Source organism: Caldithrix sp. (assembly GCF_056497305.1).
Map to the genome: position 1 here is coordinate 1 of NZ_JBSMDE010000203.1, position 40,761 is coordinate 40,761.

At 44.8% G+C, this 40,761-nt stretch carries 28 protein-coding genes; 6 read left to right on the forward strand and 22 right to left on the reverse strand.

Annotation, left to right across the window (positions count from 1 at the left end):
- Positions 1–405: 405 nt before the first annotated feature.
- From ACWB0I_RS16910 to ACWB0I_RS16975, 14 genes are all read right to left on the reverse strand, one after another.
- Positions 406–882: a sigma-54-dependent transcriptional regulator gene (locus tag ACWB0I_RS16910; RefSeq protein ID WP_479389265.1), complete on the reverse strand. Its 477-nt coding sequence runs from the start codon at positions 880–882 to the stop codon at positions 406–408.
- Positions 883–926: 44 nt separating this feature from the next.
- On the reverse strand, positions 927–1,805 hold the full coding sequence (locus tag ACWB0I_RS16915) for an XrtA system polysaccharide deacetylase (protein ID WP_479389266.1): 879 nt from the start codon (positions 1,803–1,805) through the stop codon (positions 927–929).
- 29 nt (positions 1,806–1,834) lie between these two features.
- Complete coding sequence (locus tag ACWB0I_RS16920; protein WP_479389267.1) at positions 1,835–2,581, reverse strand: helix-turn-helix domain-containing protein; 747 nt, start codon at positions 2,579–2,581, stop codon at positions 1,835–1,837.
- 263 nt (positions 2,582–2,844) lie between these two features.
- Complete coding sequence (locus ACWB0I_RS16925; RefSeq protein WP_479389268.1) at positions 2,845–5,712, reverse strand: Ig-like domain-containing protein; 2,868 nt, start codon at positions 5,710–5,712, stop codon at positions 2,845–2,847.
- Positions 5,709–6,926, reverse strand: coding sequence for a PorV/PorQ family protein (locus ACWB0I_RS16930; protein ID WP_479389269.1), 1,218 nt, complete (start codon positions 6,924–6,926; stop codon positions 5,709–5,711). The genes ACWB0I_RS16925 and ACWB0I_RS16930 overlap by 4 nt, the downstream gene beginning before the upstream one ends.
- 129 nt (positions 6,927–7,055) lie before the next feature.
- Complete coding sequence (locus tag ACWB0I_RS16935; protein ID WP_479389270.1) at positions 7,056–8,141, reverse strand: radical SAM protein; 1,086 nt, start codon at positions 8,139–8,141, stop codon at positions 7,056–7,058.
- An 11-nt stretch (positions 8,142–8,152) separates the two neighbouring features.
- Complete coding sequence (locus tag ACWB0I_RS16940) at positions 8,153–9,358, reverse strand: NAD(P)/FAD-dependent oxidoreductase (RefSeq protein ID WP_479389271.1); 1,206 nt, start codon at positions 9,356–9,358, stop codon at positions 8,153–8,155.
- Between the two features lie 8 nt (positions 9,359–9,366).
- Positions 9,367–11,682 (reverse strand): FG-GAP-like repeat-containing protein, encoded by a 2,316-nt coding sequence (locus ACWB0I_RS16945; RefSeq protein WP_479389272.1) that lies wholly within the window; start codon positions 11,680–11,682, stop codon positions 9,367–9,369.
- Between the two features lie 54 nt (positions 11,683–11,736).
- The gene (locus tag ACWB0I_RS16950) at positions 11,737–13,734 is read right to left on the reverse strand and encodes an FG-GAP-like repeat-containing protein (RefSeq protein WP_479389273.1); all 1,998 of its coding nucleotides are present in this window, start codon (positions 13,732–13,734) and stop codon (positions 11,737–11,739) included.
- Positions 13,735–13,756: 22 nt separating this feature from the next.
- On the reverse strand, positions 13,757–14,983 hold the full coding sequence (locus ACWB0I_RS16955; protein ID WP_479389274.1) for an NAD(P)/FAD-dependent oxidoreductase: 1,227 nt from the start codon (positions 14,981–14,983) through the stop codon (positions 13,757–13,759).
- Positions 14,980–16,449: a lipopolysaccharide biosynthesis protein gene (locus ACWB0I_RS16960; RefSeq protein WP_479389275.1), complete on the reverse strand. Its 1,470-nt coding sequence runs from the start codon at positions 16,447–16,449 to the stop codon at positions 14,980–14,982. The genes ACWB0I_RS16955 and ACWB0I_RS16960 overlap by 4 nt, the downstream gene beginning before the upstream one ends.
- Before the next feature lie 551 nt (positions 16,450–17,000).
- Positions 17,001–18,977, reverse strand: coding sequence for an ABC-F family ATP-binding cassette domain-containing protein (locus tag ACWB0I_RS16965; RefSeq protein ID WP_479389276.1), 1,977 nt, complete (start codon positions 18,975–18,977; stop codon positions 17,001–17,003).
- 280 nt (positions 18,978–19,257) lie between these two features.
- Positions 19,258–20,202, reverse strand: a complete 945-nt coding sequence (locus ACWB0I_RS16970) for a DUF6263 family protein (RefSeq protein WP_479389277.1) — start codon at positions 20,200–20,202, stop codon at positions 19,258–19,260.
- Positions 20,203–20,641: 439 nt separating this feature from the next.
- Positions 20,642–21,310 (reverse strand): hypothetical protein, encoded by a 669-nt coding sequence (locus ACWB0I_RS16975; RefSeq protein ID WP_479389278.1) that lies wholly within the window; start codon positions 21,308–21,310, stop codon positions 20,642–20,644.
- A gap of 563 nt (positions 21,311–21,873) precedes the next feature.
- On the opposite strand from ACWB0I_RS16975, the gene ACWB0I_RS16980 reads away from it, so the two are divergent.
- Both ACWB0I_RS16980 and ACWB0I_RS16985 read left to right on the forward strand, forming a co-directional pair.
- Positions 21,874–23,538 carry a hypothetical protein gene (locus ACWB0I_RS16980; protein ID WP_479389279.1) on the forward strand — a complete coding sequence of 555 codons (1,665 nt, stop codon included), beginning with the start codon at positions 21,874–21,876 and terminating at the stop codon, positions 23,536–23,538.
- Entirely contained in the window at positions 23,528–25,768 is a 2,241-nt protein-coding gene (locus tag ACWB0I_RS16985) for a TonB-dependent receptor (RefSeq protein ID WP_479389280.1), read from the forward strand. The genes ACWB0I_RS16980 and ACWB0I_RS16985 overlap by 11 nt, the downstream gene beginning before the upstream one ends.
- 106 nt (positions 25,769–25,874) lie before the next feature.
- Here the strand turns inward: ACWB0I_RS16985 and ACWB0I_RS16990 are convergent, their stop codons facing one another.
- Positions 25,875–26,765, reverse strand: coding sequence for a tetratricopeptide repeat protein (locus tag ACWB0I_RS16990; RefSeq protein WP_479389281.1), 891 nt, complete (start codon positions 26,763–26,765; stop codon positions 25,875–25,877).
- A 369-nt stretch (positions 26,766–27,134) separates the two neighbouring features.
- A complete protein-coding gene (locus tag ACWB0I_RS16995) occupies positions 27,135–28,082 on the reverse strand; it encodes a 1-aminocyclopropane-1-carboxylate deaminase/D-cysteine desulfhydrase (protein ID WP_479389282.1) in 948 nt (315 codons plus the stop codon).
- A gap of 94 nt (positions 28,083–28,176) precedes the next feature.
- Between ACWB0I_RS16995 and ACWB0I_RS17000 the strand changes: the two genes are divergently transcribed.
- Positions 28,177–30,849, forward strand: coding sequence for a hypothetical protein (locus ACWB0I_RS17000; RefSeq protein WP_479389283.1), 2,673 nt, complete (start codon positions 28,177–28,179; stop codon positions 30,847–30,849).
- Here the strand turns inward: ACWB0I_RS17000 and ACWB0I_RS17005 are convergent.
- A complete protein-coding gene (locus ACWB0I_RS17005) occupies positions 30,827–31,234 on the reverse strand; it encodes a hypothetical protein (protein ID WP_479389284.1) in 408 nt (135 codons plus the stop codon). The genes ACWB0I_RS17000 and ACWB0I_RS17005 overlap by 23 nt on opposite strands.
- Before the next feature lie 246 nt (positions 31,235–31,480).
- On the opposite strand from ACWB0I_RS17005, the gene ACWB0I_RS17010 reads away from it, so the two are divergent.
- Genes ACWB0I_RS17010 through recO form a run of 3 tightly spaced genes read left to right on the forward strand, consistent with a single transcriptional unit; the run spans position 31,481 to position 34,874 of the window.
- Complete coding sequence (locus ACWB0I_RS17010; protein ID WP_479389285.1) at positions 31,481–32,995, forward strand: diguanylate cyclase; 1,515 nt, start codon at positions 31,481–31,483, stop codon at positions 32,993–32,995.
- Positions 32,992–34,116, forward strand: coding sequence for an N-acetyl-alpha-D-glucosaminyl L-malate synthase BshA (bshA, locus tag ACWB0I_RS17015; RefSeq protein ID WP_479389286.1), 1,125 nt, complete (start codon positions 32,992–32,994; stop codon positions 34,114–34,116). Before ACWB0I_RS17010 ends, bshA begins: the two co-directional genes overlap by 4 nt.
- Before the next feature lie 8 nt (positions 34,117–34,124).
- Entirely contained in the window at positions 34,125–34,874 is a 750-nt protein-coding gene (gene recO, locus ACWB0I_RS17020) for a DNA repair protein RecO (protein ID WP_479389287.1), read from the forward strand.
- An 88-nt stretch (positions 34,875–34,962) separates the two neighbouring features.
- On the opposite strand, the gene ACWB0I_RS17025 is transcribed toward recO, so the two are convergent.
- From ACWB0I_RS17025 to ACWB0I_RS17045, 5 genes are all read right to left on the reverse strand, one after another.
- On the reverse strand, positions 34,963–36,321 hold the full coding sequence (locus ACWB0I_RS17025) for an MATE family efflux transporter (protein ID WP_479389288.1): 1,359 nt from the start codon (positions 36,319–36,321) through the stop codon (positions 34,963–34,965).
- Between the two features lie 233 nt (positions 36,322–36,554).
- Positions 36,555–36,944, reverse strand: a complete 390-nt coding sequence (locus ACWB0I_RS17030) for a hypothetical protein (RefSeq protein WP_479389289.1) — start codon at positions 36,942–36,944, stop codon at positions 36,555–36,557.
- 172 nt (positions 36,945–37,116) lie between these two features.
- Positions 37,117–37,842 carry a hypothetical protein gene (locus ACWB0I_RS17035; protein ID WP_479389290.1) on the reverse strand — a complete coding sequence of 242 codons (726 nt, stop codon included), beginning with the start codon at positions 37,840–37,842 and terminating at the stop codon, positions 37,117–37,119.
- On the reverse strand, positions 37,826–39,316 hold the full coding sequence (locus ACWB0I_RS17040) for a class I SAM-dependent DNA methyltransferase (protein WP_479389291.1): 1,491 nt from the start codon (positions 39,314–39,316) through the stop codon (positions 37,826–37,828). Before ACWB0I_RS17040 ends, ACWB0I_RS17035 begins: the two co-directional genes overlap by 17 nt.
- A gap of 168 nt (positions 39,317–39,484) precedes the next feature.
- The coding region (locus ACWB0I_RS17045; RefSeq protein ID WP_479389292.1) for a Fic family protein at positions 39,485–40,761 on the reverse strand (1,277 nt) is incomplete at its 5' end.

Consider the following 40,761-nt stretch of genomic DNA (forward strand, 5'->3'; position numbering starts at 1 on the left):
CGATTCTCTGGGACGGGACATCAAACCATTCAACAATTAAACAATTCAACAATTCAACAGATTTGCTTCTTCACACAGCACAAAAATTTTCGCATCCCGCTGTGGCGGGATTAGATGTTTTGAAGGAAGTTTTCTAAACCTCTAAACAACCAAACCATGCCCTACCTTTTCCAACAATAGCCAGTCATTGCCAACATCATTGAAAAGGCTACAAAAGCATCTAAAACCTGTCAGCTATTAACAATCAGGTGCGTCCTTACATCGAATGTCACCTGACATCGACCAATGCTTTGATGTGTAATGCAGGCAAAAATTAAAAATACGCGGGATTGAGCAAAGAAAGGATAAAGTGGATCCAGTTGTAATGAAACCGAATTTTCAGGAAAGTCGTAAAGAGCCCAGCTCCTATTTTAAAAGTTTGGCCAGAATTATGCCCAAAATCAACCAGAGAGGAATAGAAATAATTAAAGCCCAGATGATCCCATTAGCAGTGCGCAACGAACTGGCCATACCTTTTCGTTCCAGGGCTCGATTTATTTTGAGTCGAACCTCTTCAATATGAAACGGTTTGGTTAAATAATCGTACGCGCCTTTTTTGATGGCATCGACCGCGGTTTCGATGGTTGGATGCGCCGTAATCATCAGAAAAACGACTTTGCTGTTCATAGCTTTCACACGTTTCAACAATTCAATGCCATCCATCTCCGGCATGTACAGGTCAGAGAGTACCACATCAATGGGTTCTTTTTTGATGATTTCCAGGGCCTCTTTGCCGCTGGCTGCAACATGTGGAATATAATCCAGGCTCTTTAATACACTGTACAGTGTATCTCTCACTTCTTCTTCATCATCTACAACCAGAATGTGTCTTGTTTCACTCATAAAATTTAACCCCGTTCATTTTGATGTTCTTTTCAGTTATCGGTTCATTTGCTCTGAATGTTTAATTTTTTTACCGGCAAGGTGGATTTTTTTTCTAACTGGGCCAGAAAGTCTTCCATGGCCATCCATTCGAATTTTTTTAACAGAACGGTCAGCTTATTCAGGTTTTGTTTAATTCTGCCATAGTGGCGAAAGGCTTGCATCTTCCCCAGGGGCACACGGGGTTGTTGTGCATCAAACTCCCAGGGATGCATGTAAATGATGGCAGCCTGCCCTTCTTGATTAAATTTTTTAATACCCAATATTGTAAACCAAAGTGGCAGCAAACGTAAATAACCGCCTCCTCCAAAGGGAATATTCTTATTCAGGATTTTAAGCGTAGGCATGGGAAATTCAACAATTTTATTGCCCGCACCTGTTTCAATCCGGTAAGGATAGCGTGGGGCATGGGGAATGCCGTACCGATCGTGCCAGATTGGATAAATAGAGGAGTCATATTCCAGACCACTCTGAGCAAGCACATCAAGGGCCCACAAATTTTTTTCCACAATCGAAAAGGTGGGCGCTCTAAAGCCGCGCACACCTCTGCCTCCGGCATCTTCAATGATGCGGATTGAGGCGTTTAAATCTTCTTTGAACTCATCAGGACTCATTCTGGTAACCATGCGGTGGTTTAAGCTATGCGAAGCCACCTCATGGCCTGCATCGACTATTTTTTTGACCAGTTGCGGATTCTTAGCGGCCACCCAGCCCAATACAAAAAAGGTGGCCCTTGCCTGGTGTTGAGCAAAAAGGTCCAATAACAAATCGATCAATGGTTCCACACGGGATGGCTGTTTATCCCAGGCATCCGAAGGAAACTGATGTTGCAGGGCTTCGGGATGAAACCACTCTTCGACATCAACCGTCAAAATATTTTTCATGGTAAGAATATTCTCTTCAGTCAGATTGATTAAATTTGATTTGTTTTCATTCCATAACGCATTTGAAATTTAACAAAATTGCGCGGAGATTGTCCCTTTCTTTTTTTAAACGATCGGCTATAACTGGACAGCTCACTATACCCTAACATTCTGGAGACATTTTTTATTTCCAGCCCCCAATCCAAAAATAACAAATTTTCATAATAGTTCAAAACGCGTTGCATAAAATAACGGAAGGATTGTCCAGTTTCCTGTTTAAAAATCTGACTAAAATAGCTGGGGGTGATGTCTAAATATTCTGCAATATGGAATATATCACAATTCTGGAAATCTTCTGTCTCAATGTAGTGGATGACCTTCTTCATCCTTTCTGATAAATCATCAAAATCAATCCCCAATTCCTTATAAGGTAAACGACGCCAGTGTGTATTTAAGATGCGTCGTGCCAGCTGTTTTAAATGCCACTTTCTTTCATCACCGACAATTAAATAAAAATTTCGCTGGGGCAGTTCTTTAACCTGCTCGTCCAACATTAACGAATGGTTGTAAAAAATTACGGGAAATCTGGGAAATACGCGGCGGATTTCAGCCAGGTTTTTTATCATTCTGGAATTAAGATGATTGGTAATCAAAAACAGAGCATCAAGAACCATGTTCTGCTCTTTTTCTAGAAAACGAAATTCATCATCAAGATGGATCTCTCCAAAATCCGACAATACCGATTTGCATTCTTCCTGCAAACTAATTTCGTCAATTTCTAATAACACACGGTACATAAAAACGGCCCATTCTATTTAATTTATTGGAAATTTGGTACATGTTTCCAATTTACTTACCAATGAATTTTGTAGCCCACCTGCGAGAAGTAATCATAACTCCCACCTGCCCTTACCTATTGGCAGCACAAAGCGCACAATAATTATAAAGAAGCGATTATTTACATATTGTGACTTAGGCAACTTTAAAGAATCATTTTTATTTGCAATAATACTTTATGGGGGCAGGAAAAAATTTTGTTTAAACCAATCGGCTTTCTATTTTATCTGATAATAATCAATTTCCCACGGTAAGTATCTTCGGCAGTTTTGACATGGTAGATGTAAATACCGCTATGTACCTCTTTACCAGCCTGATTCCTGAGGTCCCAGCGAAAAACAGGCTCTTTTAATTCTTTTTGCAGTACCAGATCACCCAATACATTGAAGATCATGATAGTACTTTTATCGCCCAGATTGGTAAAATAGATGCCATCTCCGGAACTGGGGTCGTTTTTCCGGAAAGGAACAGGAAAAACGTTTACTCCGGTAATGGCTTTCCCAGTTCTAAACACAGAATCTGGATTTACAATCACATTACCATTCTCATCCACCGAGATAATCCGAAAGTGGTAGGTTTGATCGGGAGCTAAATCGGTCAGTTTAAAACTGTGTTCCTGTTTAAAGACGTCCTCTTCCTCCGTGCTCTGGGCAAAACTGTAGTCCAGGCTGTATTCCACATGATCTCTGGTTGGCATGCGTGAGTGCCAGTTAAGATAAATGGTGGTTCCGCTCCCAAAAGGATTTACGGAAATTCCGGCCTGAACAGAACTGGCCAATACTTTGACCACAAAAATAGAAATAGCCTGCGCGCCCGCCTGATCCGTAACACGTAACATAAAGGTTTCATTACCATGAAATCCCTGCGGGGCAAAAAAGGTGGCCCTAAAGCCCTGATCTGTTAAATAGTAGCCAATATAACTGAGGGGATCATTCAGTAATTCTATTTTTGCCAGGTCCTGATATCCATCCGCATCATAAAGGAACTCTTTTAAATCCAGAACATAATAGGTTCCGGCCAGCATGGTCTGATCGGGAATGGGACGCAGTTCCGGAGGATCATTAACCGCTTGCACATAGACTTTTAAGGTATCATAATCAAAATAACCATCCGGATCTGTGGCTTTAAAAACCAGCTCTTCCTCGCCCCACCAATTTTCCAGCGGGCGCAGTGTAGCTTCTTTACTGTCCTGATTTAAATCAACTGTTACATTTTGACCGGGTAATATCTGCCAGCGAATTTGGCTCTGATCATTATCCGGATCTTCTACTTTATTTTGCAGGAAAATGGTTCTCCATCGATCTTCCTCAATGTGCAATGTATCCAGGCCCACAATCCGCGGTGCATGAGCCATGTTTTGTCTAAAAACCACCACTTGCGTACTATCTGATGCGCCGGCCGGATCCTGCACAATTAACGTCACTTCTGTGTGCCCGTACCACTCCTCTGCGGCTGTAAATTGCACATCATTCTCATGAACTACGACCTGTATCGAGTCTGTATCTAAATAACGTAGGTACAACTCATCCACGCTGTTATCCACATCCCCAATAAAATTTTTAAAAGGAATGGAACGGGGGTTCTGAACAGAGAGGTTCACGGCTGGAAAGGCTTTAAAATATGGCGCATCATTGACCGGCAAAACCGTAACCTGCACGCGCACGCTATCCAATTGACGATCCGGATCGGATACTTTCAGCCAGAACGACTCCTCACCAAACCAATCCTGCTTACCGCTAATGGTCATTTGCTTTTGCGCGTAATCGATGCTAACCAGCACATTCTGGTAATCGTAGGCTTCCCAGAAAAGATTTTGAATCGGGGTATCCGGATCGTTGACATAATCATTTAAATTTAATGCATAGCTCTCGTCTTCGTTGACACGTATTTCAGGCAATGCAGAAATCACCGGCGCTTTTACAACACTTAGCACCTGAACAATAAGGGTATCTATGGCAAAAGCCTGGTGGGGATCAATCACCCTGGCCTGAACGTACTCAAAACCAGACCAGGATGAAGGGGTGGTAATGGTCAACGTTTGCTGCTCATTGTCGTAGGTTAGCTCTAAGTGTGGATAATTGGTAAATTCCCAGGTTAAAGTGGTCCGGTCATCATCCACATCGTACACGTAATCATTGAGCTGAACGGTTACGGTGGTATCCTGAGTTAATCGAAAATCGGGCAAACTGCTCAGGGTCGGAGGATCATTCACGGCTTCGACAATGACTTCAAATTGTGTACTGTCTGACAACCCTTTGTCGTCTTCAACCTTTAGCGCGACGGTGGATTGCCCAAACCAGTCTTTTTCTGGAATTATTGTTAACAGGGTGTCTTTTATATTTAAAGAAAGGTGTTCACCCCGGCTCAGAGTAAAGGTTAACTGATCCGGCGAGGTGTCGGGATCGTTGACAAACTCTAAAAGATTAATTTTTAAAGGGGTATCTTCGGGCGTGGTCTGCTGGGGAATGGTTGTCCATTCCGGAGGGGCGCTTCCCGCTTTGGAGACAAAATAGATGGAAAATCGGTCAAAAAATCCATCCTGATCCGTGGCCTGCAAATCGACCCGGTCCTGTCCCGACCAGTTAGAAGGGGTGGTAACCGTCAGAGAGCGTAAATTGTTGTCCATTGTTACTTGCAACTGGTTGTAGCCGTTCGCCTGCCACTGAATTTGTGAAACGGCATTATCGGGATCGGTCACATAGTTATCCAGTAAAAACTGAATTGTGGTGTCCGGCGGACAGATAATCTGCTGAGGTAAGGAATGGATTAGCGGCACGGCAGCCGAAACCTTATCGGACATCTCACTGGCATTTAAAGCGAAATCCACCGCTTTAATGGCATAAAAATAGAGGGTGCCTTTCTGAATGGTGAAATCATTGTAGGTGGAATCGGGGAAATAGACACTATCCACCTGGGAAAGATCATTTTCTGAGTTTCCGCGAAAAATGCGGTACATGTACATGTCGTCTTCTGTATTGTTATCCCAGATTAATTGAAAATGATTGGTTTGGGCCAGCAGGCTGCTTATTAGCCCCAATAACATGATTAGCGTAAAGCCATTTATTTTCATTTTAAATCTCATTATCATCATTTAATTTCCACCGTTACGATTCGTGATAAAGAACTCTCTTTGCCATTAATGGTGCTGGAAACCGCAATGTCAATGATTGTCTTTTGGTGAGGTTTTTTGATCAACAATTCGTGCGACCACTGCAGGCGCGGGGTAGCCTTAACCCAATTTTTATCATTACTTTTTCGGACATACACCTGATACTGAGCCCCCGGCACATCTGACCATTCCACCTTAATGGTCTCCCCCTGAACATAGGCATAAACGCGTTCCGGAGGACGCAGGATGAATTCGGTTGTAGGATTGGTACGGGTTAGAGAAAATCTATTTTTACCAAAACTAAAACTGACTCCCACCCGATGCGTAAAGCCCAACTGCTGATGATTGTAGAATGTGTAATCGATTGATAAATTGGCGGTAGGATTAAAACCGGCGCCAAACGAGGGCTGAAAAGCAGAATTCTGCCCCAGCCAGCGGTTTCCCATTCGTAAAAAAGCAAACTTTTTAAAGGAAAATTCAAGGCCCGTAGCCAGGCGCCAGTTTTGATCTACCGAGCGAATGCCATCTATGGCAAGCTTAAGGTGAGCCGCAGGGATGGCATAGCCCAATCCGAGACGATAGGTTAAGGGAATCGGTTCATCTTGCTGATCATATCTTATTTTGTTGCCCAAATTCTGGATTGCTCCGCCAATGGTTAAATGAGAGATCATGGTTTCCATCAGAAAACCAAAATCCACAGCCAGACCAGAGCCTACAAATCCTGCCAGATTATCCCGAAAATACTTAACGCCCATTCCCACAAAAAAGGAAGGATAAATTTTGTAGGCCATGTCCAGTTGAATGATGGAGCTGTTTACCGAAAGTTTTTCCGTTTCCTGGCCGAAGCGGTCTTTGCCCTGAATTTCAGGCATGCCCATGTAGGAAAAACCCAGGGCCACGGCAAATTTGGGATCGAGCTTAAACGCCAGGCTTATATTTTGCATGCGGATATCTTCGAACCATTGCACATGAGTCAAACTGAGCTGGTGTTTTTTTAATTGCACAAAACCGGAAGGATTGTAGTAAATAGCCTGCACATCATTACCAATGGCTGAATAGGCGCCGGACAAGGCAGAAGCTCTGGGACTGAGCTGCGCCCGCAAAAACAAATTGCTGGCCAGGCCGCTGTAATCATCGCTCAAGCCTACTGAAATAAATAGCAGCAATAATACTAAAACTCTGAATATGGATTTCAATTTTGACATTCCTTCACTCAGCTACTTTTCCATTTAACTATTCAATATTCGTGCCAGTATTGAAATCCTTTTCAGTACGGGCTTTTTAATCAAGCCTTGCTGATAAAATATGTTGCTTGTATAATTTTTTTACACCAATCGCGATGCAATCTTCAACAATGAACGTCCATGTACCAACAGGTTGGTGTAACTGGCGTTAGCCAGAGGACAGGCGCATTCTCTGTTCTTAATGCTCTGTCTTATTTTTTTAGCCTGCGGACTATTCCAGACGCGTCGAAAATCGTAATCGTTTTCCCGCAAATTGCCCATGGAATCGCCACGAATACAGCAGGGCCATACGTCGCCATCCGGAGAAATCTGGCAGGAAATAACACCCGCGTAACAGGGAATCACCTGCTCATTCGTCTGCAAGAATTGTTTGACCAATTGATAATATTCTATTCGAAACGAACGAGCCACATCGGCCAGTCCTTGCAGACGATGGTTTTTCATCTCTTCAATTAAAAAATCGATGGCCGTCGCATATTCATCCAGCTCCGGTGTTATCTTTTCGCCTATGGTGCCCAATTCCACCCGTTCTTCGGCAATTTCCGTAATGTACGAATCGGGATTTAACCGAATCAATTCCCGATAAATTTCCGGGAAGCGTTGCACATTGAAAACAGAAATAACGGTATGGATGCCCAGGGTAAGGTTGGGATAGGTTTTTAAGCGTTTGAGTTCGCGGTATGTTTTCATGGCTCGTTCCCAATTGCCCGGATAGCCCCGAATTTTATCGTGCCGCGTTCCAATATCGTCTAACGATAAATTGATGATGACCTCACTCTCCGGGCAGGCCTGTAAAATGCCCTCCACACGCTCGGGAATAATGCGGTACAGACTGCCATTGGTCGGAATGTTAATGATGGCCGGTTTGGAACGACGGTAAATGGTTTTGGCCACTTCCACAATATCTTTGCGTAAGAAGGGTTCACCGCCACTCAGCGTAAACCAGAAGGGCGCCTGCCCAACCGTTGCAAATATTTTATCGTATTCATCAGGCGTTAAATTGTCGACTTTCTTCAGATAGACATTGCAGGTGGCACAACGCGAATTACAGGAATAGAGCAAACTAAGCGTAAAATTTGCCGGCATAGGAGCAGGCCCCATAGCCAGTTTGTAAAAAGCTTTGTAAACCGGTAGTTTTGACAAAAGTTGTATTTTTTTCTTAAACAAGGCGCCCCCGCTTATTTGTGATCAATTGAATCGTTTTTATTGTGCATCGTCTGTGGCTTGCCCAAAAAAGGGTAGGCCAGAATTTTTATTTTATTCCAGCGATTGTACTGGCTACCAAAAGCAATAACCGATAAAATTTTCACCGGCCATAGCTTTCCAAATTGTTTACTAAAAATAATGACTCGCGCTAACAGCATCTGTTTTTTTAATTGTCTTCCAAAACTCTGATGGATTTTACGATCGTACTTGCGTAATCTGGTAGCCGAATAATCCCCTGTTTGTAAGGCCTCTTCAATAACCGGAACACAGGCTTCCGCAGCCTCAATGGCATAATCGATACCTGCGCCAAACAAGGGACTTACCATCCCTGCTGCATCTCCCAATAAGAGCTGCGAGTCATCCGAAATATCATCCATGAGCCACATGGGAATGTAGCCGCCTTTTTTATCCACCACCGGCCTATGGTTAAGCAAGGCTTTTGTAGGCGTAAAAGCGTTCAAAAAATAGTAAAGCTTGTCTTTTAAAGGCGGATTTTTAATTTCCGGAAGAATGGTACCTGCGCCCACATTGCTCTCTTTTTTATTGGGGAAAATCCAACCGTACCCCCAGGGGTAAAGGTCCGGCGAAAAATAGATATGCACCTCATCATCGGCTACCGGAACGTCTGAAAGTTCATAAGCATAGGCATAGGCCCAGTACTGTTTCTTGACCTGTTTTTTGAAACGAGGATTTTTAAAAGCCACGGAATGGGGCCCATCGGCAAAAACGATGATCCGGCCATAGGCCTGCCAGACTTCATCTTTGGCAATATCCTTAATCTTAACCCGCACCTGACCGCTCTGCTGCAGTTGATAATCAATGACCTTCTGGCGATTTAAGAGAACCGCCCCGGCTTCCCTGGCCTTCTCGGCCAGGTGACGATCGAAAATCCGACGTTTTACGGTAACCTGATCACAATCGAAAACGACTTCACCCCAGGGGAGATGAAAAATATTTTTTTTGATGCTCTGTTCGAGCACCTGCTGATCGTCCACATGACGATCGAAATAAGGCCGGTCAAAGAGGCCGCCGCAGGCATTGGTTTTACCGGAATATTCATCTTTTTCCAGCAAGAGAACCGAAATATCCTTTTGTGCCAGAAGACGGGCGGCTACCGATCCGGCAATGCCCGCACCACACACAATAACATCATATTTTTGCGCATTTTTCCCTGTCATAAATCCTTTTATCGAATTAAGGTCAAAATTCTTGACCGGTTCATTCCATTGCTACTCAGCACACAAACATACTTTCCGGAAGGTACGCTCTGGCCTTGAGCATTTTTACCATTCCAATACATACGGTACTGACCGGCATTCAAAGCGCCGGAGAATAAAGTACGAACCAGCTTCCCCCGGATGTCATAAATCGCTACTTTTACATTCTGAGCGCTCTGCACTGCAGCACTTCCTAATTCAAAGACAATGATCGTGCTTTGATTGAACGGGTTGGGATAATTAGCCAGTAATTGCATGGTGCCTGGCACCTGCCCATTTACCACGCGCGTCACGCCTTTGGGGACAAAATCAGCGGACAGCCTGCCAACTTCCGTGCGTTGGCCGCTAAAATCGACCTGCACCAGCCGGTAATAGTAGGAATTGCCGGCAATGACGGTCTGATCCAGAAAGCGGTATTCCCTCCCCACACTGGAATAGCCGAGGCCCTGCAATTGTTCATCCGTCTGGTACGAGGCGATTAAGGTCAACGTCGTATCGGCATTTTCCGATCGCAAGATTTCAAAACCTAGATTGTCTATTTCGCTGGCGGTTTGCCAGTGCAACAGAATGCCTTCGGCCTCTTTTTGATGGTCAAAAGCAATGAGTTCCACAGGCAAAGAGTTGTCGCTGGAAACAGAGCCCAGGGTAAATCGGGCAAAATTGTGTAGCTGTCCGGCAATGCCGCTCACCGTGATTTTATTATTCAAGGCGTCCACGGACTGCGTGGTGCCGGCCAGAATCCAGAGTTCCTGATTGGAATCCCAGTAGGCGATTCGCAAATCGGCTTCGTTGTTAATGGCGGCCCACTCCGAAATGCCATCATAATAAAAATCGATGGAACCGTCATAGGTCGAAGCCAGAGTACGAATGGTGTAAAAGCCCTTTTGTGCAATATGATGCAAACCGCTGCCCAGGGCGCTTTGATTCTGGTTCTGACCATGGTTGTAGAACACCGAAGTCAGGCCTCCGGTAAATCCGCTTTGAAAATCAATCACCACTTTCCCGCTGTAAAAACTGGCCGGAGCCGGATCGCCGCTGGCAATGGTTTGTTCTTCAGCCTGATTGTTGGTCCACCAGGCCAGCTGTCCCTGAATAGTATTCCCGCTTTCAACGGCATCCTGCGCCGTACCGACTACATCGATGTCTCCATCTCCATCCAGATCGGCTGGCGTCACAAAATAGGCGTAGGTAAAAGCATTGTCGATGGTGTGTTCTGTAAAATTCTGGAATCCGTCATTCTCAAACCAGGAAACCAGATTGTCGTTATCGGCGCAGGCAACCAGATCGAGGTCGTCGTCTCCATCCAGATCGATGACCTGCACATTGCGCGAATGGTTAAAGGCCGTGCGAATGGTGTGCAGACTGCTGCCAAAGGCGCCGCTGCCGTCATTGGCCCACCAGTCGATGGTCTGGACTTTGTAGCCAGCGCCCACCAGATCTTCATCGCCATCGCCATCCACATCGGCAGCCTGGGCATCATTCCCGGCGTAAGCGGTTTTAATAATCTCCTGCTGGCTGAAGCTGGTTAAGGAAGTCTGTGCCCACCAGCGGACATCCTCATCCGTCTGGGCCGTACCGCTAAAATAGTCGGTCCAGGCCATTCCGGCAATATCCTGGTCGCTATCCCCGTCAAAATCGGCCACGGCAATTCCGGCCGGCGAAGCGTAATTAATGATTTGATGCTCCGTAAAAGAGGGCGAAGCATTGCCATCGTTTTCAAACCAGCGGATGTAATCCCCGGCAACCGATCCTCCGGCGGCCGCATCGCCCATACCATCCACAATATCCAGATCGGAATCCCCATCAAAATCCAGAATGTGTACAATGTAATTAAACGGAGCGGCGCTGCCAATGGGGTATTTACGCCAGGGATTGGCATAGCTCGAAACCGGATTTTTAAACCAGACCAGGGTGCTGTCTGCATTTGCATTGCCTACGGCCACATCCGGATAGCCGTCGCCGTTTAAATCGCCCACGGCCAGAGCCCGCGCCGTTCGAAATTTAGCAGAGATGGTCTTTGCTGAAAAAGTATTTGAACCATCGTTCAGGTACAGCACCACATTTAGGGCATTGACATCTTCTGCGCCAGAGTTGCCTTCCGGATTGGCGGTGCAAACAATGTCCATGTCCCCATCCAGGTCAATATCGGCTACCTGATTTTTCTTGGCTTTTTCCAGATTATCATCGATTACAACGCGCGTTGAAAAGCCCACGCTCTGAGCCTGTATGCCGCCAACGAACAGCAGGAAAACGATTAGTCCTCCAAAAATGTAACTGTTTTTCATATAAAACGATCTCCCTCGAATCAAAATTTGTAGAGCCTTTTAGGCCCGCAGACCTTAACGGATTAACAAAATTTTTCCGGTTGCCCGCCGTTGCCCAATTTGTATCTGGTAAAAATACCAGCCGGAACTGATTATGGTTTGCCCGGCATTGCTACCGTCCCAGATAATGCGATAGGAACCAGGCCAGAGACGCCCGTTAAAAATGGTTTTTACTTTTTGGCCCATTGCATTAAACACCGTAACCACAACCTGTTGCCCGCGCCATTGCTCATTCTTAGGCACATCAAATTTAATCGACACCTGACTGTTAAACGGATTGGGAAAGGCTAGCGCATTGATTTCGGATGCAAGCCCTGGTCTGGTTCTTTGAGCCAGTTTACTTGGCCCGCTGGCCAGCGCGAGCGTAAAACAGGAATATTTATGAAATTCAGAATGAATGTCGAGCACTGTAATTTCTTTTCTAACCGTATCCACAACCTGACCGCCATCGCCAAATAGTTGCCAGGCCCTGGTCGAGTCATTCCAGTAGCTAATCCGCAATCGACTTTGATCCGCATTCAGTAAGCTGTTCCACTCCGGCAGACTGTCGTATTTAAAGACGGCATTGGCCTGATAGGGAGAATTCTGACAGACGATGGTGTAAATTCCGGCTGAGGCCACCTTTTCAATACCTGCTGCCAGGCTAAGAGAATCCGGATTCGCTCCATGGTTAAAGTGCGCCGTAGTTACTCCGCCCCCAAAGGGCGCCTGATATTTGATCAGTAACTGGTTTTGATTAAAGTGCAAGGTATCCGGATCGCCTGCAGCCGCGCTCTGGGCTTCGGCCAGATTATTTTCCCACCAGGCCAATTCTCCGGCATCCTGCGCAGTAGCCAGCAAATCGGCGTCGCCATCCCCGTCCATATCCTGAATTAGCACATAGTAAGCATAGGTGAATGTGCTGTCCACCGTGTGTTTTTTAAATGTATTTCCACCCTGATTTTCGTACCAGATGATTTTGTTCTCCTGGTCAACGGTCAGGGCCACATCCGGATCGCCATCGCTATCCACATCTCTTACAGCAACGTGCCGCGGGTAGCTCAGGTTGTCATCCAGGATCGTACGCCCACCGAACAGTCCGCTGCCATCATTGAGCCACAAATCGAGAGTGCCGGTTTTGTAGCCGGCGACAACCAGATCCAAATCGCCATCTCCGTCCATATCGCCGGCTTTTACATCATTTCCGCCGTAGCTGTCCATAATTTCCTGAATTTCTACGAAACTGGTGTCCGCTTGCTGCGCCCACCATTTCAGGTTTTCACCGCTCTGTGGGGTTAACGAGGCATAATCGATCCAGCTTAATCCGGCAACATCCAACCGTCCGTCCCCATCAAAATCAGCCACGGTGATGGCCGAAGGGGAAGAGGCCTGAGCCACCAGTTTGCTGTCAAATGAAAATTGAGCCCCATTTGAATGGTTTTTCAGGAAGCGGATGGAGTCTGAGACGGCGCCGCGATCGGCCTGACCAAAATTGGCATCATCCCCAAAGCCATCGATAATATCGGGCAGGCCATCGGCATCCAGGTCCTTGATTAAAATAGCGTAATGGTTGGGCGCCGCGCCGCCGATGGACCTTCTGGCCCAGAGCCCTACGTCAGGGGTGGAATCATTTTTGTAGATCATCAAGGCGCTGCTGTCCGATCGCGAACCAGCTACGATTTCCGGCCAGCCGTCCCCATTCAAATCGCCTATGGCCAGTCCGCGCGCGCCAGCCAGCAGATAATCCACTGCATGATATTCAAAAACCTGATTACCGGTATTTTTTAACCAGCCTACATTTAGCTTAAAAGGATCTTCCTGACCACTGTTTTCCGGGTTGGTGGTAAAAGCAATATCCAGATTCCGGCCTTCATCGCGATCGATATTGGCCACCGCTACCTTTTTCAGACCGATCAGCGAATCCAGCACCACATTCTTTTGCCAGGCGATCGGATCACCCTGGGCAAACATGACCACAGGAATGAGTAAAATGAATACCAGTTGCTTTTTCATACCACTTACCTTATCCAACATCTTTTCTGCTAATATCTTAATTTTACACACTAAAACCATGATGCCAGTCACTTCTTGCTCTTGTTTTCCAAAAGACATCGATTAATCGGCTCATTTTTTTCAGCTTTTCAGGCATTATCTGGCTGTAGACCATTAGAACCAATCTGTACAAAAATCGATTTTTTTGCGTTAGAGAAAAGAGCAGATTGGCTCGATTTAAGCGCGACAACCATTTTACCATTTGAGCGGCCACCAAAAAATTGGGCTGTAACTCCGTTTTCCACCATGATTCATAGGCGCTCAGAGCTTGCTGTGAAAAATCATTCCTGGCAATCGCGCCGGCAACCACCTCGGCCGCCTTAATTCCGCTTAAAAGCGCATTGTAAATTCCGCCGCCGGTTAAGGGATTGACAAACTCGGCCGCATCGCCGACTAAAATAGCGCCATCGGTAATCCTTGCCCCCTTAAAATTACCAGCCGGTAAAAGGCCCTGCCTGATTGGGCTCACAGGAATGCTCCCTTTTAATAATCGATGCAAAACCGAATTATGTTGAAGCCGATTTCTGAAAAGATTCTTCAGGGAATGATGGGAGCCATAGTACATCAATCCCACATTGGCTTGCTTCCTGGAAACAGGGAAGATCCAGGAATAGCCTGGTAATAGGGACGGATCATAGATGATGTGTGCAACTGGTGAAAAACGGCCTTTAAAGTATTGCCGCAGTCCCACCATCCATCGCGACTTCCGCTGCTCAAAGCCCAGAAGTCGGGCCATTAATGAATGGGCGCCATCGGCAACAATAATCACCTGCGTCTGAATGCGCAGCTTCTTTTCCTGATAGCTGAAGAAAACTTCAAACCCCTCCGATGTTCTTTTGAATTGCAGTAAACGAGCCGGGCAAAAGACTGCTGAACTGAGGCTGGCCGCCTTTTTAAACAGAAAATGGTCAAAATGGAAGCGCTGGCAACAAAAGCCATTTTGAAGTCCAGGCCTGGCCACCGGTGTTTTTAACGGCTGCCCTTGTGGGCCGTAAATAATCATCTGCCTGATCACATACCCACTGTTAAGAATCGGCTCATAATCGATTTGCAGGGTTTGCAGCAAGGGTAGAACTTTGTGCGAAATTCCATCGCCACACACCTTGTCTCTGGGAAAGGCTTTATGATCGATCAATACGCAGTCAACGCCCAACTGACTGAGTCGAATGGCTGAAGCGCTTCCCGCAGGCCCGGCTCCAAAGACAAGCGCAGTAAAGCTCAGGTCTTTCATGGCCCCGTTTCTCTCTTTAAAAATTTTTTAAAATACGATTTTAAGCCGGGCTCCAGCCAGATGATGCCGGTCAGGTAGGCCACTGCACCTAAAACGACCATCAGGCCCAAACGAACTATGGGCGTTAGAGGCGTAATGACAAAAAAGCGCAAGATCAGCAGCGCAAAAGCCATTAAAAAACTGCCCAAAAAGGGAGTGCGCGCACTTTGTAACCATTGCCGTAATGAGAGCCCGATAACTCGTAAGCTAAACATCAGAAACACCAGCATCAGGCAAAAAAGGACCACGGCCACACCCCAGACCATCGCAAACAAGCCCTGAGACAGTGTTAAAACAAGTACAAACGAAAGGGCAACAAAATAGGCCAAATTGACCAGCAATTCCGTCACCGGCCGCCCCCCGGCTAAAAAGACAACACTGGTCAAGGTCCAGATGGAACGGGTCACGCCCACTACGGCCAATACCTGCAATATGGAAATCAATGGACTCCAGTGGGCGCCATAAAAAATCTGCACAAACTCAGGCGCCACCAGCACCATGCCGCTAAAAACAGGAATGATGGCCAGCAACAGGCCGCGCAGCGTATCTTTGTACAGACTTTTAAAGGCTTCCGAGTCGTCCTGGACTTTGGAAAAGGCCGGGAACATGACGCGCAAAATGTTTTTGGAAATGCGCTGCACCGGAAAGTCCACCAATTGATAGCCCACGGAGTAAAAGCCCAGCGCGCTTTCTCCTAACCAGCGTCCAATGACCATATTGGGAAGATTGACATTCAAATAGTTGGTAATGCGCGTCAAAAACACGGTCCCCCCAAAACCGGAAAGTTCGGCCAGCGCCTGTCTGGAAAATTTTGGCCAGTACCACTCATTGAGCACCAATAGCGATGTCAGGGTCAACACAAACTCCTGGCCGATGATGGCCACCACAAAACTCCAGACCCCGCCTCCCCTTTTGGCCATCCAGATGGCCAGCACAGTGTACACCAAAGCAGCCGTTAGCTGCAGAACGCCAAGCGCGCGGAAACGCAGTTGTTTTTGCAACCGAACAGTGGCAATGCCCCGAAGGGCATAAAAGAAGAAGACGGTACTCAACCAGCGCAAAATGGGAATCAGGGCTTCATTCTTAAAAAACCGGGCCGCCAGGGGCGCTAAGACAAACACCAGGCCATAAAAGGTAACCGATAAGACGAGCAATACGCTAAAGGTGGTTTGATAGTGAATGGCCTGCAGATTTTTTTTCTGAATAAGCGGCACGCTCAATCCCATATCGAACAGGACAAAGGCCAGTTGCGTAAAAATGAGCGCCATGCCGATCAAACCAAAATCTGCCGGCAGCAGAATGTGGGCCAGCACAAACATGGTCAGCAGCCTGAAGGCCCGGGCCACAACTTCCGTGCTGATTTGCCATTTAACCCCGCGCAAAGACTTCTGTTGTAACGTACGCTCTTGTGGCTTTTGCGTCGGCAATAAAGGATCCTTCCTTGTTTTTCATTGAACTTTCATGCTTCTTTTTTGCTGCAAACCGTAAATCCGTCCCATGGTTCGCCTGAGCTCAGCAGATCGACTGCACGGCCCCTTAATTTTCTCATTTTTTACAACAATCTGCGGGACATCAGGCAACTCCTCTTTTCCACTGAAGTCGCTTGTAAACTACTGTAAAATTACCCTATGGTTGTTTTTAGTACGGCAAAAATGGCTCGCTCTGAGGAAGCAGGAAAAGCCATATCTTCTGTTTCAGTCTCAATCCTCGCTATTTTACAGACGCCTGAACAGACAGTGTAGATTCCGCCTTTGCCCCCTTCTTTACATGTCCACCCACAAAGGCCGGCAATGTATGGAATCCCAATAATGTTTAATCCGACGGCCAGGCACGGGAACGACAGACGCCAGCGCTCTTCAAGAACGTTCCATTCTTTTTAAGGCATCGACGCAATTGCCCAATTAATTAGAAAATCAGCCTGCCGGAGAAAGCGAATCATTTGGCGTCCGGTGGCAGATTTCAGACCCATGAATTGTTGTTAATCGCGTTCTACGCTGGACAGCTGGCTTAACAGATTTTCCAGACTCAGTTGGGCGCTCTCCCACTGCTCTTCCCAGCGTTCCAGATTCTGCAATATCTGCTTGTACTCTTTTTGTAACCGGACGGCCTGCGCCTGGTTCTGGTAGGTAAGCGGATCTGCCAGTAACCTTTCCAGCTCGCCTTTTTGCTTTTCAGCCAGCTCTATTTTTTCCTCCAACTGACTGATTTGCTCGGTTAATTGTTTGCGTTGTCGGCTAATTTTTTGGCGGGCTTGCGCTTCCTGTCGTTTTTGTTCTTTGCTCTTTTTTGAACGGTTTGTTTTTGTTGGCGCATTGGAGGTGTTGAGCGGAGCATTGCCCTGTGTTTCTGCCTGCCTGGCCTCTCGGAATTGTAAATAATCGCTGTAATTCCCTTCGTACTCCAACAATTGACCGTTTTTAATTTCCAGCACTTTTTGTACCAATTTGTCCAGAAAATAACGATCGTGCGAAATGATCAGCAGGGTACCGTCGTAGTCCTTTAAGGCAAATTCCAGGGCTTCTTTTGATTTTAAATCTAAATGATTGGTGGGCTCGTCCATGATCAAAAAGTTGGCCGGCGAGAGTAAAATCCTGGCCAGTGAAACACGGGCCTTTTCTCCGCCGGAGAGCACATTAATAGGCTTCTCCACGTCCGCTCCGCTTAGACCGAAGGTACCTAAAATATCGCGTTCTTTACCGCTGAATCCCGACGCAGCGCTGGATTGAACGGCCTCCAGAACCGTACTTTGCAAATTCAGAGCATCGACCTGATGCTGGGCGTAATAGCTCACTTTGACGCGTTCCCCCAGACGGATGGTGCCTTTAACGGGTTTTAACTGCCCTGTAATTAAACGGGTTAAGGTCGTTTTGCCTGCGCCATTTAAGCCCACCAGAGCAACTTTCTGACCGCGGTACAAAGAGAGATCAATACCCTGAAAAATCCAGGGCTGGCGGTCATTGTAGCGGAAATAGAGATTACGGATGTCCAGAACATGTTTGTAACTTTGTACGGCCGCCCGAATTTTAAAGCGAATGAACGTTTCGTCCGGAGGCAATTCGATGCGTTCCAGTTTTTCAAGCCGTTTAATGCGACTCTGTACCTGAGCGGCCTTGCTCGCCTTGTAGCGAAAGCGATCGACGAATCGCTGAATTCTCAGAATTTCGCTCTGCTGTTCCTCCCATTGCTTAACGAGTTGTTCCCGTTGTTTAACCTTTTCCTGTTCATAAAAGTGGTAGTTGCCATGGAACAGCGTCAATCGCCCCTGATTCAGCTCGGCTATAACCTGGGCCAGGCGGTCAAGGAAAAAGCGATCGTGGGAAACAAAAATCATGCTGCCGGTAAAACTGCGTAAAAAACTTTCGATCCATTCCAATGAAGGCAAGTCGAGATGGTTGGTGGGCTCGTCCAACAACAAGAGATCGGGCTTAAGAAGCAAAATCTGAGCCAGATAGGCGCGCATGCGCCATCCGCCGCTAAAGCTGGTGAGCGGGCGAAAAAAATCTTCTTCGGAAAAGCCAAGCCCCATCAATATCTTCTTTGCTTCCGATTCCAGTTCATAACCGTCTAAAATACTGAAGCGGTCTTGCAAAGCGCCCAATTTTTTAAGCAGAGGCTCGTGTTGCTCTGCACTTTGACTCAGCTTGCGCTGGATGTCCTGAATTTGTATTTCGATGTCAAGGATTTCCTCGTGCCCCTTTAAAACGGCTCCCAAAAGCGTGCCCTCGGCAAAAGCGACAGGTTCCTGGGGCAGGTAACCGATTTTGTAGCCGCGAGGCATCAAAATGCTGCCTTTTAGAGGTTTAAGTTGCCCGGCTAATATTCTCAAAAGCGTCGTTTTGCCCGCGCCGTTGGGACCAATCAGCCCGATGCGCTGCCCGGGACGCACCATCAACTCGATGTTGTTTAATAATCTACGCTCGCCTATTTCGTAAGATAAATTTTTAATCTGCAACATGTTATGTACTCCATAAATCAGGGCATGAATTTACAGAAATTCCTGTTAGAAATCTAATTTAAACGGTGTGCCACTTGCGTTTACTTCAGTGCCCACTTTATTTAAGGTAGTGAAACACAAAATACAAAGGTTGCGGATCGGCCAATCGGGAACAGTAAAATTCAAAAAACAATCAACAAGCAGACCGGCATCGGTTTTTAGAACAGGGCCGCTGGCTTAAAGAAACCGCAACCAGGCCGACAAACGAAGGGCATTCCCAAAACCTTGAACACACGGTGCGCTAATAGACCTTTTCCACGGGTAAGAAGCGAATCTGTCTCTGAATTTTAATGGGAATTTCCATTTCGGGGCCCTTTTTCTTTCCGACCTTACTGACTCTGGTTTTTGACCTGACAAACAACAAGCGTTTGGCAGAAAGAATCCAGCCCGTGTGGGGATTAATCTCAAAATTAGAGGTTTCAATACCCCAGGCATGGTACTTACTCTTTACATTGAAGGCATTGGCTACCGTGGACGAATCGTCCGAGGTGATGGTGGTGTAACCCTCAATCACTGCCTTTTTGTCCGTGTATTGAGTAAGCGTCCATTTGGTGCTTTTATGCAAGGGGAAAAAGGCCGTTTCTTCCGTTTCCTTTGTTTCCCAGCTCTCCTTGACCTGTAAAGGCTGAGGCGGGAAAACATGAAATACGCGATCAAACGATTGTCTGAGCATGGTTTCGGCATAAATCTGGTTAAAAGAGTTGACAATCTCCTTGCGTACTTTCAGATCGCGGATACCCAATGAATCGAGCATAGCCGACATCCAGGCATCGAGACCACGGACGGTTAACACTTTGCCATTGCGTTTAATCAGCAGCTGGAATTTTTGATCAAGCAGTTTATCATAAAAATAGTGGAACGATGAAGGCCTCTGCTCCGGTTTAGTAGAATTGTAGCGAAAGGTTCCCAGAGGCGTAACCACCCGCATTTTGATACTTTTAAAATAGACATCGAGTAAGGTGGTAAATTCCTGCTTTTCTTTGACTACAAATTGATAAGCGGTGTTGGCCGTGGTTTCCAATTTTCGATCACCCGCAATTACTGGATGGGTAATGACCTCTTTGTAAATCTGGATCATTTCGAACCTGGCGCCGGCAGGAGGATCGAATTCCAGGCGCACTCCTTTTTCTTTTTGACAGGCCAGTAGCAGCAGGGCAATAGCCATTACGTAAAACGATAATTTCATGGCGCTTCCTTTACGCTTTAAATACTTCTTTTAAAAGATTTAACGTCTTAGGATGAAATAATATGTTCGGCACGGGCCTTCCTTCCCGCATCTAAATTTCGACCGCTGTCCCGCCTGCATGGGGGCTGAACGGAGGAATCGTTCTCAGATGTAAAGTCTCGAGCTGAAGCTCGAGTTACGTTGCGCTTACGTGTGTCCCAGTGGAAGGGATTTCTCCCCCGCTGAAGCGGGATCGAAATGACAGTCGGCACAGGCCCTCCCTCCCTGATCTTTTCGCAGTTTAACAAAAAATTTCGTAATTTTTAATTTAAAATGCTCTCTCCTGCATTTGTAGTTTTATTGCCTTCTCCATGCTTGATTAAGGGTTACCGCTTTACGGCCTTAACACAACCTCCTTTATCGTATTTCTCCGACTTGAATGCTCCATTTTACAAACGGGTCAGTTTCCCCAGAAGGCCCGGATTCCCACGCCAAACGTGAAGTAGTTTTCCGCGCCAAATTGGTTTTTCAGGTAATTGATCTCCGGATAAATCCGATCTTTTTTAAAAATGGGGATGGCCATTCCAAAAGTAAAAATCTGATAATCAGACAATGAATCATTTAAGCGTTCGATCATGAAATTTTTATTCAGGTAAAAACTAAAATAGGGTTCCACACGCCACATCTCTTTACTGATTGTCAAGCCATATTTCCAATAGGGTCTGGATACATGCTTGAGCTGGTCTGACAGTATCAGGCCGCCGTGTACATTGAGGCTCACATCAAACCAGGTAAAGGATGGAGAATTCAATTGATGCCGAAGGCTGGCTTCAAACAAATAGGGGAAATAATAGCGGAATCCGGCTTCCAGGCGTAATGGCAATCCCCGGCTCAGTCCCAGGCTGGGCGTAAAGGTCATCTTTTTACTCATCTTCTCCCCATCTTCAGAAATGATCAATAGGTTGTCCATACCAACCGTTACGGCGCTCTGACCCTGCTTTAGAGTGCGGGCGGTGTAGTAATTGGTAGTAATACAAGAATTTAACAGGAAAAGCAGCAGTAATTCGAACCAGACCCTGTTAACAGCAAACTTAAATTCGAAAGAACGACGACGATACCATCGTAACATAAGCCTGTAATCCCTGAAAAGTTAATGAGGCTGTTTACTAAAAATAAACACTAAATTTCTTTCTGGCAAGTTTCTTATTTTGCGGCAAGGATTAACACCTTGTCCGCTGGCAATGGTAAATGCCCCGGAAGTCTGCTTACAGCATGTAAAAATAAGAGCAGGCCATGGCGACCATCGGTTCTGTGCAATCTTGACTGTCCGGGCATGAAAGAGTCTTTCTTCAGACGGAAGAAGAGAAATGCGCTACGGATCCAGATGAAGAATGACAGGCGGCTCGAGCCCTCACCTTCTGACTCACTCTAATTCTTCAGACAAAAAATTGTTTTAAAGCCCGGGGCCTATTTACCGATAATAGAAAGATTTTTAAAAATTCAAAAAAATTGCTTCAAAATTTGTGTTTTAGTCACACCCTGTAAATTAACTACCCCTTTATATTATGTCTTACTGAAAATATGAATCTTTGAAATCAAATGGAATTGATTTCTTCCACAATCGCTTTGTGCCTTTAATGGAATGTGAATGACTGATCTTCCCTCAAGGTCGTAACAAACAGGGAAACATTTATGAAGAGGTCAATTCTTTTTTTCTTAGGATTTATTTTTTTCCTGAGTTGCAGCAATCCACTGCAAAAAGATTATGTTCGGCAAACCAGCAAACCGCAGAACATTTATCAGGCCTCCCTGAATGAGCACATTGCCGAAATCGCGGTCTCTCCCCATCAGGAACAACTGGCCATGATAGTGGATACTAAGGAATTACAGATATTAAACGGTAATCAGCGCACAACGCATGTACTGCCCTTTTTTGTATCGGACTCGTTTTCAGTCTCCCAAAATGCCCAGACCATATCCTGGATTTTTAACCATAAACTCTACATCAACCCCCTGGCCCAGCAACAGGTCTTCACCATTCCTCTGCCCGATCAACGGGTGCAGATTGTTAAATGGCAGAATGACCAACCGGCACTATTGCTGCTTTCACAAAGCCATACCTATTCTCAGATTATTCAGTACCTAATCAAAGGCGACCGTTTAATTTCCCGACAACTGTTGCGTAGCACACGCTATAAAATCCACAGCGTAGATTTTAATTCCCTGAGCCACACTTTGACATTTATTGGAATCAACGTAATTTCAGGGGCCGCTTCTCTTTACTGGTTGGATGTAAATGGTCAAACTATGGATTCCATGCGCGTTGATCCAACAGCCCGTCTGCTTTCGATCGCTGAAACAGGAAAGCAAATTGCCTGGCTGGGGGGAAACAATGTACTTAAAATCATGAGACTCCCCGATCGGCAGGTGCAGACCGTAACGCTGCCTTTTCAGGCGACCTCAGCGCCCCAATGGCATAAAAACCAACTTTTACTATTTTCGGATGCTAACTACACGATTCTGGATTTGAATCCTCTCCATAAGACGGTCATTGCCCCCTCAACCATCCAAATGTCCGATGGCTATCAGCAGGCGGTGTGGGCCAACAATGAAGGCAATATTGCTCTGATTAAAATGGCCCAAAAGGACAGGTTACTTGTCTTTGATCCACGACTATCCAGTGTGCGCCACAAGCTGGAATTCGAAAATCAAACCGTTTCCAGCCTGAGCTGGAATAGAACCGGGCAAAAGTTACTTTATCTAAAAAACGATCGTGTGCAAATTCTTGATCTTGAGTCACACAAACAATATCCGGTAAACATTCCTTTTGAGTACGCGCCCATTGCGCGCTGGGGGCCGGAAGATGATTGGCTATCGTTTATCAGCAATCGAAAAGAGGCGCAAAAACAGATTCTGTTTAATCCCCAGAGCGGCCAGACCAAAGAATTTGCGATCGATCTCTATTCGGAGATCAGAGATTTTAGCTGGACCATCAGAACCCGAAAAGTACTGTACACCATTCCCGATATTTCGCGACTGTTTACCTATTCTTACACGGGCAACGATCTTAAATATGAAAAAGCCTACACCCTGGTGGCCGAGGCCGTACGCTGGGCGCCATCAAACACAGAGTTAAACAAAAAAATCGGAGAATATGCTATTTTTAAAGGACAACCTACGCTGGGTGTCTATTTTTTAAAGTCAAACAATTTGAACTGGATTCTCCATCTGCAGTCCCGTAACATTATTGATTTTGATTGGAGCGCCGACGGAACCGGTATCTATTATGTTTACAAAGAAGAGGGGCAGGCGCCCCGCGTAATCCTGGAGCAAATTCTTTATTCTGATGATATTTAATCATGGCATAAATGGTTTAATTATTTTTCTTTTGGTTTTTCCCCTGCCATTTTGGGGGCAATCGACCATTGAGGGCTATGTCACCATAAAGGAAGCCCACAGGCCGCTGCCCTATGTAAATATTTATTTGTCCGATACAACGTTGGGCTGCGTTTCCGATTCCAGCGGATATTTCTTTTTAAAGCATGTGCCACGCGGTTCGCACTTACTGGTATTTCAAAGCATCGGTTTTAAAAAATTGCAATGGCCGGTGACCATATCTGGTGACACCACGCTTGCGTTAACCGTTGCTTTAGAGCCAACTTCCTACAATACGCAGGAAATACGCGTGGAATCCATGCACTGGATTTCTCCGCTGGCCGAGCTGTTTCAGGGCAGTCACCAGTTGAACAGCATGCAAATTGTCGGGCAGCCGGGCGCTTTTGAAGACCCGCTTAAAGCTCTGCAATCCATTACCGGCGTTTCCAGTCATAGCGATTACACCAGCAATTTGTACATCCGGGGCAGCCAGCCGGAAGATCAGGCTGTGGTTCTGGATGGACTCTTGCTGCAGAATCCTTACCGCGCCAAAATTTTGGGCTATGGTGGAATCAGCGTGGTCAATTCCGATGTAATTCGAGACCTTAAATTGTCCTTAGGCGGCTTTCCAGTCTCCTATGGTAACCGTCTGGGCGGCTTAATCGAAATAACAACCTGTGATCCAGCCCATGAATGGAAAAACAAACTCTCCGTTAATCTACTTGCAGCGCGCTATTTTTTAAGCGGCCCGATCAGCAAAAATTTGGGAATCGTCTTTTCTTTACGGGGTACTTACTATGATTTTTTAATCCGGAAAATCACCTCAACCAAAACCACCTATCCCTTTTTTAATGATCTGTTTTTTAAACTCACCTGGAAATTCAGTCCGGCTTTTAATATCCGATTTACCAGCCTCGCTGGCCAGGAAGGCACCGACCTGATTAACGCCAGACAGATGAACGGCAACCTATTTACCAGAGCCAGAAATGTACTGTTTGCGCTCACTCTTTCTGGATTTCTGAACCAAAAACTCAACTACAAACTGATCGCTGCCAGGCAAAGCAACATGGATTCGCTGTTTTCGTCCTCTTCCTTTATTGGCAATTACAGCCACTATCGAACCAAAATTCAACGCAGTAATCTGCTTGGCAAAATAGAGTGGGAAGCGCTGCCCTGGTTATTTTTGGCCACTGGAGGTGAACTTACAAACGTGGAAGAACAAGCCACCCATCAATTGCAACATCTCATCAATTCCAATCCTACTTCCCGGGCCAAAATTCGTTACCGCGCTTCCAATGTTTACCTGGACAGCCATTTTAATCTACTCAAATCCTTGCGGGCTAAACTGGGGGTACGCGCCGATTATTCTACCCTTAACAAGATATTAACCTTTGATCCTCGCTTCTCTTTACGCTGGCAAATTTATGGTGAATTGTACGCCAGTCTGGCCTGGGGTATCTTCCGCCAATTTCCACAGATGATCAATTTGAACAGCAAACACGAACCCATTACCGCTCCAGACATCCTGGCCCAAATGCGCTCGCCTAAATTGAACTACCTGGGTCTGGGCCTGGGACACAAGCTTTTTTCTAGATTAATCTTGCGTCTGGAAGCCTATTACAAAGACACCCGATTTTTACGCGGAGAATACGTGGCTAAAATCGAGAACTCCTCGACCACTATTAGCATAACAGATGACTGGCGAGCCATGGCTAAAGGACTTGAATTCAATCTGGCCTACCTGTCTAAAAACTGGCAAAGTCAGCTGGGTTACGTTTACAGTGTGGCCCAATTCAAGAAGAACATCTATTCGCCCTGGGAATACCAATATTTTGACAACCGCCACTGGCTCAGCTGGTCCTTCCGGGAAAAATTGTCTACTAAATTGAGATTCAGCTCACTGATTAAAGCCTCCAGCGGCTTTCCCATCAGTGAACCCTTAGGCTGGACCAAGAGCAACACCAATGAATGGACGGTCATTCCTGTAAATGTGACCAGGCGCCATCCTTATTTTCGCTGGGATATCCGGCTTAGCTACCAGACCGAACGATTGCAGACCTATTTTGAAATCATTAATGTAACCAATCACCGGAATTTTGATCAGGCATTATATTACATCACTCAGAATGAAGCCGGCGAGACCATGATTAACCGCGATGTCATTTACATGCTGCCCCGTTTGCCCGTTTTTGGCTTCTCGCTTTCCTTTTAAGGCGGTAAAGCCGCAACCATAATATCAACCACAAAGAACAAAAAAATTTTACGCCCTCTGGGTTTCAATTAATCCCTGCCAGATTGTTTTAAGTTGACCTTGTGCCTCAGGATTTCAACTTTGCGGCTCTCTCTTTCAGCTCTTCAGGGGCCTCCGGATGTTGTACAACAAAGTCGATGTCTTTTTGAGCCATGGCCTGTTGCTGTTGCGCCAGGAAGACGCGAGCCCGATTCAAATAAGCGTTAAAAAAGAGCTCATCTTTTTCGATGGCCAGATTAAACCAGCTTAAAGCTTCGTCCGGTTGTTGGGCGTTTAAATGCGCTTCGCCTTTAAAATGATAGCCTCTTGGGTCCTCAGGGAAGTTTTTAACAAACAGGTCGGCAATTTCATTGGCTTTGTTGTAATTTTGACGTTGCAGGTAATAGCGAAAAATGCGGATTAAGATTTCCCGATCATGTGCGTTTTCCTGAATTGCTTTCTCAAATTCAGCTTCTGCTTCGGACAACTTGTTTTGCTTTAAAAAGACCATGGCCTGCGCCATATGCCCATGCGCTCTATCCTGTTCTTTGATCTGCTCCAACAATTCATGGGCTTTTTTCTCATCGCCACCGGCCACCGATGGCGTGAAGAGATAGATCATGAATAGGCCTTCTCTGGCCAGCAAGCTATCCGCTTTTAATGCAAGCGCCTTTTCAAAGGCGCTTTTCACCTTTCGCAATAGCATGGCGCCTTTAATCATGCCGGCTTGCTGAGCTTTCATGCCCAGTGTTTCACCTAACATCGCATGATATTCTGCTTTTTGCGGCTCCAATTCAATGGCCTTTTCAATATATTTTAGCGCTTCGTCATACTGATCTTTTTGAAAAGAAATTTTGCTTAAATAGAAATAGAGTTCGGGCTGATCTCCCTGTTCGTTTAACAGGGCTTTTAACCGTTTCTCCGATTGATTGATTTTCCCCATCTCGAACAGGTTCAGGGCATCATTCAGTTCAGGCATAACTTCCTCCGTTTATTGATTCATTTTATTAAATTATGAAAAATGGACCTCTATGTCATTTCTTAATCCAATTTATTGGGGCGAGAAATCTTTTAACCGAAACCAAAACAAAAAGCTTCTCGTTGCCCAATTTTTTGGGACTCATCCAGATAACAGAAAATTTTCCCCTTTGCAGAGCTCTTCTGTGTTCAAGTAAGGCGTACACCTCACCTGGCAAAAATCGGCGTTATTTTAACAGCATGACTCTCAGGCCTCGGTTTCCAGAAACGCCCCCAGACTTATCAGGTAAACATAACAGCCTAAAATTTGGAGAAAATAGCAAACAGAGGTGTGACCTAAGGCATTCTGAAATCATCAAAAACTGCAAAATCAAAATAAATGGCCATAAGCAAACAGCCCGAAGATGCCCCCGGTATGCACAAATACAATCTTTTTCGAGGACCAGTTACCTTCCTGCAACAACGCTTCGAAACCCAACCAGGCTTTGACCGTGTAAACCGGATCCAGCACAAAGCCATAACGCTGTGCTACGCGTCTAATGGTTTTAATTTCAGTCCCGGTAACTTTTCCGTAACCGGGCCCGACAAAGCCGTCAACTATTTCGATCTCTTCCTCTTTAATGATCAACTCGGGAATGAATCGTTGTTTAAAATCCAGAGCGATCTGTGCAATCTTTTTCTTGAAATATTCAGCGCTGTCACACACATTAACAGAAATGATGCGACAGGGATGTCCCATGAGCCACTTACCGATTAACAAGCCGGCATGGGTCCCACCGCTACCGGTAGCCAGTACAATCACGTCAACATCGGGTAGTTGCTGCACAATCTCTTCAAAGGCTCTAACATAGCCCCAGGCCCCAAAGGCATTGGAACCGCCTTCTGGAATAATGTAGCATTGCTCGCTTGCCTCGTTTGCCACCTGTTCCATGATGGCATTCACGTGTTGGTATTCTTCAGCGGAAACGAATTGTACATCCACATTCAGTAATTTATTTAGTAGAAAATTTCCGGTGGCGGGCTCAACAGGCGCCTGGCCTTTTAGAACAAGCGTCGTCTTCAGTCCCAGCCTGGTGGCCAGGAAGCCTACCGCCCGACAGTGGTTAGATTGAATACCGCCACAGGTAATAATCCTTTGCGCCTTTTGTTCGAATGCCTCTTTGAATAAAAAATCTAATTTTCTTACTTTGTTGCCCGATAATTCCAATCCGGTCAGGTCATCTCTCTTGACAAAAATGGGATTGGAGGTTTGACCTATTTTGATGGGTTGTAACGGTGTAGGAAGTAAAGCAAAGTCAAAATGTTCGATGTATTCCATATTTTCTCTTTACTTTTATTTTTAAATTTGTTATATGATAGTAATTAAAATAATAAAATAATCCAGACCTGCAAAATTTTAAAGGCATGACAAAATGAAATTGGAAGCGCCCCTGCTCTTTGCGGATGGAATGGATGATCAGGACTTTCTGGCCCTTAAAATTGTTTTGAAAAACGGACAGAATGCAGAGGAATTCAGGTCATTCTTAAAACAGGTACACTCACTGGGTGTGCAAAGAATACTTTTAGAAACGCCCCTCAGCGTATTGGAACATCTTTTTAAGCAGGATCTGTCGTTAATCAACCTCTTCCGCAAGTTCCGGATTTCCGTTATTTTCTGGCCCGATTTAGCACAGCTCTTTTCCAGCGATCCCCTAAAAGCCCGCAAATATGTGTTACCGGCGCTCTTTTGTAACCATCAATATTTTAAGCGAAATAAAATTTTAGGCTATCCGGTCTTTCATTTCTGGGATCAATCTCCGGAAGTCTATGCGTTTGAACAGGTCAAAGGGCGCACGTCGTTTACCATCCCTTCCCCGGAAGACGTTGAATCCATCTTTTTAATCAAAAAGGAACAGAATGGCAGTATGGACGATCAGGTGGTAGATATCACGGACTGCTTTAACAGAGAAACCGGCGCCTTCACGGACTGTAAGGCGCTAAGCGAAGGGAAGGCCATTGTTGTACTCCGCCTGTACGCGGTTTCGTCCAATACCAATCCCCCTTTTCTCATCAATTATTTTGACTCCTCCGCTCTGGCAGCCATTCAAAAGCATTTTAAAGAGGTACTGGACCACCTCCCGTTTCGCCCGGAAAGTATTGTCTATCCACTGGACCACATGTTCGACATCACCCAATCGATTAACAGGGTGCATTACACGCCTTCACTGGAAAATGTGTTAAATGGCATCAAAAAAACCATAGCCTACTACTATTTTAAGTCCGAGGCTCAACTCGACAATTTTTTCCTTAAAATTGTTTTTAAACGCTTTTTTGTTTCTGTGTTAAAATCGCGCCTGGAAATCATCGCTTCAAAAGTACATTACCTGGTGCGAGCAGAGAAGCCCCTGACGCACATCTTACCCACCGATCACCAATATATTTTAACCATTGATCATAAACATTTTCACATCAACACCCCCTACTTCTGGCAAAGTTTCAGCGCCGTTAAACAGATGGCCTCCGAAGCCTTTGCCAACGATCAATCCAATGTGGCGGTGAATTTTGCTTCTTTGCTGTCACCTTCTTTTTCCCTGGTTGAACAAAAATTTTACTTCGATCTCCTAACTCAGGCCGGAGCCACACAATTCTGGCTGACAGTCGACCGTGTTCCGGCTGCTCAATTTTCTGATCCCACGCTATTCAATACGCAAAGCGCCTACTTGCACCAGTTAATCAATTTTTTAAACAAAGGCGTTCCCAACGCCCAAATTTTGATGTTGATCCCCTCGCTGGATGTCGACAAAGCAACCTATTACCGCACCGTCGAAGTCCTGTCTAAGTCGGGCATGCAATTCGAATTAATCAGTTTCGATCATTTTATTGCAGAAAGATATTGTAAAATAGAACAGGACAGGATTCTATTCAAACAACAATCATTTAGTCTCATTTTATTGCCGGGCATTCGCAACATTCCCTATCGTGTTTTGAAGAAGCTGTTTTTATTCTTTAAATCCGGCGGACACCTTGCCACTTTGTGCGTGCTACCGGACAAAGTTGAGCTTAAAGAAAAACTGAAAAAATTCAGGAAGATTAAACGCCAACTCTGGTTGTCTGATGAAAGTTCGGGCAGCATGGCTTTTGTCCAGGACGACTCCCAGGGCAAGAGTTACTTCATCCCTAAAATTGAACAACTCCATTCATTTTTGACCTTCTACCTGCAAAAGAACACCGTATTTTGGGAAGGAAACGATATTCTGCTCAGAGTCAAAGAGACACAACACTCTTACTTCGTCTTTTTGACCAACCTGCGTTTTGAGCAGTACAATCGGGGAGTGCTAAAATCGAAAGAGATTGCTCAACCATATCAGTGGTGTTTTGCCGAAAAAAAACAAAGGCCTGTTCATTACTGGAACATCTACGCCGATCAGCTGGAAGTTCCCCTGACCTTTGCCCCACTGGAGAGTAAGTTGATCATCATTCCAAAGAATAGCGATGTAAGCGACTTATGGCGTCTGGCTTTTTGTAGCGCGAATGATTTTGAGCTGGAGGTCACACCGGAAAATCAATTTCTGATCTACCTGCCTCAGGACCAATTGGGACCTGTTGACATCGTTCTGGAAAACAACAAGAGCCAGAGGCCGGCCAGTTTTATGATTACCGAAGTACACCCACCCATTGCCCTGCCGGACGACCACTGGATTCTGGAAACGGAGTTTTTTAGCAAGGTAATTCATTTACAGGATATTGAATCGATTTTGGACCCCAGAATTTCATCTATTCGACTGCGCAACAGTTTCATGCTCAAGCAATTCCGGAACGATTGCGAATATATTCTGGAGTTACCGGGTTTAACCCAGGCCTGCGAGCTGAGGATCAACGGACAGGTGGTTAATAGGCGCTGGTATCCACCTTTTAAATTCCGCCTGGGGGCCTATCTAAAAACGGGGGAAAATCAGATTGACCTCATTCTGAATCGCGGCGCTTTTGCGAGTATTGAATTATTTAGTCCTGTGCCCAGTTTTAAACTGCCTGGCCCGCTACAATTGAAAGTTTTAAAACAATTTGAAATCAAACCGCAAGTCCCTAATCGGGACACCCCTCTCTGATCCACTGAAGGATGCCATTTAACTGATTTTGATTTAAGGGCTCGCGGGGAATGGGGGGCATCAGGTCCTGCTGCTCATTAGGATAGCCAACCGACAGAATCAAATACAGCGGCGCAATATCCGGATTTTTTTGATGGATGTTCAGATCGATCAATTTTTCGCCCGTTTTGGTTAGCGTAAAATTTAGTAGTAAAGATTTAGTCACCAGAATCGAGTAGGTTAAACGGTTCGTATTGGTTGGTTGGTCCGAAGGAGAATGACATCCAGATTCCAGGCCGCATTTTCTATCGAATAAAGGTTGTACATGATTTAGAAAACTGACGCCTTCTTCAGGAAAGACAATTTCCTTATTTTCTGAATCGGTTCCGTTTTTGCCACAAAACACAACAATCAGTGAAAAAGTGCATAAAATTAGAGCAGATTTAAAAAAATTAAAAAAATGTTTAAATTTTGACGATAGTCTTATTGTCATAACACACGTTTTGTTTTAGTGAAACATGAATTGGAATTTACAAAGGATTGGCAAAAGAAACGAATTTTTTTGCCAGAGGAATAAATTTGATAGTTAATAAATTAATTTTTAACCTTCTACTTAAGAGAAAATTTACAGGTAGGTATGCGTGCAGAGCAGATGCGAAAAATATTGATTATTGAAGATCACAAAGAGATGCTCCTCATCCTTACGCGTTTTTTGGAAGAGGACGAATTTAAGGTATTCGGTAGCGAAGATGCTGAAAATGGTTTAAGCATACTGGAATCCGAAAAACCGGACCTCGTTTTACTGGATTTGATGTTGCCAGGTATGTCTGGGCTCGAAGCCTTAAAAATCATTAAAAATACGGCGGATTCTGCGGGCTACACTCCGGTTATTATCATCTCGGCCAAAAGCGCCACCGAAGACATCATTACCGGTCTCAAATTGGGGGCAGATGATTATTTAACCAAACCCTTTAATCTGGATGAACTTAAAGCGCGCATCAACACGGCCCTGCGCATCAAAAACCTGAATGAAAATTTACGAAATAAAAGCCAAGAATTGGAGAAAGCCAATAAACAGATTAACCAGCTCTATCAACAATTACTGGAAAAGAATCAGGAACTTAGGCGTAATGTTTTTAATCTGAACTCTCTATTCGAAATTTCCATTGAATTAAACTCAATCCTTGAATTTGACCGGCTGGTAAACTCTATTTTACTCACTCTGGTCGGGCAATTTTCCTGTAAAAACGCACTGTTTTTATTAACTTCGAAAGTGAAGCCGGATTTATTGGAACCTATCAATTCCAAAGGATTTCACCAAAAAGAGATCGAAGATTTTGCCATTCATCGAACCGACCCTTTGATTGCGAGCCTGAACCAAAATCCGGCGCCTAAATCGATTGACGCCCTGCAATTAGAATTAAAAAGCAAATCGTCAGCCCTTGAAAAATTAAAACAATTGGGGCTGGAATTTGTCACCCCCATAATGGTGCAAAATCAGTTACAGGGCTTAATCGCCCTGGGCCAGCGCCTGTCTAACCGCAATCTGGATCGCAATGAATGGGAACATCTAAGCATTTTGACCAACATCATCTCCATCTCAATTGCCAATGCCCTGCTCTACGATGAGATTAAACAACTATCTTACACAGATGGCATGACGGGATTGCACAACTTCCGTTACTTTAAACTGCGTCTGAATGAAGAGGTGGTACGTCACAAACGTATGCGGACCGACCTGTCTTTACTGATTCTGGATGTTGACCATTTTAAAAATTACAATGACACGCTCGGTCATCCGGCTGGCGACGAGGTACTGAAAAAATTTGCTCAAATTCTGCGTCAGACCGCCCGTGAAAATGACATTGTAGCGCGCTATGGCGGAGAAGAATTTGCCGTGATTCTCCCAGGCACCACAAAATCCGGTGCAGTTATTGTAGCCGAACGTATTCGTAAGGCGATTGAAAAGACCTATTTCCCTCATGAAGAGATTCAACCCATGGGTAAAGTCACCGTCAGTGTGGGCCTGGCAACCATGCCTCACGATGCGTCCACGGGTGAAGAATTGACACAAAAGGCAGATGCCGCGCTCTATTTTGCCAAACGCCACGGACGAAATCGTGTAAAGGCTTTTGACTCAACTGTAGAGAAGGAAATTCTTCAATGAAAATCGGGATTACCTGCTATCCGACCTATGGGGGGAGTGGCGTGGTGGCTACTGAATTGGGAATTTATCTGGCTTGTGAAGGTCATGAGGTGCATTTTATTTCGTACGCCATCCCCTACCGCTTGAATCAGTTTCAAAAAAATTTGTACTTTCATGAAGTGGAAGTGCTTGAGTATCCGGTTTTTCAATATCCGCCGTATTCGCTGGCCCTGGCCTCCAAAATTGTGGAAGTGGCAGAATTTGTGGGATTGCAAATCATTCATGCCCATTACGCCATACCCCATGCCACCAGCGCCTGCCTGGCACGCGATATTCTCGGGAATCACAACATTAAAGTCATTACCACTTTACATGGCACCGATATTACGCTGGTTGGGCAGCATCCCTCCTTTAAACGTACCGTCCAATATGCCATCAATAAAAGCGATGGCGTTACCTCGGTAAGTGAATACCTGGCCAGGGAAACAGGCCAAGCCTTTGACATCAATAAAAATATCCAGGTCATACCTAATTTTGTGCCAACCAATTATCTTAAATTGGCTGATAAATCGCCTACTGTTAGAACACCAGACAAAAGTAAGCCATTGGTCCTCTGCCATATCTCCAATTTTCGTCCCCTAAAAAGAGTGAGGGACATTGTGTTGATTGTGGAACAGCTTATCGGTCGTTTTCCGGTTCTGGTTTACATGGTTGGAGACGGGCCTGACCGTTCTATTGTGGAGCATATGATTCATGAAAAAAATCTTGAAAAATACTTTATCTTCCTGGGCAAGCAAGATTCGGTCATGAATATTCTATTAAAATCAGACATTTTCTTATTGCCCAGTGGAAATGAAAGTTTTGGACTGGCGGCCTTAGAGGCCATGGCCTGTGGCGTGCCCTGCGTAACTTCGGACGCCGGCGGTTTGCCAGAGGTCAACATTGATGGGAAAACCGGATTTGTGGTACCAATCGGTCAGATCGACCGCTACGTTCAGGTAATTGAAATGTTGCGAAACGACACAGAACTACGGAAACAATTTGCCAGCAATGCCAAACAGAGGGCCTTTGCCCAATATCATCCGAAAAACATTACGCCCCTCTATCTGAAATTCTACCAGGAAATTCTTAATCAGGAATAGGACGGCAAATGGCCGAACTGCTTAAAACCCCAGCCCTGATTTTACACTCCATCCGCTGGCACGAAACCAGCAAGATTGTTACACTTTACAGTCGTGAATTGGGATTGCTCAAGGCCATTGCCCGCGGTGTATTCCGTAAAAACAGTCCTTTAGCTGGCCGTCTTGAAACACTGAATCTGGTTCAAATCGCTCTTTCATTTAAAGAAACGCGCGAATTACAGATCATTACTTCGGCTGACATATTGGACCTTTTCCTTCCTTTAAAAAGCGATTTACACCGCTTACCTTTTGCCATGGCCATGTTAGAAACGATTCAAAAAACTTTGCAACCCGGGCACAAAGACGAAATATTTTTTGATTTCCTTGTACAAATGGTGCGCGCCACTCAACAAGCGCCCCATCCGCAAATTGTGTTCTGGTATTTTTTATTAAAATTTTGTTCTTACCTGGGATTTAAACCTAACTTCCAGAGCTGCCTCTGGTGTGGCCAAAGCGACTTTGAACAGGGCGCCATCTTTGTGTTACAGAAAGGAGGCCTGGCCTGCACCCGTTGCGCTTCTGATACGGCCCACAATTTAAAACTAAATGCTAAAGAGATCTATTTTTTACAACGTTTACAAGACTACCCTTACAAAAAAATTCATACCTTAACTTCTGAATTTGGTTTTTCCATTGATTTTACCGCTTTGCTGTTGAAATATTTAAACGTCCACCTTGGACATTCTCTGCATCTCGATTCATTAAAAATGCTCCCTTAAAAATAAAGACGTTTGCCCAATTTTTAAGGTAATCTTAACTCTGGTAAACTCTAAATCTGGCCAATGCTGGTTCAACCTACGAATCTTTCTACAGAGAATTCTGGTGAGCAATCCGTTTAAACATGTAAAAAAAGCGAATTACAAAGGCCAGGCCCGCAAAACTCAAACCAGTTAAAAATCCCAACCAGATACCATTGACATTGAGTTGAAAGGTAAATCCCAATAAATATCCGACCGGTAAACCAAGCACCCAATAAGCCGCAAAACTTAATATCATGGGAATTTTTACATCTGTAAGACCGCGTAAAATAGCAATACCCGCTGCCTGGGTTGCATTGGAAACCTGAAACAGAGCGGCAATGATTAATAAAGTGGAAGCCATTTTGATGACCTGGCCATCCTGAACGAATAACAGGGGCAATTCATCTCTAAAGATGACAAACAGTAATCCAAAACAGCTCATTAATACAATAGCTAAAAACACCGTGGTCAGGCCAGCGCGCTTTACGCTTAACAAATCGCTTTTGCCCAGAAAATGGCTTACACGAATCGTACCGGCGGCCGTAATCCCCAGGGCAACCATGAAAGATAGCGAAGCCATGCTCAGCGCAATTTGATGTGCCGCCAGCGATTGGCTGCCTAACCAGCCGATCATCACAGCAGAAAATGAAAAGGCCCCCACTTCAAAAAAGTGCTGAAAACCGGTTGGGATGCCAAGGGCAGCTAATTGCCTGATACGCTGCCAGCTTAAATACTTCCAACGAACCGAAATCTTAAAATTGCTAAAACGTGGACTCCAGCGGATGAAGAAGATTAAAGTAAGCCCCTGAATGATGCGCGTCAATAAGGTAGAAAACCCTGCGCCCGTTAATCCCATTGCCGGAACCCCCCAGTGACCATAAATGAGCAGCCAGTTGCCCAGGACATTAATCAGATTGGCCAGCATCATTACGTACATGGCCGGTTTTGTAATGCCCAATCCTTCTAAAAATTGTTTTAAAGACTGGAAAATAACGAATGGCACAAAACTAAATCCGATAATGCGGGCGTAGGGAATGGCCAGAGTAACTACGGTAGGTGGCTGCTTTAATAATGTAAGCAATGGCGCAATGAAAAAAATAAGTAAAGAAAGCAATAAAGTAAATAGCGTATTAAACCACAGCGCATTTTGTAAAATATTAGCGCAGGCTTGCTCATCTTTTTGTCCACGGGCAATGGCCACCAGCGGGGTAATAATCAACGAGAGCCCAAGACCAAATACTAAAAACAAAAAGGCCAGTCCATTGACCAGGGAAGCGGCAGCCAGGGAATCGGCCCCCACGTGACCGACCATCATGCTATCCACCACGCCCAGCATTACATGTCCCAGGTGAGCAATGGAAACCGGATAAGCTAAACGAAGCGTTTCTTTAAAATGGCTGGAATAGATTCGAAAAAACGATGTCATGGTTTTGCCCGCAAATCAGTTGACCTGATGCTTGTGGTAAATCTCAATTTTCTTAATACGGACTTTAAAGAATTTGCCTGTGTTATTCGCTGCGGGTTACGTTTATTTTGCATGACTTTTCATTAGCGCCGATGTTCAATTTTAAAACATTTGTTGTACTATTCCTAAAAAATAAGGCCATCCAACTCCCAGATAAGCGGATGGCCTGAATTTGGAAAAGATTAATAGCTATTTTACAGCTCATTTAAAATCTTGGTGTACAGGTTCAATAATTCCTGTTCCGGATCTTCGGAATGACAGGCATTAATCTCTTCCAGAGAAATGCCGATTTTTTGCAATAACTGACGGGCCTGGTACCAGGTAGGAATCCAGACCAATCGACGCCGGATGGCCTCTTTATTGCCCAACAATCTTTCAAAGTGTCCGACATTCAACATGAAATAGATATTATTTGGGAACGGTGAGGAAACTTTAAGCGAACGGGACGGATCCCAGACAAAACAACCGGGATGCGGGTCCCAAACAAGTCCATTTTCCTTCAGATTCCTGGCAAAAATACAAACACGCTCAGTAAAAGGAATCGGAGACAAATCCGTTTTAGGATTAAATGGTGTTGATTTCATGCGATCCTCGTTTTGATTTCACAATTTATCAATTTTTAATGAATTATGATTTTATCGATAATAATTTAATTAAAAATTTAGAAAATTCCTAATTAAACGTAAAACGGCAGGTAGATAAAAGTAGACTTTAAATTCACTCTTTGAATTGCAAGATTTCAAGGTAAAATTAAAATTAGAGTATTTTTAAAGCTTTACAGGTCTCATAAGTAAATTTTAGATAATGATCGAATGCGTTTTTATATCTACTAATTTTACTAAAAGCGGGTTGATGAGCAATTGGGAATAAACTGCGGCTTAATAAATTAGTCTCCGCCCGGCAATAGTTAAATGCTCTGGACGGGTATTCATTGCCCGGCTCAAAGCCCCAGTAATAATGAACATTTGATTTAAAGCCATCTTTTGTCAATAATTTTAGAACAGGTTCTCCCAGCGTTAAAATGGGAACATCGCCAAATATATCCAGTTCCTCTATTAATAATTTTAAATTAGGATCAAGATGCTTTTTTAGAACATCAAACGTTTTTTCCGGGGGCTTTTTATAAAAGTACTTAAATAGATTAGTAGCGTAAATATTCTCTATTCCAACATTTAAATTTTTGCAAATTTTCTCAATATAATTTTTAAGCGCCCCGTTTTTATCCAGATTTAAAGTAATATCAATTTTTTGTCTGGATTTTTCCCGCTGAATGGTTGGATCCTGAGCAATGATGATCACTTTAATTTCACTGCTCATTTTAAAAGGCACGACGGGGAGTAAAGAATCATCAATTTCATTCACAGGATCATCCATAAAATTTTTAAGATAATCTCTAATCAAAATCGCTTTTTGAATAACTTCACTTAAATGCATCTCTTTTTTCTCCTTAAAATCATATTTGTTTTCAATCCTTTTTCCCATTTAAAATTTCAATCATTTCCTGAAAAGTTTCCAGGGCGTCCTCAAGATTATCCACAATTTCTTCGGCTAAAATGTCCGGAGCAGGCAGATTGTCCAGGTCGGCAAGGCTTTTGTCTTTGATCCAGAAGATGTCCAGGCTGGTCTTATCCCGGGCGATGATTTCATCGTAGGTGAACTTTCGCCAGCGGCCATTGGGATTATCCGGCGACCATGTTTCCTTACGTTGATGCCGGTTTTGCGGATTGTAACAGCGGATGAAATCTTCAAGATCTTCCAACTTTAACGGATTTTTCTTTAGCGTGAAATGTACGTTTGTGCGGAAGTCATAAATCCACACTTCTTTTGTCCAGGGCTCCTGGCTGGCCGGACGATTGTCAAAGAAAATGACGTTGGCCTTGACACCGGGCTTGTAGAAAATGCCCGTCGGCAGACGCAAAATGGTGTGCAGTTCAGTGTTCTCTAAAAGTTTTTTGCGTACCGTTTCACCAGCCCCGCCTTCAAAAAGCACATTGTCCGGCACAACGACGGCGGCTTTGCCGGTGGTCTTTAACATGGTGTAAATGTGCTGCACAAAATTCAACTGCTTATTGGAAGTGGTGGCCCAGAAATCCTGCCGATTGTAAACCAGCTCTTCTTTTTCCTGCTTGCCTTCTTCATTGGTAAAGGTCATGCTGCTTTTTTTGCCAAAGGGCGGATTGGTGAGGACATAATCGTACCGGTCGCCGGCATCGGACACCAGTGCATCGGTGGGAGCAATGGAAGCGCCTTTATCGATATCGCCAATATTATGCAGAAACATGTTCATCAGAGCCAGCCGGCGTGTGTTGGCAACAATTTCATTGCCATGGAAGGTTTTGTGTTTTAAAAATTCCTTCTGCTCGCGATCCAGAGCATAATTGTTGACGATAAAATCATAGGCAGCCAGAAAAAAACCACCCGTTCCGCAGGCCGGATCGGCAATCGTTTTCATCGGCTCCGGACGGATGCAGGCTACCATGGCTTTGATTAAAGGTCTTGGCGTAAAATATTGACCGGCCCCGCTTTTTGTGTCTTCGGCGTTTTTTTCAAGCAAACCTTCGTAAATCTTTCCTTTAACGTCCGCGCCCATGGTCGCCCACTTTTCTTTATCGATCATATCGATCAATTTGTAGAGTTTGGCCGGATCCTGAATTTTATTTTGCGCTTTAGTAAAAATCTGCCCTAACATTCCTTTTTGATTACCTAACGCTTCAAGGGTGCGGACGTAATGAGCTTCCAGCTCAGCCCCCCGTTTGCTGCGCAGACTCTGCCAGTTGTATGCTTCTGGAATGGTCAAATGACGGTTGTAAGGAGGTTTTGAAAATTCATCCGCCATCTTTAAAAACAGTAAATAGGTCAACTGCTCCAGATAATCACCATAGCTGACGCCATCGTCGCGTAGAACGTTTGCAAAACTCCACACCTTCGAAATAATGGCCGATGTGTTTTCGGACATCTTAACCTCCATTGTTAATTTTCCTTTTAGACTTCTGCAAAATTGCATTAATTGTCATTCTGAGCGAAGCGAAGAATCTCATAAGTTAAATAAAAACAGTGGATTCTTCGTCGTCCCGATTCTCGGGACTCCTCAGAATGACAGCCACAGTTTAATTTTGCAGAAGTCTTAATTTTCCTTTAAATAATAGCCGCCCGTTTTCCGGCTACCGCGTCTTTCGATTAACGATTTTTCTTTTAGAACTTTCAATTGTCTTTCAATGGTCTTTAGAGACCGGTTTGCAAGAAGCGCTGGAATATCTTTAACCTGAATTCCGGGATTTATTTTTATGATTTCCAGCAATTGTTTTAATTCCTCATTTAATCCCTCAATTTTATCATCATCTTGCGGGGTAGCTTGGGGGGTAGCTTGAGGGGTAACCTGGGGGGTAAAATGAGGGATTATTTTACCGTTATTTTTTTTAGAATAATATTTTTGATTTGGACTATTGGGTTTTTCAGGTATTGTTAATAATAATAGTCCTTTTTCAACTAATGGATTTAATATATTTCGCCTGAAATATTTTCGATCTCTCAATCCTGTAAATTTTTGAATTTCTTCCCTCGAGCGGGGTTTTTCACAAAACGCCAGAATTCTTTTTATTCTCTCCTCTTGCGGGGTAACCTGCGGAGTAACCTGCCGGGCTATTTTGCTTACATCTACGACAATTTTGAAAATATCACCTTCAATTAATTCCGGTGGCGTATCTGAAAAAACATGGTAGTATTTGAACAGATTACGCACACCGGATCCAAGTTCATCAGCGCGGCCAATTTCCCTGAAAAAACGGGCAATCACCGGATTTTTGGGGAACGGTGAAAAATTGGCGGGCGTAATAATGCCGTAGCCATGCGGACGGTTGGCATTCTCCGTAAGCACACGATTCTGTTCAATAACCAGTTTAGCCGGATAGTGATTTAAATATTCCCGATGAATCAAAATATTGGAAATCACTTCACGAAACATTCGTTCGCGCGGAGAGATGCGCTGATCCCCTTCTAAATAGAAAGGATCGGGCAGGTGTTTCTGGATGAAAGCCATCAAGCGTTCGTAGCTTTCAATCAAATTGGTGCGCACGTCATCCCGATCATCGTAGCGGTCCACATTAATTCTGCGCAAAATGGCGTCTGTTCGGTAGTGCGGCAGTATGGAGTGAATGACTTCATCCCTGCCCAATAAAAGAACGGCAGCAAGCGTAAGTCCTTGCTGACCTGTACGATAATCTTTTTGATAAAGCCGCGCGCTTTTGAGCAATTCCATATCATCTAATTTTAACCAAGGGTGCTCAGGACTGCGAATGGAAAGCATTTTGCGTACATAGCGTATTAGATCTTTGCGCAGATCGCCTGCCTGCACATAAGGGTAAATTTTATTTTCGGAAAACGTACTTTGCTTACGAATGTACA

Coding starts and splice junctions, on each gene's coding strand:
- ACWB0I_RS16920 (WP_479389267.1), bottom strand. CDS start 2,581: ATGTACCGTGTGTTATTAGAAATTGACGAAATTAGTTTGCAGGAAGAA.
- ACWB0I_RS17040 (WP_479389291.1), bottom strand. CDS start 39,316: ATGTCCGAAAACACATCGGCCATTATTTCGAAGGTGTGGAGTTTTGCA.
- ACWB0I_RS16955 (WP_479389274.1), bottom strand. CDS start 14,983: ATGAAAGACCTGAGCTTTACTGCGCTTGTCTTTGGAGCCGGGCCTGCG.
- ACWB0I_RS17030 (WP_479389289.1), bottom strand. CDS start 36,944: ATGAAATCAACACCATTTAATCCTAAAACGGATTTGTCTCCGATTCCT.
- ACWB0I_RS17025 (WP_479389288.1), bottom strand. CDS start 36,321: ATGACATCGTTTTTTCGAATCTATTCCAGCCATTTTAAAGAAACGCTT.
- ACWB0I_RS16915 (WP_479389266.1), bottom strand. CDS start 1,805: ATGAAAAATATTTTGACGGTTGATGTCGAAGAGTGGTTTCATCCCGAA.
- ACWB0I_RS16970 (WP_479389277.1), bottom strand. CDS start 20,202: ATGAAATTATCGTTTTACGTAATGGCTATTGCCCTGCTGCTACTGGCC.
- ACWB0I_RS16950 (WP_479389273.1), bottom strand. CDS start 13,734: ATGTTGGATAAGGTAAGTGGTATGAAAAAGCAACTGGTATTCATTTTA.
- ACWB0I_RS16925 (WP_479389268.1), bottom strand. CDS start 5,712: ATGATGATAATGAGATTTAAAATGAAAATAAATGGCTTTACGCTAATC.
- ACWB0I_RS16910 (WP_479389265.1), bottom strand. CDS start 882: ATGAGTGAAACAAGACACATTCTGGTTGTAGATGATGAAGAAGAAGTG.
- bshA (WP_479389286.1), top strand. CDS start 32,992: ATGAAAATCGGGATTACCTGCTATCCGACCTATGGGGGGAGTGGCGTG.
- ACWB0I_RS17000 (WP_479389283.1), top strand. CDS start 28,177: ATGAAATTGGAAGCGCCCCTGCTCTTTGCGGATGGAATGGATGATCAG.
- ACWB0I_RS16945 (WP_479389272.1), bottom strand. CDS start 11,682: ATGAAAAACAGTTACATTTTTGGAGGACTAATCGTTTTCCTGCTGTTC.
- ACWB0I_RS16980 (WP_479389279.1), top strand. CDS start 21,874: ATGAAGAGGTCAATTCTTTTTTTCTTAGGATTTATTTTTTTCCTGAGT.
- ACWB0I_RS16975 (WP_479389278.1), bottom strand. CDS start 21,310: ATGTTACGATGGTATCGTCGTCGTTCTTTCGAATTTAAGTTTGCTGTT.
- ACWB0I_RS16965 (WP_479389276.1), bottom strand. CDS start 18,977: ATGTTGCAGATTAAAAATTTATCTTACGAAATAGGCGAGCGTAGATTA.
- ACWB0I_RS16985 (WP_479389280.1), top strand. CDS start 23,528: ATGATATTTAATCATGGCATAAATGGTTTAATTATTTTTCTTTTGGTT.
- ACWB0I_RS16995 (WP_479389282.1), bottom strand. CDS start 28,082: ATGGAATACATCGAACATTTTGACTTTGCTTTACTTCCTACACCGTTA.
- ACWB0I_RS16940 (WP_479389271.1), bottom strand. CDS start 9,358: ATGACAGGGAAAAATGCGCAAAAATATGATGTTATTGTGTGTGGTGCG.
- recO (WP_479389287.1), top strand. CDS start 34,125: ATGGCCGAACTGCTTAAAACCCCAGCCCTGATTTTACACTCCATCCGC.
- ACWB0I_RS16990 (WP_479389281.1), bottom strand. CDS start 26,765: ATGCCTGAACTGAATGATGCCCTGAACCTGTTCGAGATGGGGAAAATC.
- ACWB0I_RS17035 (WP_479389290.1), bottom strand. CDS start 37,842: ATGGGAAAAAGGATTGAAAACAAATATGATTTTAAGGAGAAAAAAGAG.
- ACWB0I_RS17010 (WP_479389285.1), top strand. CDS start 31,481: ATGCGAAAAATATTGATTATTGAAGATCACAAAGAGATGCTCCTCATC.